The following is a 53728-nucleotide window of genomic DNA, read 5'->3' on the forward strand; positions in this document are numbered from 1 at the left end:
GTCGTTGCCGGCGCGATGTGCGATGGCGAGTGGTCGCATCATGCCGTCTCCGGGTGCCGTTCGGTGAACCAGCCCCGCCAGCGCAGGAACATCAGGCTGCCGCCGATCAGCAACGCCGGGATCCAGTACAGCAACGTGGTCAGCGCGACCGCGCCGAACGCCTCGCGCCACGAGACGCCGATCGCGGCCAGTCCGGCCACCAGCGCTCCGTCCCGCGGGCTGGCACCGTGGACACCGGGCAGTACGCCGGCCACCTGGCTCGCGCCGAACACCGCCACGAGTTGCAGCCCCGGCACCGGACCGCCGACCGCGGCGATGGCACCGACGAGCAGACCGAGGATCGTCGCCTGGTAGCCGATGGACAGCAGCACGCCGAGCGCGAACACCTTCGGCGACGGCCACGGCCAGCGGCCGGTGAGGCTCGGACGCCGGCGTCGTACGACGAGAGCCGCCACCAGGACCAGCGCCGCGGCGCCGAGAGCGATCGCCAGCACCGTCCACGGCAGCGTCACTCCGGTGACCGCCACCGCGACAACCAGACCGACCGCGCCGACGAAGCGGTCCAGCGCGACCTCGGCGGCCCCGCTGGCCCGGCGGACCCCGGCGGTCTCGAGCCGATGCACCCGCCACAGGTCGGCGCCGGCGTGCCAGGGCGTGATCAGCCCGAGGATCTCGCTCTCCGCGTACGCACGCAGGTGCCAGCGGCGGGTCCGGCCGCTGGTCGAGATCGCGTGCCACCGCAGCGGACACAGGACGTACTTGCCGATCGCGAACGGCAGCAGACCGAGCACCGCCGGCAGTACGGCGGTGTGCGGGACGCGTTCGACGTTCCACAGCGAGACAACGACCGCTGTGACGAGCGCGACGAGGCGCACGCCGCGATGAGTGACGATTTTTCGGCCGGCACGCCCCAGTCGTGCGAAATTTTCTCGGCCCAGTTGCATGAGGGGTCCTTCCGGGGCCTCGGGTGCGACGCACGGTGACGCCGCACCCGGCAATGCGATGCCAGGACCATAACCGGCCGATTCAAATCCGGCATCTCGGCGCCTGTCGTGGACCTTCGTCCCGGGTCGGCCGGGCGCTATGCCTCTAGGTCGCCGGACCGGCCGGTTGCGAGCGTGGACGGAGGAGGTGCGGCCGATGGTGGCAGGGGATGTGACGGCGGTACTGCGGGTGACGCACCGGATGCGTCAGGTGGCTCGCGAGCTGCTCGTGATCACGGCGGCGATCCTGTTGTACTTCGTGGTACGCGGACTGATGACGACGCGGATCGACACCGCCTACCGCAACGCCGAGAACGTCATCGCCCTGGAGCGATCGACCGGGATCTTCGTCGAACCGCGGCTGCAGGAGGTCGTGATCCAGCACGGCTGGCTGGCCGAGCTGTTCGGATACATCTACATCTACGGGCACTGGCCGGTGGTGGTCGCCACGCTGCTGTGGTTGCTGATCCGGCAGCGTGAGGCGTACCGGACGTTCCGGAATGCGATCCTGTTGTCCGGTGCGATCGGGCTGGTGATCTTCGCGGCGTTCCCGGTCGCGCCGCCGCGGTTCCTGACCGCGTACGGCTTCGTCGACACGGTCACCGAGCGCACCTCGGCGTACCGGGTCCTGCAGCCGCCGGCCTTCGTGAACCAGTACGCGGCCGTGCCGAGTCTGCACTTCGGCTGGAACCTGCTGATGGGGATCGCGCTCGCGAGCCTGGGCGGGCACTGGATCATCCGTTTGTTCGGTTGGCTGATGCCGGTGCTGATGTTCTGCGCGATCGTGCTGACCGCCAATCACTACATCGTCGACGGCCTCGCCGGTGGAGCGATCGCGCTGCTCGGGCTGCTGGTCGGCTACCGCCTGGGCAGGAAGCCGCGCTGGGCTCGCAGGCTCAGATAACACAGGCCTGCCGCCGGGACCGGCGCCCAGAACTGGAGCAGCCGCCAGGACAGGACGGCGAGGACGGCGGTTTCGCCGGGGACGCCGAAGCCGATCAGCGTCGAGATCGCGACCCCCTCGACGATCGCGATGCCGCCGGGGGTGAGTGGAACGGCGGCGGCCAGGTTCGCGGCGCAGTACGCGAGCAGCAGCGGTACCGGGCCGACGAGTTCGCCGTACGCGAGCAGGAAGGTCCAGAGCACGGCCGCGTCCAGAAGCCAGTTCAGCGTTCCCCAGATCAGGAACGCCTTGCGGACCTCGCGGGCGGCGAGCAGGTCACGCAGCCGGAGCGCGACCGACGTCACCCACGGCCGCATGCGCCGGGGGAGCCGGCGCAGGAGCACCCGCAGCAGGCGCGCCGCGAACCGTTCGAGGGCGGAACGTTCGCGCACGGCGAGGACGCCGGCGGCGATCGCGACGAGCCCGATCAGGAACATCGCCAGGTACGCCGGCGTCGCGTCGCGCAGGAACAGGGCCGGTATCGAGGTCAGCCAGGCGATCAGGAGCAGCGCGAGGTACGAACCGACGGCCTCCGCCGTGATCGTCGCGGTGATGTCCGTCGTTCGCGCACCGCCTGACTGGAGCAGCCGGAAGCGGAGCGCGGTCGCTGTCGCCGCGCCGCCGGGTACGACGTGGCTCACACCGTACCCGGTGACGTCGGAGCGCAGGATCCACGAGAACCGGACCCGGCTCCCACCCAGCAGCGCGCGGGTGACGAGCGAGTAGCTGACCAGGCTCGCGGCCTCGAGCGCGACCGCGGCGACGATCCAGAGCGGATCGAGCCGCGTGACCCGATCGAGGGAGTCCCGCGCGGGAGCGAGCTTCGGGAGGACGACGTACTCGATCAGAGCGACCAGCAGGATGAGGGAGACCGCGGACCAGATCCGGCGGTACCGGACCGGCGGGGTCCCCGTCGCGCTGCGCATGCGTCGCTCCTTCCTCTCCGCAGCTTCGTTCTCCGAACGCCGCGGGGGGAGGGCCGAAGGTCCGGCCGGTTCCGGTGCGGAGGGCCCTGCTCCGGTGACGGGTTGCGAGGTGTGGTGGAAGTGCAAGCGAAGGCGACAGGAAGGAGACGCCATGGCGAGCACGCTGCAACACAGGGACAATCGCCGGCAGTTCGCGGAACTGTTCGACTGGGCCGAGGGCCTGCCGAGCCTGTTCACGATGCCGGCGACGCTGCGCGGCGTCCGGATCGAGGAGTTCGCCGACGGCGACAAGTACGTCGTCCGTGCGGAGCTGCCCGGCCTGGATCCGGACAAGGACATCAAGGTCGAGGTCGCGAACGGCATGCTGACCTTCACCGCGACCCGTCAGCAGGAAGAGCACGACGGTGCCCGCTCGGAGTTCCACTACGGCACGCTCACCCGCCGGGTGCTGCTGCCGGAGGGTGCGGACGAGCAGGCCGTCGTCGCGAAGTACGGGGCCGGGATCCTCGAAGTGACCGTGCCGATCGCGGCGAAGGCTGCCGAGACCCGCACCATCACGATCGAGCACACCGACTGAAGCCCTCCGACCGGCCCGGCCCGGTGCACCGGGCCGGGCCCGAAAGGACCTGACGATGAGACGGTTGGTGATCCTCGGTGGCGGGACGGCCGGCACCATGGTGGCCAACAAGCTGCGCCGCCGCCTGCCACTCGACGACTGGCGCATCACCGTGATCGACGGCCAACGCGATCACCTGTACCAGCCCGGTCTGCTGTTCGTGCCCTTCGGCGGGCGGGAGGATCTGCTGAGACCGCGCCGCCGGCTGCTGCGGAACGGGATCCACCTGCTGATCGGCGAGATCGCCGTTGTCGACCCGGAGCGGAAGTCCGTCCGGCTGTCCGACGGCGAGGTGGTCTGCTACGACTATCTGGTCATCGCCACCGGTACCAGCCCGCGGCCGGACCAGACTCCCGGCATGCTGGGCAGCGAATGGCATCGCACGATCCACGACTTCTACACCTACGACGGCGCCTTCGCGCTCCGCGACGCCCTGCAGGGCTTCACCGGCGGCCGTCTGGTCGTCCACGTCGTGGAGCAACCGATCAAGTGCCCAGTCGCGCCGCTGGAGTTCACCTTCCTCGCCGAGGCGTTCTTCCGCCGGCGGGAGATGCGCGACCAGGTCGAGTTGGTCTACGTGACACCGCTGGACGGCGCGTTCACCAAGCCGATCGCGGCGCGGTACCTGGGCGGTCTGCTCGACGACCGCAAGATCGCGGTCGAGACCGACTTCCTGGTCGAACGGGTCGACGCCGACCGGAAGGTGCTGGTCAGCTACGACGAGCGCGAGATCGGGTACGACCTGCTCGTCACCGTGCCGCTGAACATGGGTGCGGACTTCGTCGGAGCCTCCGGGCTCGGCGACGAGCTGAACTACGTCCCGGTGGACAAGGGCACCCTGCAGTCCACGGCACACCCGGAGATCTTCGCGATTGGCGACGCCAACGACCTGCCGACATCGAAGGCCGGCTCGGTGGCGCACTTCTCCGCCGAGGTGTTCGTGGCGAACTTCTGCCAGTACGTCGAGGGGCGGGCGATGACGCACCGCTTCGACGGGCACGCCAACTGCTTCGTCGAGACCGGCGACGGCAAGGGCCTGCTGATCGACTTCGACTACGACACCGAACCGCTGCCCGGGCGCTACCCGCTGGGCGGACTCGGGCCGCTGTCGCTGCTCCGCGAGACGAAAGCGAACCATTGGGGCAAGCTCGCGTTCCGCTGGATCTACTGGAACCTGCTGCTCCCGGGACACCGGCTGCCGGTACCCACCCGGATGTCGATGAGCGGGAAACACCGACCGGACGAGGAGGACCGACCATGACCACCGTGCACCCTCAGATCCACACCGACTCGGAGGGGTTCCTCACCGAGTACGACGAGTGGAGCGAGGAACTCGCCGGCGAACTCGCCGCGCGGATCGGCATCGAGCTCACCGACGAGCACTGGAAGGCGATCCGGTTCCTGCGTGCGGACTACCCGGCGCACGGCGAGACCGCGACGCTGCGCCGGGTGTCGACCCTGGCCGGCATCCCGGTGAAGCAACTGTTCGTGCTGTTCCCGGGCAAGCCGGCCAAGAAGATGGCCTACGTCGCCGGCCTGCCGAAACCCCGCGGTTGTGTCTGAGGAGGACATCATGACCACGACCATTGACACCTCGTCGCTGGTGACGCCGGACTTCGGCGACGCGGCGACCGAGGGCCGCAAGCTGGCCATCATCTGCTCCAAGGGCAACCTGGACATGGCCTACCCGGGCCTGATCCTGGCCAACGCCGCGCTCGGCGAAGGCGTGGAGACGCATCTGTTCTTCACGTTCTGGGGTTTCGACATGATCACCAAGTCGCGGATGCACGACCTGAAGTTCACGATGCTCGGAAACACCGCGACGCACCTGCCGCAGGGCCTCGGCGGCCTGCCCGGGATGACCGCGATGGCGACGCACCAGATGAAGAAGCAGATCCAGGAGATCGGCGTCCCCGACGTCCCCGAGTTCCTCGAGCAGATCGTCGCCTCCGGCGGTCACCTCTGGGCGTGCCGGATGTCGGCCGACATGATGCACCTCGACGAGTCGGACCTGTCCGAGGACGTCGAAGGCATCATCAGTGCCGCCGACTTCATCGAGAAGACCGACGGCGCCCAGATCATCTTCATCTGAGCGCCCGGGTGTCAGCCGCCGGCTGCGGCGGCCGGGATGATGGCGACGGGGCAGTCGGCGTGATGCAGGACGGTCTGGCTGACGGAGCCGATGAGCATGCCCGCGAAGCCGCCGCGGCCGCGCGCGCCCAGCACGATCAGCGCGGCGTCGGACGACAGGCGCAGGATGTGCTCGGCGGGATGGCCGGTGATGTGGACCAGCTCGGCGTCGTGCCCGCCGCGGGCGTGGACGGCCTCGCGGAGTTCGTTCTCGCTGATCCGGTGCAACGCGGTGCCGGTGGGTTCGGCGGCGATCACCCGGACGGCGAGATCGTGCCGGCGCGCGTGCTCCAGCCCGAAGTCCAGGGCAGTGTCGCTGGCCGGCGAACCGTCGTACCCGATGACCACCCGGACGCCGGCCATGCTGCCGAGATCGGGCCGTACGACGACCACCGGGCAGCGGGCGTTCGCGGCCAGGTCGAGTCCCGTGGAGCCGACGAGCGCGCCGATCATCACGCCGAGGCCGCGGCTGCCGATCACCACGACCGCAGCCGACCTGGACGCCTTGACCAAGGCCGCCGAGGGCGAGCCGCTCTCGATCCGGGAGTCGATCGCGATCCCCGGCATCAGGCCGCGGGCCTGGGCGACGGCCTTGTAGACGACCTCCCCGGCCTGTGCCGGCGGGCTGCCCGGGGCGAGGGCGTAGACCAGGTGCAGCGGGCTCCGCAGCGCCGCGGCCTCCTGCGTGCCCCATTTGATCGCGACGTCCGCCGCGGGGGAGCCGTCGATGCCGACGACGACCGGGAGGTGCTTCATCCGATCCTCCGGGAGTGCACGGGCGCGGCGCCCGCGCGGCCGGTGGGGATGCCGTCGCCGGTCTGCAGCAGTTCCCGCAACCGGCCGATGAACCGCGCGGCCGGTGCGCCGTCGACGACGTCGTGGTCGACGCTGACCGTCAGCTGCAGGAACTCGCGTTCCACCAGCGTGCCCTGGAAGACGATCGGCCGTCGGGCGATTCCGCCCACCACGACGCTCAGGGTGTGCAGCTGGAAGCCGATGCCCCAGCCTGCGCCGGCGCCGAACATGCCGACCGCGGTGACGCCTACGGTGCCGGCCAGCGCCTGCTGACGGTGGGGCAGCCGGTGCAGAGCGCCGAGCAGGGGCACCCGGACGAAGCCAGGCAGCAACAGGTACGCGTGCACCCATGGGGCCTTGTGCACCGATGCGCTGAGGTACGGATCGGTCTTGACCGCGTGGATCTCCTGGTGGAGGTCCTTGACGGCGCGGCGGCCGGCGTCGCGGAGCACATGCGTGAACGCGAACGGCCGCCCGTCGACCTCGACCTCGATCGGCAGCCCCACGTCGACCTGGTCGAACACGACCTCCCGGCCGCGCAGGTCGCGGTACGCCTGAATGCCGGGATCCGCGGCGACCGCCGCGGCGACGCAGTGGATCACGAAGGCGGTGAACCATTGGTCGGTCTGCTCGCGGCGCAAGGCGTCGCGCGCCGAGGTGACGTCGACCTCGAACAGGCCGTGGATGGCGTGCCTGCGCCGTGCGGCGCGCCCGGTGTCGATGACCAACTGCCGTACCCACGGCACAGCTCTGACCTGTGCGCCCACGGTCCACCTCCTGGAGCCGATCTGACCTGAGCATCAGCTCCCCGGGCGGCCGGGCGCACCGGCCGTCGGTCCTCTCCGTGCAGGACCTTGGACTCTCAGTCGGGTCTTCGGTCGCGCAGGCGGGCCGCATGGTCGGGCACCTGGGTCTGCATCTCCCGCGGCGTGCGTTCGTACCCCTTCGACGGCGGCCGCGGCGGCAGCGCGAGCGGTGGCCGCTGCACCTCGTGGTACGGGACCGTCGACAGCAGGTGCGCGATCATGTTGATCCGCGCGGAGCGTTTGTCCTCACTCTCCACGACGTACCAGGGCGCCTCCGGGATGTCGGTGTGGACGAACATCTCGTCCTTGGCGCGCGAGTAGTCCTCCCAGCGGGTGATCGACTCCAGGTCCATCGGCGACAGCTTCCAGCGCCGCATCGGGTCCTCGAGCCGGCTGCGGAACCGCCGTTCCTGCTCGCTGTCGCTGACCGAGAACCAGTACTTGCGCAGCAGGACGCCGTCCTCCACCAGTTGCCGTTCGAAGATCGGGCACTGGTGCAGGAACCGGGCGTACTCCTGGTTGGTGCAGAAACCCATCACGCGCTCCACCCCGGCGCGGTTGTACCAGCTGCGGTCGAACAGGGCGATCTCGCCGGCCGCCGGCAGGTGTTCGACGTACCGCTGGAAGTACCACTCGGTGCGCTGCCGCTCGGTCGGGGCGGGCAGCGCGACGATCCGCGCGACGCGGGGATTGAGGTACTCCGTGACGCGTTTGATCGTGCTGCCCTTGCCGGCGGCGTCGCGCCCCTCGAAGACGACCACGAGCCGGGCGCCCTCCGCGCGCACCCACTCCTGCAACTTCACCAGCTCGGCCTGCAGCCGCAGCAGCTCGCGCTCATAGATCTTCTTCGGCAACTTCTCCATCCCTGAACCATGCCGCATCCGGCACCCGCCGGACAGGCCTTTCGACCCTACGAGCGAGGCCCCGGCGGCTGTTCGCTCGAAGTGCACGACGCGCCGATCGGAAGGAGCAGGGCCATGCAGTACGTCGCACCCAGCCGTTCCGAGGCCCCGAAGTCGCTGAGAGCGGCCGGTCGCATCACCGCCACCGAGGCTGCCCGCCAGGCGATCCGTCATCTGACCGACAGCCGCGGGGCGCCGGTGATGTTCGTCCAGTTCGCCGACCGCGGCGCCGGGAGCACCCCGATGTGCTACCCGGAGAACGAGTTCCCGGTCCGTCCGGGTGACGTGCTGCTCGGCGAGGTCGAGGGCAGCCCGTTCTACATCGACCGGCGGCTCGACCAGGCCTGGGGCCGGGACGCGGTCCTGCTCGACGTCGCGTCCGGCGGTCCGGCGGGGTTCTCGCTTCCCGCCGGGCTCGGCGGCCACTTCGTCACCCGGCTGGTCGGTCGTGTTCGCGCATCCGATTCCCGTCCGCCCGAAAGGTCTGAAAGGACTGTCATGAAAGCAGCTGTCGTCACCGACTTCACGAAGCCGCTGGAGATCCAGGAGGTACCGATTCCCGAGCCCGGGCCGGGCGAGGTGCTGGTACGGATGGAGACCAGCGGGCTCTGCCACACCGACATCCATGCCGCGCACGGCGACTGGCCGGTCAAGCCGCACCCGCCGTTCGTGCCCGGACACGAGGGCGTCGGGATCGTCGAGAAGCTCGGCGACGGGGTGACGGAGCGGGCGGTCGGTGACCGGGTCGCGATCGCGTGGCTCGGCTACGCGTGCGGGAAGTGCCGCTACTGCATCGGCGGCTGGGAGACGCTCTGCCCGGAGCAGCGCAACTCGGGCTACTCCGTGAACGGCAGCTTCGCCGAGTACGCCGTGCTGCCGGCCGCGTTCGCGAACCCGGTGCCGGACGAGGTTTCGTCCCGGGACGCCGCGCCGCTGACGTGTGCCGGCGTGACGACGTACAAGGCGATCCGGGTGGCCGGGGTGGCGCCGGCCGAGACCGTGGCGATCTTCGGCGTCGGCGGACTGGGGCACCTGGCGCTGCAGTACGCGCGGATCGCCGGCGGCGTGACGATCGCCGTCGACATCGAGGACAACAAACTCGAGATGGCCAAGCACCTGGGTGCGGATCACCTGGTGAACGCGGCCACCACCGATCCGGTCGAGGCGATCCAGGCACTTGGCGGCGCCGACGTCGCGGTCGCTCTGGCGGCTGACCCGCGGTCGTTCGACCAGGCGTTCCGGTCGCTGCGTCGGGGCGGACGGCTGGTCTGCGTCGCGCTGCCTGCCGACGACGGCGCGCTGAGCCTGCCGATCTTCGACACGGTGCTGAACGGCAAGACCGTGATCGGTTCGATCGTCGGCACCCGCAACGATCTGGCCGACGTCTTCGCGCTGCACGCGGCCGGCCGGACGAAGGTCGTCGCCGTCGACCGCACGCTCGACGACGTCAACCAGTCGATCGAGGCCGTCCTGGCCGGCGACATCCCGGCGCGCGTGGTGTTCCGGTTCTGAACCTGCGGACGAAGGTGGTCGGGATGGACGAGATGCTGAGCGAGCAGGACCGCAAGGCGTTGCTCGCGGCCGCGGTGCTGGCGCCGTCGATGCACAACACGCAGCCGTGGCGGTTCCGGTTCGCGGACCGGGCGGTCGAGGTGTACCGGGACCGGGAGCGCGAGCTGCCGGCGGAGGACCCGTCGCGGCGGATGCTGTTCGTGTCGCTCGGCGCGGCGATCTTCAACCTCCGGGTGGCCGCGGCCGCCCGGGGGATGGGGTCGGTGGTCAGGCATCTGGTCGATCAGCGGCGTCCGGATCTGGTCGCCGTCGTGGAGCTCGAGGCGGCGCCGAACGATCCGATGGCGGCGCTCGCGCCGTACCTGACCGAGCGCCGGACGAACCGGGAGCCGTTCACCGAGCAGCGGCTGCCGGCGCAACTGCGGGCCGAGCTCGACCTGTGCGCCCGCGCCGAGGGCGCGGTCCTGCAGTGGATCGACAAGCCGACCCGGCGCTGGTGGTTGCAGATGGCAACGAACGAGGCGGTGACCGCGGACGACGAGGACCCGGCGCGGACGGCCGAACGCCGGCGCTGGGTCGGTGGCGACCGGGCCGCCGACGGCGTCCCGTCGAGCGCGCTGGGTGCACGGGCCGCGGGCGGCCTCCCGGTCGTCCGGGACCTGGCCGCGACCGAGGCGGACGCGGCGCGGCCGGCGGCCGACTTCGAGCGGGAGCCGCAGTTGGCGGTGCTCGCGACCCGGTTCGACGGGCCGATCGAGTGGCTGCGCGCCGGGCAGGCCCTGGAGCACGTCCTGCTGGAGGCCACTGCCCGCGGGGTTTCGACCTCGATGCTGAACCAGGCGATCGAGCACGAGGAACTGCGCGGCGAGATCAACGATCCCCTCGGGCCGTGGCAGCGTCCGCAGTCGGTGATCCGGTTCGGGTACGGCACGCAGGTCCGGCCGACGCCGCGGCGCCCGGCCGCGGACGTGCTGCTCGGCGAGTGACGTGGGGCCCGGTGGTCCGCCGAGGTCGGGACCTTGGGCCCTGACCACGGGGGCGCCGGAGGTCCGAACCTGGTGTGCAGGGGAGCCGCAGGCAGGAGGGTTGTCATGAGTGCCGCCAAGCAACGGTCCGGGGAGCTGTGGGTGCTCATGCAGACGCGTCGGCTCGGGATCGGCCGCAACTCCATGCGGCGTCGGTCCGACAGGCTCGAGAGCACGCTGCTCTGGTGCGCGCTGATCGCTGCGCTGCTGATGCTTCCGATCGGAGCGGCGACCGGCAACGCCGTACGGAACACGCTCGACGCCTCGTCGCAGCGGCAGCGGGCGGCGCTGCACGAGGTGCGCGCGCAGACCCTGGAGAGCGCCGAGCACGACGTGCCGAGCGTGCCCGGGGACGTACTGACCGTCATCAAGGTCGGGTACGTCGACGCGCAGGGCGCCGAACGCGAGGGCTACACGACCGTCGTCCGCGGCACCAAGGCCGGCGTCGGCGTCACGGTGTGGCTCGACCGGTCCGGCGCCATCGTCGCCGCGCCGCGCTCGACGTCCGACGACGCGGCGTACGGCGCCACCGCCGGGACGTTCACCGTCTTCGGCTCGTGGTTGGTCCTGTGGGGCCTGTTCCGCCTCGCCAGGGTGCCGCTGGACCGTCGCCGCCTGCGGGCCTGGGACGCCGAGTGGAGGACGATCGCCCCACGCTGGCTGCGCGGCCAGAAATGAGTCGTGCGTCGCGTCAGCGGCGGCGCTGGATCCGGTCCATCGCGGACCGCACTGCGGTGTCGCTCGGCTGCGGCCAGAACACGTCCCACGCGTGGAAAACCAGGCCGATGCCCCAGCCGAACAGCGGGAAGGCCGGCCAGAAGAACCCTGCGCCGGTCAGGTACCAGATGACCACCAGGAACGTGTTCACCATCAGGTAGGCGAGGACGTGACCGGCCAGGTCACGACGCTTGCGCAGCTCCTCGACCGCCTGCTCGCGCAACTTCTCGTCGGCGTCGGCCGGCAGCGGCCGATCGACGACCTTCTCGTCCATCACTGCCTCCTTGCTCATCATCTCCACCGTGCGCCGCCGCCGGGCGGGCGGTCAGGGGAGCAAGAGGTGCCTTCGGCGGGACCTTCGGCCCTGCTGGTCCGGCCCGATCCGGTTCGACGCTGGCAATGACGGATGACGCACAGACAAACGGACGCAGGGGAGGACGTGATGAGTACGACGACGTACCCGGTCCGGGTGGACGGGGCACTCGACGACCGGCTGAATCGCTGGTTGTGGCTGGTGAAGTGGGTGCTGGTGATCCCGCACCTGTTCGTGCTGGCGGTGTTGTGGATCGCGTTCGCGCTGCTGAGCTTCGTGGCGTTCTTCGCGATCCTGTTCACCGGCCGGTACCCGCGCGGCATCTTCGAGTTCAACGTCGGGGTACTGCGCTGGTCGTGGCGGGTGCAGTTCTATGCGTACGGCGCTCTGGGCACGGACAAGTACCCGCCGTTCACGCTGGAGGACGTGCCGGACTACCCGGCGCACCTCGAGGTGAAGTACCCCGAGCACCTGTCGCGCGGTCTGGTGCTGGTGAAGTGGTGGTTGCTGGCGATCCCGCAGTACATCGTGGTCGCGTTCTTCGTCGGCAGCGGGACCTGGTTCGCGACGCAGGCGGACGACCGGGTCTGGGCGTGGAGCGGCGGGCTGGTGGGTCTGCTCGTCCTGGTGGCGGCGATCGTGCTGCTGTTCACCGGGCAGTACCCGCGCTCGGTCTTCGACCTGGTGCTCGGGATGAACCGCTGGGTGTTGCGGGTGGCGGCGTACGCCGGGTTGATGGTCGACCAGTACCCGCCGTTCCGCCTGGACATGGGCGGTGACGATCCCGGGACCACGAGGCTGCACGAGCCGCCGCCCGGCGGGCCGCCGCTCGCCGACCGGCCGCAGGACCGGCCGATCCAGTCCGGGCCGTCAGGCCCGCCGGGGCAGTCGGGGCCGCCGCCGGCGCAGCCCGGGCAGTCAGGGCCCCGCATGACGGCCGGACGGGTCGTCGCGCTGGTTCTCGGCATCGTCGTGACGCTGGCCTCGGTCGTCGGCCTGACCGTCGGCGGGACGCTGGCCTGGCTCGACGAGGGCCGCCGGGACTCGGCCGGCTTCGTCACCTCCGGCCGGGTGACGTTGAGCACCAGCGGCTACGCGCTGGTCAGCGAGAACATGACGATCGACGCCGGCGCGACGAACGTCCCACGCGACTGGTTCGGTGACGTCCGGGTCCGGGCGGCCTCCACCGAAGGCATCCCGGTGTTCGTCGGCCTGGCGAGGTCGGCGGACGTGCGGTCGTACCTGAGCGGCGTCGGCTACGCGACCGTCCGGTCGCTCGGCATGAACCGGCCGGCGTACGACGACCACGCCGGCGGTCCGCCGCCGGTGGCACCGACCGAGATCGACATCTGGCGGGTCCAGGCCTCCGGTCCGGGGGAGCAGTCGATCACCTGGCCGATCGACAACGGCGAGTGGACGCTCGTCGTGATGGCCGCCGACGGCAGTGGGAACGTCACGGTCCGCGCGGATGTCGGTGCGACCGCACCGGCGCTGGAGTGGGCCTGGATCGTCGTGCTCGTGAGCGCCGGACTGACGCTGCTGCTCGGGGTGGCCCTCGTGGTGCTCGCGGTCGTCCGGCGGCCGCAGCCGGGACCTTCGGCCCTGCAAGCGCCGCCGCCTCCGCCGATGCAATGAGAAGGACGAACACAGCCGACCGACGGAGGGGCCGATCATGAGCGTACGAGTGGGGATCAACGGGTTCGGGCGGATCGGGCGGGATTACCTGCGCTGTGTGCTCGAGCGCGGATCCAGCGGCATCGAGGTGGTGGCGGTCAACGACATCGCCTCGCCGGAGACGCTCGCGCACCTGCTCCGGTACGACTCGACGTACGGCCCCCTGAAGGTGGAGGTCGGTCACACCGGGAACACGATCACGGTCGGCGGCCGGCGGCTGCGCGCGACCGCCGAGCGTGATCCGGCCCGGCTGGACTGGGCCGCGGTCGGCGCCGACATCGTGATCGAGTCGACCGGGAAGTTCCGCACCCGCGACGGCGCCGGCGCGCACCTGATCGCCGGCGCCCGCAAGGTGATCCTGTCGGTGCCCGGCAAGGACGTCGACGCGACCGTCGTGCTCGGCGTGAACGAGGACGACTACGACCCGGCGGCGCACGACGTCGTCTCGAACGCCTCGTGCACGACGAACTGCGTGGCGCCGATGGTGTCGGTGCTGCACCGGGCGTTCGGCGTCGAGCGCGGGCTGATGACGACGATCCACAGTTACACCAACGACCAGGTGCTGCTGGACTCCCCGCACAAGGACCTGCGGCGCGGCCGGTCCGGTGCCGTCAACCTGATCCCGACCAGCACCGGCGCGGCCCGCGCGGTCGGGCTGGTGATCCCGGAGCTGGCCGGGAAGATCGACGGCGTCGCGGTCCGGGTGCCGATCGAGGACGGCTCGCTCACCGACCTCGCGGTCGAGGTCTCCCGGCCGGTCACGGTCGAGCAGGTGAACCAGGCGTTCGCCGAGGCCGCGGCCGGTCCGCTGAAGGGGATCCTGCGCTACACCACGGATCCGATCGTGTCGCGCGACATCGTCGGCGACCCGGCGTCGTGCATCTTCGACGCGCAGCTCACCCAGGTCCAGGACCACCTGGTCAAGGTCTTCGGTTGGTACGACAACGAGTGGGGCTACACGAGCCGTCTGGTCGACCTGACCGAGCTCGTCGGCGCCTCGCTCTGACCAGCAGCTCTGGAGGAGAGATGAACACCGAGTACGTCGTACGGCTCGACGGCGACTTCGGATCGGAGCGGATCGGAGTGAAGGCTGCCCGGCTGGCCGCATTGGCCGGCGAGGGCATCCGGGTGCCCGAGGGGTTCGCGCTGACCGCGGCGGCGTACCGGGAGTTCGTCCGCGAGACCCGGCTCGACCCGTTGATCGCGCAGTGGATCCGCCGCTTCCGGGCCGGCTGCGATCTGGTCGTGGCCGCCGCGGAGATCCGCTCGGCGTTCCGTGACGCGCCGATGCCGCCGGCAATCGCCGAGGAGATCCTGACCGCGTACGGCGAGCTGGGCGGCGACGGCACCGACGTCGCGGTCCGGTGCAGCCCCGTCGACGGGGCGGACGGCGTGCAGGACGAGGTGTTCCTGCACCTGCGCACCGGCGCGGACGTGGTCGCGGCCTGCCGGCGGTGCTTCGCGTCGCTGTTCGGCACGGTCGCCGTCGGCAACCGTGAGGCCATGGGCCTGGACCACCTCGAGGCCGTGATGCCGGTGACCGTACAGACCATGGTGCGTGCCGACCTCGGCGCCTCCGGTACGGCGCGGGGCGAGAGCACGTTCGTCCGGATCCGGGCGACCTGGGGTCTGGGCGAGCCGCCCGCCGGTGACGCCGACCTGTACTCGGTCCACCCCGGCGGCCGGCCGCTGATCGTGCGGCACCGCGGCGCCAAGCTGACCAAGGTCGTGTACGCCGACCCGCGCGGGACACGGACCGTTCCGACGACGTACGACGAGCGGATGGCCCTGGTGCTGACCGACGACGAGCTGCAGCAGATCGCCGCCTGGTCGGTGGCCGCCGACCAGCACTTCCGGCGCCCGATGGCGCTGGAGTGGGCCAAGGACGGGGTGACCGGGAGCCTCTTCGTGGTCGAGGTCCGTCCGTGGGCGGTGCCCACGGTGACCATCGCCGCGCGCGGCCGGTCCGCCGCCGTCCCGTGGCACGGGTGACGGCCGTGTTCGAGATCCGGATCCACGGCCGCGGCGGGCAGGGAGTGGTGACGACGGCCGAGCTGTTGTCGGTCGCCGCGTTCACCGAGGGCCGGCACGCGCAGGCGTTCCCGACCTTCGGCTCGGAACGCACCGGCGCTCCGGTCGTCGGGTTCTGCCGGATCGGCGACCGTCCGATCCGGACCCACGAACCGGTTGCGGAGCCGGACGCGCTGATCGTCCAGGACGCCACGCTGATCCATCACATCGACGTGTTCGGCGGCCTCCGCGACGACGGGTACCTGCTGATCAACACGTCCTGTTCGCTCGCGGAGCTCGGGCTGGATGCTTTCGTCCGGCGGTTCCGGCCCGGACGGGTGCTGACGGTGCCGGCCACCGAGCTGGCCCTGACCCATCTGGGCCGTCCGCTGCCCGGCGCCGTCCTGCTCGGCGCGTTCGCCGCGCTGACCGGGCAGGTGCGGCCGGAGTCGGTCGTCGCCGTCGTCCGGGAGCGCTTCGCCGGGCAGGTTGCCGAGGGCAACGTCGCGGCGGTTCGCGCGGCCTACGACCTGGCCCAGGCGACCCTCGAGGAGGCTGCTCATGCGCTCACAGATTGAGGGCTCGCGCGCGGTCGCGGAAACCGTCGCGCGCTGCCGTCCCGAAGTGATCTGCGCGTACCCGATCTCGCCGCAGACCCACATCGTGGAGGCGCTGAGCGGGATCGTCGCCTCCGGTGAGCTCGCGCCGTGCGAGTTCGTGAACGTCGAGTCGGAATTCGCCGCGATGTCCGTCGCGATCGGCGCGTCGGCGACCGGAGCCCGGGCGTACACCGCGACCGCCAGTCAGGGCCTGCTGTACATGGCGGAGGCGTTGTTCAACGCGTCGGGACTCGGCCTGCCGATCGTCATGACGGTGGCGAACCGGGCGATCGGCGCCCCGATCAACATCTGGAACGACCACAGCGACGCGATGTCGCAACGCGACTCCGGCTGGATCCAGCTGTACGCCGAGAGCAACCAGGAGGCGGCCGACCTGCACGTGCAGGCGTTCCGGATCGCCGAGGAGCTGTCGCTTCCGGTGATGGTGTGCATGGACGGGTTCGTGCTGACGCACGCGGTCGAGGGCGTCGACGTACCGTCGCAGGAGCAGGTCGACGCGATCCTGCCGCCGTACCGGCCGCGGCAGGTGCTCGATCCCGACGCCCCGATGACGATCGGCGCGATGGTCGGGCCGGACGCGTTCACGGAGGTCCGGTACCTCGCGCACCAGCGGCACCGGGAGGCGCTGACGGTGATTCCGAGGATCGCCGACGAGTTCGCGCAGGAGTTCTGGCGGAGCTCCGGCGGTCTGGTCCGGCCGTACGGATGTCTGGGCGCGGAGACGGTGGTGGTGGCGCTCGGCTCGGTGCTGGGCACGCTGAAGGACACCGTCGACGAGCTCCGCACGGAAGGTCTGAGCATCGGGGTGCTCGGTGTGACGACGTTCCGGCCGTTCCCGTCGAGCGCCGTGCGGGCCGTGCTGCGCGGCGCTCGCCGGGTGGTCGTGCTCGAGCGGGCGCTCGCGGTCGGGATGGGCGGCATCGTCGCCGCGGACGTGCGGGGGAGCGTGCCGGAGGCGTCGATCGCGACGGTGATCGCGGGCCTCGGCGGGCGGCCGGTGACGAAGGCGTCGCTGCGGGCGATGCTGACCGACGCCGCCGCCGGCCGTCTCGACCCGTTGACGTTCCTGGATCTCAAGGACGACGTGGTCGAGCGCGAACTGCGCCGTACGGGCTGAGCAGCGATCGGAGGAGGCATCATGCCTGCGGAACGGATCAAGTTCTACCAGACCGGCAGCTTCGCGGTCGGGAACCGGCTGCTCGCCCCCGACCAGCGCGCGGTACAGGCCGATGCCGGCCGTACGAACTCGCTGACCATGGGCCACCGCGCCTGTCAGGGCTGCGGTGAGGCGCTCGGCGCACGGTACGTGTTGGACGCGGTGATGCGTGCTGCCGGCAGCCGAGCGGTGACGGTGAACGCCACGGGCTGCCTGGAGGTCTTCTCGACGCCGTACCCCGAGTCGTCATGGCGGGTCGCGTGGCTGCATTCCCTGTTCGGCAACGCGCCCGCGGTGGCTACCGGTGTCGCCGCCGCTTTGAAGGCGAAGGGCCGGACCGACGTCCGCGTGGTCGGCCAGGGCGGTGACGGCGGCACGGTCGACATCGGTATGGCGTGCCTGTCCGGCATGTTCGAGCGCAACGACGACGTGCTGTACGTGTGCTACGACAACGGCGGCTACATGAACACCGGTGTGCAGCGGTCCGGGGCGACTCCGCACGGGGCCGTGACCACCACGACTCCGGCCGGGAACTCGTTCGGCCAGGGCAAGAGCCTTCCGCTGATCGCGATGGCGCACCGCATCCCGTACGTCGCCACCGCGACCGTCGCCGACCTGCGCGACCTGGAGTACAAGGTGACCAAGGCGATGGGGTACCACGGCGCGCGCTACCTGCACGTGCTCGTGCCGTGCCCGCTCGGCTGGCGGACCGCGTCCGACGAGACGATCCGGATCGCCCGGCTGGCCACCGAGACCGGGATCTTCCCGGTGTTCGAGGCCGTCGACGGTGAGGTGACGGACGTGACGCGGATCCGCCGGCTCCGCCCGGTGGTCGACTACCTGCGGCCGCAGGGCCGGTTCGCGCACCTGTTCGGCGACACCCCGCGCGACGACGTGATCAGCCGGATCCAGGCCGAGGCGGACCGCACCGTCCGCACCTTCGGCCTGACCGAACCCGACGAGGTGATGTAGATGCCTGAGGCAAACAGCGTGCACCCCTACGCGATCACGCTGGACGTCGGATCGAGCCTGGCGAACAAGACCGGGTCGTGGCGGACCGAGCGGCCGGTGTACCTGGACCGGATGCCGCCCTGCAACGACGCGTGCCCGGCCGGGGAGAACGTCCAGGAGTGGCTGGCGCACGCCGAGGAAGGCGACTACGAGGCCGCCTGGCGCCGGATCATGGTGGACAACCCGTTCCCGGCGGTCATGGGCCGGGTCTGCTACCGGCCGTGCGAGACCGCCTGCAACCGCGCGACGCTCGACGAACCGGTCGGGATCAACTCGGTCGAGCGGTTCCTGGGCGACGAGGCGATCAAGCAGGGCTGGTCCGTCGCGGTCGAGGCCGCGCCGACCGGCAAGCGGGTGCTGATCGTCGGCGCCGGCCCGTCCGGGCTCTCCGCGGCGTACCACCTGGCGCGGTTCGGCCACGAGGTGACGGTGTGGGACGACTCGCCGCAGGCCGGCGGCATGATGCGCTACGGCATCCCGTCGTACCGGCTGCCGCGGGACGTCGTCGACGCCGAGATCCGCCGGATCGCCGACCTCGGCGTCCGGCTCGAACTCGGCCGCGCGGTCACCGACCTGGACAGTGAACTGGACGCGTTCGACGCCGTGTTCCTGGCGGTCGGCGCGCACATCGGCCGCCGGGCCGACATCCCGGCCGGCGACTCCGCGCGCATCGTCGACGCGGTGTCGATGCTGGCCGGTCTGGAGAAGGGCGAGCGGCCGTTGCTGGGTCGACGGGTCGCGGTGTACGGCGGCGGCAACACCGCGATGGACGTCGCCCGGACCGCGCGCCGGCTCGGCGCCGCGGACGCGGTCGTGGTGTACCGGCGGACCCGCGAGCGGATGCCCGCGCACGACATCGAGGTCCGGGAGGCGCTCGAGGAAGGCGTCCGGATGCGCTGGCTGTCGACCATCGTGTATGCCGGGGGCGACCGGGTGCGGATCGAGAAGATGCGCCTCGACGAGTCCGGGTTCCCGCAGCCGACCGGCCAGTTCGAGGAGCTGGACGCGGACTCGGTGGTGCTCGCCCTCGGGCAGCAGGCCGACCTGGCGCTCGTCGCGGACCTTCCCGAGGTGACCGTCGACGACGGCGTGGTGCAAGTGGATGCCGCGATGATGACGGGCCGGGCGGGCTTGTTCGCGGGTGGCGACATGGTGCCCGGCGAACGGACCGTCACGGTGGCCGTCGGCCACGGGAAGCAGGCCGCGCGGAACATCGACGCGTGGCTGCGGGGCACGGCGTACCTGCATCCGGACCGGCCGGAGCTCGCGACGTACGAGCGGCTGAACACCTGGTACTACTCGGACGCGCCGGCGACCGTACGGCCGCAGCTGGACGTCGCGCGGCGGATCACGACGTTCGACGAGGTGACCGCCGGACTGACCGCCGAGACCGCACTGTTCGAGGCCCGGCGTTGCTTGTCGTGCGGCAACTGCCTGGAGTGCGACAACTGCTTCGGCGTCTGCCCCGACAACGCCGTCATCAAGCTCGGGCCCGGCAAGCGCTACGAGATCGACCTGGACTTCTGCAAGGGCTGCGGCCTCTGTGCCGCCGAGTGCCCGAGCGGAGCCATCACCATGATCCGCGAGCGTTCGTGACGGGCGCGGTGGAGCCGAGCAGGGCGTAGTGGCCGTCGTAGCGGGCGTAGAGGGCGTGAAGGCGGCCGGTGAACTTCTCGGTGAAGATGTCGACGGGCGCGCCGGTGAGGTCGAGCCGGGCGACGGCCTGCGGGATGGTGCTGCGCTCGGCGACGGCGAGTGCGATCGGGGGTGAGGTGGCCTCGAGGCCGAGCGGGTTCGGCCGGGACTGGAAGATCCGGTAGCGGCCGGGGCCGGAGCGCATCACGATGCTGTCCTGGCGGCTGTACTTCTCGCGGAACAGGTGGAAGCGGTAGTCCATCGCCTCCAGAACGGTGATCGCCTCGGCCGCCGTCATCGCCGTCGGGTGGCAGCCCTTGTGACGGGTCACGCGCCGGCCGGCCGGCGGCAGGAGCTCAGGCGGCGAGGGCGGCGGCAGGGTGGTGACCTGTTGCCGCAGGCACTCGGCGAGTGCGGACGGGAACAGGTGCAACTGCTCGATGGTGCGGGTCGCGAGCAGGCTGACGAGGTCGGACATCGTGGCGGCGGCGACCTGCGCCCGGACGCGATGCCCGCCGCTCAGCTGGATGTCGATCTGGGCGACCAGCGGCCGGAGCAGACCGGGCTCGGTCAAGCGGGTGAGTCGCACCCGGCTGTGCGGCGCCCAGGTCCCGAGGATCGGAGCCAGATGCTCGCGGACCACCGTCGCGGCGTCGGTCGGCAGGATCCCCGCCGTACTGACCGAGATCGCGGCGACCGCCCGCAGCGGTACCACGCGCAACGGCACCGTGCCATGACTCTCAGTGCTCATCGTCCCCCCTGATCTCGGCCACAGCCCCCACGGTCGCACCGCGCCCGCCCGGCGGGCAGGTCCGTTGGGCCCCGAAACAGGGCCGTTGGTCCCTGCCGCGACCGGCGTACCGGCGGTCAGGATCGTGTGCACGGCGAGAGGAGCTTCCGTGGACGGGTCCGGCAAGGTACGACGGTTGGAGGGGCGGCCGATCGTGGTCGGCTACGACGGCTCCGCGGCGAGTGACGCGGCGGCGCGCTGGGCCGCCGGGGCGGCGCAGCGGGTCGGGCGCCGGGTGCGGATGATCCATGTGATGCCCTGGCCGGCCCTGCGCGGCAGCGGCGGCACCGCGGTCGCCATCGGCACGGATGCCCTCGGGCGGGCGGCCGAGCGGCTGCTGGACAAGTCCTGCCGGGACATCCGTCACGAATACCCCGGCGTGCTGATCGACGCCGAGGTCGTGATCGGCGATCCGGTTCCGGTGCTGTTGCGGGAAGCCGCCGGCGCCTCGGTGCTGGTGCTCGGCTCCCGCGGTCTGGGCGAGCTGCGTGAGCTCGCCGGAGGGTCGGTGATGGCTCACATCGCCACCCACGCGACCAGCCCGGTCGTCGTCGTACCGGCGGACTGGCAGCCGCGGCCGGAAGGCCCGCGCCACGTGGTCGTCGGTGTCGACGGATCGGCGGAGAGCTGGAACGCGGTCGCGTTCGGATTCGAGTTCGCCGAGCAGACCGACGCCTCGGTCACGGCCGTGCTCGCCTGGCACGACCCGCAGAGCACAGGCCCCGGCGACATGCTGTTCCCGGTCCACGACCTCAACGCGCTGGAGGAGGACGGTGCCGTCCTGCTGAGCGAGGCGGTCGCCGGTCAGGCGGTCGACCATCCGGACGTGAAGGTCACCGAGACCGTTGTGCACGGGGCGCCCTCGAGGGTGCTGGAGGAGGAGTCGCGCGACGCCGATCTGCTCGTCGTCGGATCGCGCGGCCGAGGACGGATCCGTGGCTTCCTGCTCGGCTCGGTCAGCCGCGCCGTCCTGCACCACGCGACCTGCCCGGTGGCCGTGGTGCGCTGAACCGGCGCGCGTGGTCGTCGGCCCTACCCGGCACAGGACATTCGGCCCTGCTCGACGCGGACCGTAGGACCGATGCTGGACATATGAGGGCATCCGCCAGCGATCGACGGTCGATGTCGAATCTCATCGACCACTGGCTGGCCGACGGCCTGATCACGTCCGCGCAGGCTTCCCGGATGCGCGCCGAACTCGACGGCGTCCCGCGTCCCGTCGCGCACGACATTCCGGCCGAGGGCCGCGGGCGTACGTCCTTGGTGGTGGAAGCCCTGGCGTACCTCGGCGGCGTGATCGTGATGGTGGCCGCCGGCTTGATCAGTGCGCAGTACTGGAGCGAGCTGGGGGACACAGGTCAACTCGCCGTCGTCGGAGGTGCCGCGGCCGCGCTGTTGCTGGCCGGAGCCTTGGTCCCGGCCCACAGCGCTCCTGGTGTCCGGCTGCGGTCCGTGCTGTGGCTGCTGTGCACCGCAGGTACCGGAGCGTTCCTCGCGCTGTTCGCCGATATCGTCCTGGAGCTGGACGGCAGCGCGATCGGAATGGTCGCAGGTGGGGGAGCTGCCGCGCTCGCCGCGGTGCTCTGGTGGCGCCTGCCCGGCCTCGCGCAGCAGGCGGCCTTCTTCGTGGCCATGATGGTCACAGCCGGGGCGACCGTCGCCCAGCTGACCACCGGCCCGCACCTCCCGGGGCTGGCCGTCTGGACCACCGGAGGGATCTGGTTCCTGCTCGGGTGGTTCGGAACGGTGAGGCCGCGCCGCGAGGTCCAGGCGCTGGCGGCCGCCGCCGCGCTGATCGGCGCGTTGATGACACTGCCGACGAACGTCGGGATGGTGCTCGCACTGTGCACCGTCGTGGCCGTCGTGGTGCTGGCGGTGGTCGTCCGCGACCTGCTGCTGCTCGCGGTGGGTGCGCTCGGCGCCCTGAACGTCCTGCCGGTCGTGGTCAACGAGTGGTTCCCGGGCGAACTCGCGGCCCCGCTGGTGCTGCTGGTCGTCGGCGCCCTGCTCGTCACGGCCGCGGTCTACACAGCCAAGAGGGGAAAGGGCCACAACCGTGACTGAGCCCTCGATCGACGTCGACTGCCCGACAGTCCAAGGTCCCGGCGGAACCGGGCCCGTCGCCTCTGCCGTCCGGAATCCGGCGGGACGACAGTGGACGTGGGGTTGAGTGAGTGGGAGGTAAGCATCATGCAGACCAGGCCGGCTCTGAACGAACTCGGCTTGAACGCCGGCAAGAAGGCGCGGTTGCGGCGGATCCTTTTCGACCACGGCCTGCGCAACGGTACGGCGCTGTTCCTTCCGTACGACCAGGGTCTCGAGCACGGGCCGCGCGACTTCTTCGCGAACCCGGTCGCGTCGGACCCGGCGTACATCATGAAACTGGCGATCGCCGGTGAGTTCAACGGGGTCGCGCTGCAGATCGGACTGGCGGAGAAGTTCTTCTGGGACTACGCCGGTGAGATCCCGCTGATCCTGAAGCTGAACGGCAAGACCGACATCCCGCCGGACGCCGCCGCACTGTCCCCGGTGCACGCGAGCGTCGCGGACGCCGTCCGGCTGGGTGCGGACGCGGTCGGCTACACGCTGTACGTCGGATCGCCCGCGCAGGAGGCGGACTTCGCGCAGTACCGGACGATCCGTGCCGACGCCGAGCGGTTCGGTATGCCGCTGGTCGTGTGGGCGTATCCGCGAGGCTCGGCGATCGAGGCGAAGGGCGGCAAGGACTCGTTCTACGCCGTCGACTACGCCGCGCGGGTCGCGAGCGAGCTGGGCGCGGACGTGGTGAAGGTGAACTTCCCGCACCCGGACAAGCGCGACGCCGTCAAACCGCCGTACGAGGAGATCTTCTCGCCGCAGCAGGCGATCGACGGTGTGGTCCGCTCCGCCAACCGCACGCTGGTCCTGGTCTCCGGCGGCGAGCGGGCCGGCGACGACGCGATGTACCGCAAGGCCGAGCAGGCGATGGACGCCGGTGGCCTCGGCTGCATCTTCGGCCGCAACGTCTGGCAGCGCGGGTACGACGAGTCGCTGGCCTTCGTCGACGGCCTCAAGGAAATCCTCGTCCAGCACCCCAGTCGATGAAAGGAATGCCCGTCATGTCGAAGTACATTCTCGTCGGTGTGGACGACTCGCCCGAGGCGCGGACCGCGCTGCACTGGGCCGTGGAGGCCGCCGCGGAGCGCGATCTGCCGGTCCGGGTGGTGCGCGCGTACCTGGACGAGGCGAGTCGCTGGCCGGCCGTCGGGGCCGAGGGATATCTCCCGCCGCCGATGCCGCTCGACAGGTTCGAGCACGAACTGGACGGCGCGGTGCGGTACGCCCGGGACCGGCTCGGCTACCAAGGCGGCTCGGGGTGGCTGGCGAACACCGATCCGTCGGACGCGCTGCTGACCGAGGCGGAGCACGCCGAGATGGTGGTCGTCGGGACGCGCTCGCGGAACAAGGCATCCGCGGCGTTCCTGGGCTCGGTGGCGACTGCGGTGGCGGCGAAGGCGCCGTGCCCGGTGGTCGTCGTCCGCGGCGAACGCCGCGACGGTCCGGTCGTCGTCGGCACCGACGGGTCACCGGACTCGGAGGGAGCGCTGGCCTTCGCCTTCGACCAGGCGGACCGCGCCGATCATCCGCTTGAGGTGGTGTACTGCTGGCAACCGCAGGCCGATCACCACGCGTCGATCGAGAGCACCCACCAGCTGTTGAAGGACTGGCTGGCCGACAGTCTGCAGAAGTACCAGGACGAGTTCCCGCGGGTCAAGGTCCGTGCGTCCGTCCTCGAGGGGCGCGCGAGCGCGCAGCTGATCGCGTGGTCCGACACGGCCTCGCTGGTCGTGGTCGGCTCCCGGGGCCGCGGCGGCGTGGCCGGGCTGCTGATGGGCTCGGTCAGTCAGAGTCTTCTCCACCACGCGGCGTCGCCGGTCGCGATCGTCCGCCGGGCCAAGGAGTCATGATGCGTCACTACCTGACGGCCTCCGACGTGATGACCAAGGACGTCGTCACTGTCGCGGAGGACACGCCTTTCAAGACGGTCGCCGCCGTCCTGGCCGAGCACCACATCAGCGCGGTGCCCGTGCGCAGCACGTTCGGCGGTGTCGTCGGCATCATCTCCGAGACCGATCTGCTGCGTAAGGAGGAGTTCCAGCGCCGGCCGCGCCGCCCTTGGCAGCGCGGCGGGACGCGGACGAAGGCGGACGCGACGACGGCCCGGCTGCTGATGTCCAGCCCGGCCGTGACGATCGAAGGCGGCTGCACGCTGGACGAGGCCGCCCGGTTGATGGCGGCGCGCCGGATCACCCGGCTGGTCGTGATGGACGGCGACGAGCTCGCCGGCATCGTGACCCGGTCCGACCTGCTCCGCGCCTTCCTCGCTCCGGATCAGGAGATCCTGGCGCGGGTCCGCCGCGATGTCGTCGAACGGCAACTGTGGGACGAACCGCTGGCCGTCCAGATCGACGTACTCGAAGGTGTCGTGACCCTGTCCGGGCAGGTCCCGCAGCGCAGTACCGCCGCGCTGGCCGGCAGCCTGGTCGCGGGCGTGGACGGCGTGGTCGGCGTCCGCAACGAGCTGACCTGGGAGTTCGACGACACGGCCCGCGCGGCCGGACCGTTCTACTGACAGGTCCGGCGCTAGGCGGAAGGAGGCGGTCCCGACGCTGAACGCGGTGTTCGACTGGCTGGCCGGCCTTCCGCCGTGGCTGGTGATCACGGTGGCCGGTCTGCTGCCGGCGCTCGAGGCATCGACCTTCCTCGGCCTGCTCGTCCCGGGTGAGACCGCGGTCATCATCGGCGGAGTCGCGGCCCATTCCGGCGCCCTGCCGCTGTGGGCGGTGATGCTCGCCGCCGCGGTCGGCGCGGTCGTCGGCGACCAGATCGGATTCGTCGTCGGCAGACGTCACGGCCCTGCGCTTCTCGGCCGGCTGCCGGGCAGGTTGCGCCGTCGTGAGCAGATCGATCGGACGCTGGCACTGATCGCCCGCCGCGGCGCCGCCGCGGTCGTGCTCGGGCGCTGGACCGCGGCCTTCCGCGCGCTCGTGCCGGGAATCGCGGGCATGAGCCGCATGCGGCGCTCGCACTTCACCGTCGCCAACGTGATCGGCGGCGTCGCCTGGGCCGTCCTCGTCGCCGGTGGCGGCTACCTCGCCGGCGCCTCGTACCGTGCCCTCGAACAACGCCTCGGTCTGGTCAGCGGGCTCCTGCTGGGCACCTTCGTCGTCGCCGTGATCGTTGCCCTGCTCGTGGCCCACCGCCGGCGCCGGCGCCGGAGTGTCCCCTGAGAACTCGATGACGGATGTGTCGGCGGTCCGCTGCCGGCGAAGGGGCCGGGTCCCGTCGGGGGTTCGGTGAGCGTCGTACCGTTGCGTCATGGTGCCGCGGCGGAGTTGGGTCGAGCAGATCATGGGACTGCCGATCAGCGTGCTCGCGCGCGGCCGGGCGGCAGGGTCCGAGCGGGCGGAGGCCGCGGTGCGGGAGGTGTTCGCGGAGTTGGTGGAGATCGATCGCGTGTTCTCGCCGTACCGCGAGGACAGTGCGGTGAGTCTGCTGGCGCGGGGCGAGGAGAGCTGGGACTCTGTCGACGCGGTGGTGCGAGAGGTCGCCGAGCGGTGCGTGGCCGCGCGGGAGGCGACCGGTGGATTGTTCGACGCACAGGTGCCCGGCGGCAGCTGGGACCCTTCGGGGCTGGTGAAAGGGTGGGCTGTCGAGCGAGCCGGTGCACGACTGCGGGAGGCCGGTGGCGTGGACTGGTGCCTGAACGCCGGCGGCGACGTCCTCGTGGTGTGTCCGAGCGGCGAGCCGTTCACCGTGGGCATCCAGGATCCGCGTGATCCCGGCCAGGTGATCACCGGCGTGCGGCGGACCGGGGGAGCGGTCGCGACGAGTGGGACGGCTGCCCGGGGCGCGCACCTGTACGACCCGCGGACGGGCCGTCCGGCCGGCACGCGGTGGCTGTCGGTGTCGGTGACCGGTCCGTCGCTGGAGTGCGCCGACGTGCTCGCGACGGCGGCCTTCGTGGCCGGTGACGACTGGCCCACCGTGCTGCCGCCGGGCTACGAGGGGCTCGGTGTTCTTGCTGATGGCAACTTGTTCGCCACGGCGCGCTGGGGGCAGGAGTGACGTCGAGGATCCTGGTGATCGAGGACGACGCCGACCTGGCACGCCTCCTGGAGCGGGTGCTCACCGACGAGGGGTACGCCGTCACCTGGGCGCCCGACGGTCAACGGGGACTGCATCTGGCGCTGACGCAGCCGGCGGACGCGATGATCGTCGACCGTGGCCTGCCCGCTGTGGAGGGCCTGGACCTGATCGCGCGGTTGCGGAGCCGCGGCGTCGGTACGCCGATCCTGGTGCTGTCGGCACGGAACAGCACCGCGGACCGGGTCGACGGCCTCGACGCGGGCGCCGAGGACTACCTGACGAAGCCTTTCGAGCTGACGGAGCTGCTGGCCCGCGTGCGCGCGTTGCTCAGGCGTCACCTGGATCATGCCGTCGAGCTCGCCGTACCAGGTGGTGCGCTGGACCTGGCCGCCCGGTCGGTCAGGCGAACCGACGGCGGATCGGTGGAGTTGTCGGAGCGGGAGGCCACGCTGCTCGGGCTGCTGGCGGCGCGGCCCGCGGCGGTGTTCAGCCGGGCGGAGTTGCTCGACCGCGTGTTCGACGCCGCCGAGTCGGAGACCGTTGTCGACACCTACGTGCACTACTGCCGCCGCAAGCTCGGGCGCGACGTCATCAAGACCGTACGTGGGCTCGGCTACCGGTTGGGGAAGCTGTGAGCGGCAGCCCGATCGGTGACGAGGTCCTGGTCCGCCGGGCCGGTCGCGGCGTCGCTGTCCAAGCAGCGGCTCTGGTCGCGCTGGCGATGCTGTTGCTGATTGCCCTTGTCACTGTGGTCGTCGTTCGTGGTCAGGCCGGCGCGGCGGACGATCTGCTCCGGTCCGCGATCACGACCGCCGACGACGTAGGCGATCCACCGGCAGGGACCTGGCTGATCATGAGTGCACCGTCCGGCACGACGAGCTCACCAGGCCTGCCCGACGAGCTGGCGCCGGAGCTGGAGGCGCTGCGGGGCCAGGCCACGGAACAGATCAAAGTGATCACGGTCGAGAACGACGACGGCGAGTACCGGATCGCCACCGGTCTCGTGAAAGGCCGGCCGGTGCAAGCAGTGCTGAACCTTGCGACGGCCCACAACGAGCGCGCCCGCCTCCTGCAGGCGATGGGCCTCGCGACCGTCCTCGCGCTGCTGCTGGCGGGCCTGCTGGGCGTGCTGATCGGGCGACGCGCCGTACGGCCGTTGGCGCAAGCGCTCACTCTGCAGCGTGCGTTCGTGGCCGACGCCGGACACGAGCTGCGGACGCCCCTGACGCTGCTGAGCACGCGTGCGCAGGTCCTCGAAAGAGCCCTGCGACGCAACGGCGCCGAGGACCAGTTGCTCGACGACGCGCGCGGCGTGGTCGGTGACACGCGCCGGCTCGCCGAAGTCGTCGACGACCTGCTGGCCGCGGCCGATCCGCGCGGCGCCGAGGATCACGAGCCGGTCGACCTGGCCCGGATCGCGCAGGATGTCGCGGCCGCGGCGGGCGCGCACGCCGAGCAGGCCGGGGTGCGGCTGCGGTGGACGGCGGAAGACGGCCCTGCGGCCGCACTGGGGTCGCCGAGCGCGATCCGGCGGGCCACGATGGCGCTCGTCGACAACGCGATCGACCACACGCCACGCCACGGCGACGTCCGCCTCGACGTACGGCGCCGGCGCGGCGAGGTGATCCTCGCGGTCAGCGACACCGGCCCGGGGATCGGCCCGGAAGCCGCGCAGCGTGTCCTGCGTCGTTTCGACTCCGGTGGTCACCGGTCCGGCCGGAAACACTACGGCCTCGGGCTGGCGCTCGCCCACGACGTTGCGAACCGGCTCGGCGGGCAGCTCCGGCTCGTTCCGAGCGAGATCGGCGCGACCTTCGAACTCGTGCTCCCCGCGCTCCCGGACGACGGTCCAAGGAAGGTCTAAGATTCCGCGGTCATCGTCGCAGTATGACGAATCGCGGTGCTGCACAGGTGGCGAACCGGCCGCGCATCGCGCATGTCCGCAGGCGACCGCGCCGGACGCCGTCCTGGTGGCGGGATCTGACCGGTGTGCTCTGCTGGGCGAGCGTGCTGGTCGTCGTGGCGCTGTGGGTGTCCGGGCGCGGCGTCCAGACGCTTCTGAACGGTCCGGCCGATCTGTTCACGTCGCTCGGGCGGTTGTCCGGGCTGGTGGCCGCGGATCTGCTGCTCGTGCAGGTGTTCCTGATGGCGCGGGTGCCGATGATCGAGCGGAGCTACGGGCAGGACGAGCTGGCGCGGCGGCACCGCCTGGTCGGCTTCTGGTCGTTCAACCTCCTGCTGGTCCACATCGCCGCGATCCTCGTCGGCTACACGCTGCGCGATCACAACAACGTCCTGCGTGAGACGTGGACCGTGGTCACGACGTACGGCGGGATGCTGCTGGCCGCGGCGGCGAGTGTCGCGTTGACCGTGGTCGTGCTCACGTCGATCAGGGTCGCGCGGCGGGCGCTGCGCTACGAGTCGTGGCACCTGCTGCACCTGTACGCGTACGTGGGCGTCGGGCTGTCAATCCCGCACGAAATCTGGACCGGCGCGGACTTCACGACGTCTCGGCTCGCGCAGGTGTACTGGTGGTCGGCGTACGGCGCCGCGCTCGGCGCGATCGTGCTGTACCGGGTGCTGCTGCCGCTGTGGCGGACGCTGCGGCACGGCCTCACAGTGCGCGAGGTCGTCCACGAAGCGCCGGGAGTGGTGACCGTGACGCTCGGCGGACGGGGGCTGCACCGGATGCCGGTCCGGGCGGGGCAGTACTTCGTGTTCCGCTTCCTCGACGGTCCGGGCTGGTCACGGGGCAACCCGTACTCGTTGTCGGCGTCACCCGCACCGGACCGGCTCCGGGTGACCGCCAAAGCCGCCGGCGACGGCAGCAGCCGGCTCGCCCGGCTACGGCCCGGAACGCGGGTCGCGGTCGAGGGGCCGTACGGCCGGCTGACCGCCGAGCGGCGGGCCACCGACCGGGTCGCGATGTTTGCCTGCGGCATCGGTATCACGCCGTTGCGGGCGCTGCTCGAGGAGCTCGACTACGCGCCGGGCAACGCGGTTCTGGTGTACCGCGCGCACAGCGTCGACGACCTCGTGTTCCGCGACGAGCTCGAGCAGCTCGCCCGCCGCCGGGGCATCACGCTGCACTACCTGCTCGGCCCGCGGCTGCGTGGGCGTACGTCGTGGCTGCCCGAGAGCGCCGCGTCCTGGTCCGACGCGGACGCCGTACGCCGCTTGGTGCCGGGACTGTCGCAGTACGACGTCTATGTCTGCGGTCCGGACCGCTGGATGGATGCGGCCTGCGCGGCTGTGCTCGCCGCCGGGCTGCCCGCCGGACAACTGCACCAGGAACGGTTCTCGTGGTGAGAGGAGTGCGCGGGTGAGGCGCGGGATCAGGTTGCTGATGACGATCGCGACAACGGCCGTAGTGGCGGTGGCTTTCCGGGCGAGCATGCAGCCGCAGACAACCGCTCCGGGGGCAGCGATCGTCAGTCCTGAGGCCGCACCACGTGCCCGACCGGCGGCACCGCCCCGCTCGGCACCGCGGCCGGCAAGGCCGACCAACTCGACGAAGTCGACGAAGCCGACGAGGTCCACGAGGCCGACCAGCACCAGTGCGCCGGCGAAGTCGGTTGTCGTCGCCGGCGGGGTGGCCGACACACAGTACGGTCCGGTGCAGGTGGAGATCACCGTTCGCGGCGGACGGATCGCCGGGGCCCGCGCGTTGCAGCATCCGAGCGGCGACGGGCAGACCGACCAGATCAACGCGTACGCCGTGCCGCGCCTCGACCAGGAGACGACGGCGGCGCAGAGCGCACACATCGACACGGTGTCCGGCGCGACCTTCACCTCGGACGGCTACCGGCGATCGCTGCAGTCCGCACTCGACGCCGCGCACCAGGCCGGTGCCCGATGACGGCGCATTCGCAACGGCTGCGGCGCAACATCGTGGTCGGCGGCACCACCGGCGTACTGCTGGTGCTGCTGTTCCTCTACCCGTCCAGCCGGAATCACGTGTCGACTCCCGCGGTGCCCGTCGCGACGCCAGGCGTCGTGAGCACCGGCTCCGGTGAGGTGACGGTGAACGGGACGTCCGAAGGCACCCGGTACGGACCGGTGCAGGTGCGGGTCAGCATCCGCGGGCGGCGGCTGGTGGCGGTGACCGCGGTGGCCTACCCGTCGTCAGGAGGGCGTGATCGCGAGATCAGCTCGTTCGCGCTGCCGCGGCTCGAGCAGGAGGCGGTCGCGGCCCAGAGTGCCCGTATCGACACGGTGTCCGGGGCGACGTTCACCTCGGACGGGTACCGCCGGTCGCTGCAGTCGGCCCTGGACGCCGCCCACTTCCGTGCGGCGGGCTGACGCGTTCCAAGAATTCCCCAAGATCCGGCTGCCAGTGTGGGGCCTCCGAGTCGAGTCGAAGGAACCTGAATGCAGACTGTCAACGGTCTCCCCGCCCACGTGCTCCTCGTGCACGCCATCGTCGTCCTGCTTCCGTTGTCGGCGGCACTCCTGGCGCTGACAGCGGTCTGGCCCGCGGGTCGCAAGCGGCTCGCCGGGCCGAATGCGGTGCTGTCGGTGCTGGTCGTCGTGCTGGTGCCGATCACCACGAGCGCCGGTGAATGGCTGGAGCACCGGGTCGCGGCGAACCCTCTCGTCCACCGGCACGCCGAGCTCGGCGACACCGCCATCTACGCGGCGATCGGCGTCGCGGCGCTGGCGCTCGTGGTCTGGTGGCGGCAGCGGGAGAGCTCCGGGCGGACGCCGGCGCGGCGCACGTTTCTCGCTCCGACCTCGAACGCCGTCACCGTGACACTGACGGTGCTCGCGGTCGCGGTCTCGGCTGCTGCGGTGTACGACGTCGTCCGGATCGGTGACTCCGGAGCGAAGGCGAGCTGGAGCAACTGGGCCGCGCGCCCCTGATCAGCGGTCCCTCAGTGGTGAGTAGCTGGGTCGAGCTCGGGGGCGCGGAAGGTGAGATCTGTGGTGAGCGTGACCGACCACAGGACCAGGATCGAGCCGATCGAGATCGTGGAGAGCAGGGCCGACGGCAGCGGGATCGCCAGCGTGCCGGTCACTGCAGACACGACGGCGAGGGACAGGGCCAGCCATCCACCGAGGTCTTGGTGCAGCGCGCCGCCGAGCAGCAGGACGACGCCGCCGATCGCCATCAACGACAGACAAGCATCCGCACGGTTGCTGAGCGCAATGAATGGCAACTGGACCGCCAGCAGGAAGGCGATCAGCAGCGAGGCGAGGACGTCGCGGCGCGGGATGGTGGCCATGGTCAGCCTGCGTGCGCGGTCGAGATGTCGCGGCCGTCGAGCGCCGGCAGGGCGAACACCGTGACCACGACCGCCCCGGCGGCCAGCCACAGGTAGCTGAGCTGGAGCCCCGCGCCCAGGGGCCCGCCGTGAAAGGCCTGGTGGATGGGGGAGTACGGCTGCCAAGCCTCGAAGCGCGGGAGGATCAACCCGATCGCGTAGACGACGTACGCCGCCGTGGCGGCCGTCGCGGCGATAGCGACCGCGGTGCCGCGACGACCGGTCACCGCACCGGCCGCGAGTGCGAGAACACCGAACTCGATGCCGAGCAGGGTCAGCGCGAGCGCTCCGCCCGCGGCCTGCGGTACCGAGATCCCGAGGTCGAAGACCAGGCTCCCGATCGTCGTCGCCGCGAACAGCGCACCGCCGAGCACGGCCACCGACACGGCAAGGGCCGCTGCCTTGTCGACGACGATCCGCGAGCCCGAGACCGGTGTCACGAGCAACAGTTCGAGCGTGCCGCGCTCCTCCTCGCCGGCCAGCGCCCGGGCGCCGTGCCCGATGCCGTAGACCAGGAACAGCGCCGGGAGCAGGAGCGTGAACAGCTCCGCGTTGAGGAATCCGGCGCCGGTCGTCATCGCCTCCAGGTTGAAGAACTTGCGCAGCTGTTCGGGGAACGAGGAGTAGAGCTCCTTCAGGTCGGGCATGTCGCGCACCGAGGGCCACAGCGCGCACTCGAGCAGGACCAGGACGGCGATCGCGATCGACCAGCCGATCAGTCCGCGGCGGGCGTCGTGCAGCGACTTCAGGAAGACGTTGCGGAACATGGTTACTCCTGGCCCTCGTAGTAGTCGAGGAACGCGGCCTCGAGATCCGCCTCGTGGCTCAGCACGTTGGTGACCTCGTACGGCGCGACCGCCCGGATCAGCTCGGCGGTGGATCCGGTCACCGTGACGCGCGCGGTGTGGCCGTCCACAGTGACGTCGTGAACGCCGGGGACGGCGTGGATCGCGGCAGCCGGCGGGAGGTCGGCGAAGGTGAGGTCGAGGCGGCGCCGGGCGCGGTCCTTGAGGGCCTGCACCGATTGGACGGTCACCAGGCGGCCGGCCCGCAGGATCGCGACGGTGTCCGCGACGGCCTCGACCTCCGAGAGCACGTGCGACGAGAGGAACACCGTCCGGCCGGCGTCACTGGTCTCGCGGAGCAGGGTGCGGAACTCGCGCTGCATCAGCGGGTCGAGGCCCGACGTCGGCTCGTCGAGGATCAACAGGTCCGGCTCGTGCATGAACGCCTGGACGATCCCGATCTTCTGCCGGTTGCCGCGCGACAACGCCGCGATGCGGACACCGAGATCGAGGTCGAACCGCTTGGCCAGCAGGTCGATCCGGGCCCGGTCGACGCCGCCGTACAGGTGGGCGAAGTAGTCCAGGTACTGCGTGCCGGTCAGGTCGGGGTACGCCGCGAACTCGCCCGGCAGGTAGCCGATCCGCCGCTGCAGGGCGTCGTACTGGTCGGCGGCGTCGAAGCCGAACACGATCGCGGAGCCGGCGGTCGGGCGGATCAGCCCGGCGAGCAGCCGGATGGTGGTGGTCTTGCCGGCGCCGTTCGGCCCGAGGTACCCGACGATCACACCGGGCGGCACGTCGAGGTCGAGCCCGTCGAGGGCGGTCCGCCGGCCGAAGCGCTTCGTCAGCCCGCGGGTCTTGATGACGGTGTCCATGTCACGGCTCCCGGTGGTGGATGACGGCGACCGGGCATTGCGAGTGGTAGAGCAGTCCGCGCGCGACGGATCCGAGCCGCAGCTCCGAGAACGCGGTCTGCCCGACGCCGCCGACGACGACCAGGTCGGCGGCCGCGGACTCGCGGGCGAGGACCCGGACGGGATGATCGGTGACGCTGTGCCGCTCCACCGCGACGTCGGGGTACTTCGCGGTCCAGCCGTCGAGCGTCTGGGCCAGGAGTTCGTCCGACTGGTCGATCCACGGCTGCCGGGCCGGGTCGAGCCACACGCGCGGATCGGGGTAGTTCTCCCGCAGCTCGACGGCGTGCACGCCGACGATCCCCGCGTGCGTGGCCGCGGCCAGCTCGAACGTGTACCGCACGGCGTCCTGTCCCTCGACGGATCCGTCGATGCCGACCACGATCCGGCCGCGCGTGGGTGCGGCCGGGTCCCAGCTGTCCGGTACGACGATGAGCGGCACGTCGGTGCTGAGCGCCGTACAGACCTGGGACGTGGAGCCGAGGACCAGCTCGGCGAAGCCGCCCATGCCGCGGCGGCCGACGACCAGGGCGATCGACCGCTCGGCGAGCTCGAGCAGCACCTGCGCCGGGTGCCCGTGCCGGACCTCGAGCGACGCCGACCGGAAGCCGATCCGCTCGAGCTCCCGCAGTGCGTCGTCGAGCACCTCGGTGCCGTCGTCCGGGCCTTCGATCGGTGCGCCGGGAGGCGTTTGCTGGTCGTCGTCGAGGATGTACACGGCGTGCAGCGGTGCGTCGTGCAGGATGGCGTACGAGGCGGCCCAGGTGAGGGCGATCAGGCCGTCGCGGGATCCGTCGATCCCGACCAGTACCGGCAGTTCGCTGGTCATCGGGTGCCTCCTCGGGGTCGTACCACCGCAGTTCCAGTCAAGCCGGACGCGGGTGGGCGGGGCAGGGCCGAAGGTCCCGCCGGGACGTGTTGTTCGGCCGCTGTCCGCGGGCAGCCCGCGAGCCAGAGTCGAGGGTGGGACGTAACGCTCAGGGAGGTTCGAGATGAAGGCATTGGTCTACAACGGTCCGGGCAAGCGGAGCTGGCACGACGTGCCGGATCCGGTGATCCAGGATCCCGAGGACGCGATCGTGCGCGTCGACGCGGTGACGATCTGCGGCACCGACCTGCACATCCTGAAAGGCGATGTGCCCACCGTCGAGCCCGGGCGGATCCTCGGGCACGAGGCGGTCGGCACGATCACGGCCGTCGGCGACGGCGTCCGCGGCGTGGCGGTCGGCGACCGGATTTTGATCTCGTGCATCACGGCCTGCGGCCGGTGCGAGTACTGCCGGCAAGGTCACTACGGGCAGTGCCTCGGCGGTGGCGGCTGGATCCTCGGCCACCTGATCGACGGCACCCAGGCCGAGCAGGTCCGCGTCCCGTTCGCCGACCGGTCGGTGTACAAGCTGCCGGACAACGTCAGCAACGAGGAGGCGGTGCTGCTGGCCGACATCCTGCCGACGTCGTACGAGGTCGGCGTGCTGAACGGCGACGTCGCGCCCGGCGACACCGTCGTGATCGTCGGCGCGGGGCCGATCGGGCTGGCGGCGCTGGCCACCAGCAAGCTGTTCACCCCCGCGCGGATCGTGGTCGTCGACGCCGCCGACTCCAGGCGCAAGGCCGCGCTCGACCGCGGCGCCGATCTGGCCCTCGGTCCGGACGAGGACGTCGAGGCGAAGGTTCGCGAGCTGACCGGCGGACTCGGCGCCGACGTGGCGATCGAGGCCGTCGGCGTACCTGCCACGTTCGAGCTGTGCACCCGCGTCGTCCGCCCGGGCGGCACCGTCGCGAACGTCGGTGTCCACGGCGCTCCGGCGACGCTGCACCTGGAGGACCTGTGGATCCGGAACGTGACCATCAGGACCGGTCTGGTCGACACGTTCTCCACGCCGCGTCTGCTGTCGATGCTGGCGGCCGGCCGGCTGCAGCTGCCCGGCCTGATCACCCACCGGTTCGGCCTCGACGAGATGCAGGACGCGTACGACGTGTTCGCCGACCCGGCCACCACGGGCGCGCTGAAGGTCGCGCTCTTTGGGGAGCAGGGGTTCTGACAGCACCACTGACAGCACAACGCACCGCGGTCCGCGACGACTCGTCGCGGACCGCGGTGCGTTGCCCTCGCACTGAAGGCACTCAGCGCACGACGGCGATCGGGCAGTGGGCGTGGTGCAGGACGGTCTGGCCCACGGACCCGAGCAGCAGGCCGGTGAATCCGCCCCGGCCGCGCGAGCCGACGACGACCAGGTCCGCGGATTCGGCGCGCCGGACCAGGGCCTGGGCGGCGGCGCCCATCGTCAGTTCGGTCGTCCAGTGCACGTCCGGATGGTCGGCGGCCGCGCCCGCCACGGACTCCGCGACGAGCAGCCGGGCCTCCTCGCGGACCTTCGCCTCGTCGAACTGCAGCATCGACGCGCCGTCGTCGTAGGTCAGGAACGGGCTCGTCCACGCGTGCACCGCGACAACCTCGCCGTGCATGGCCTCGGCCTGGTCGAACGCGAAGTCGATCGCCTTCGCCGAGGCTTTCGAGCCGTCGACGCCGACGACCACGGTTGCTGCCCGGGGTGCGCGCTGCTGTTACTCGTGCGGGATCACGACGACCGGGCACTGCGCGTGCGTGGTCACCTGAACGGCGACCGAGCCGACCAGGAGACCGCTCCAGCCGCCCAGACCGCGCGAGCCGAGGACGACCGTACGGGCCTCCTCGGCGGCGTCGATCAGGGCCCGCGCCGCGGGTCCTCCCTCGAGCCGTGTCTCCACGGTGAGACCGGGATGGTGCAGACGAACGTTCTCGGCCACGGCGTCGAGCCCGGTCTGGCGGGCCGTCCGGACCGCCTCGAGCGGTACGACGTGACCGGGTGAGGGCCGGGTGATGATGACGAGTTCGAACGCTTCGACGAGCCGGAGCGGTGCCATCGTCCGGACGGCCTCCGCGGTGGCCCAGCGGAGGGCGCTCTGGGCGCCGGTCGAGCCGTCGTACCCGACGACGATCGGGGCGGGCTGCGTGGTCATGGGATCTCCTTGTCTAGAACCAGCGGTCGAAGGACTCGCGCCAGTCGCGGCGGCCGGCGTGGCCGTCGGACTGTGCGGGATAGCCGATCCGCAGCACCATCTGCGGCCACCGGCCGCCGATGAGCTCGCGGACCTGAGCGCGCGGCGTCGGCCGCTCGAGGAGCTGGTCGAGGAACGACGCCCTGAGGTTGTACGACGTGGCCACGAGCAGCACCCGCTGCAGGGCCAGACCGGCCCGTGTCCAGGCGGCGGCGTCCTCGTCGTGAGTGCTGAGTACGACGATGGCCGGAGCCGTCTCGTAGACAGCCTGGCTGCGATGCGTGCTGTCGAAGCCGGCGGACAGGTCGCGGACGAAGGACTCCCGGACCGGCTGCGGGCCCAGGGCGCGCTCGGGGACTCCGTCGCCCGACCGGTCGCCGCCGATCCAGGTCTCCCGCTCCTGGCGGCGGTCCTCGTCGTAGCTGTCCTCGGCGTCGGCCTGGTGGAGCAGAACCCGCAGACCGGAGATGTCCGGCGGCTCGAGCCAGTGCAGCTCGGCTCCTTCGCTGCGGGCCGCCTCGTCGAGCTCGCGCCGTACGGTCGGGTGGACGGGGTGATCGAGCAACGGCCCGCGGTACGTGTGCCGCTGGGCCACCTCGCCGTACAGGCAGCTGAGATCGGGGACCGGCGTCCCACGGCCGTCCAGGTAGACCCGGGCCTTGATCTCGGGCCGGGCCGGATCGGGAGACGTCGCGAAGCGGGTCTCGTGGCCGAGCATGGCGGCCGCGACCCGGAGGTTGAACACTGCGGCGCCGATGCCGAGGTGGGCGGCGCGACCGGAGACGTCCTCGAACGGCAGGCCGCGTTCCTCGTCGAGCAGTACGTCGACGACCGCGCCGTGGACCTCGAAACGCCAGGGCTGGGTGTTGTGCATGGACGGGGCGTGGACGGCGGCGGTCAGCAGGATGCCGACCTCGTCCTCGGTCAGTTCGGCGATCATCTCCGGTCCGTTCCGGTCCGCTCCCCGAAGCGGATCAGGGTGTGGTTCAGGCAGTCGGCCCGCACGTCGTGTGCGGTGGCGGTGAGCAGGACGCGCTCCAGGGCGATCCCGGCCCGGATCTGGTCGGCGGGTTCGGCGCCGTTCGTGACGACGACCGCCAGCGAGTCGACCGGAAGCCAGGTCAGCTGCGCGTCCTCGATCGCGGCAGCGCGGGCGAGCATCCGGCGGAGCTGCGCGTCCGGTGGCGTCGCCGGACGGACGATGTCCCGGGACAGGATCGCGGTGTAGAGCTGCTGCAGCTCACGGTCCGGCAAGCCCGTGGGTTCGACCAGGATGCGGGCGGCGAGGCCGGGATCGTGCGGGTACGGATACAGGCTGACCCAGCTGTCGAAGCTCAGCGAGGCGGCGGCGCAGCGCAGGTTGAAAACCGCCGCGCCGGTCGCGATCCGGCGCACCCGGGCGACCACGTCGGGGGTCGCCGGCTCGTCGTCGAGGTAGAGGTCGACGAGGTGGCCGTCGACCTCGGCGCGCCACGGGCGCGGCACGTGCAGACCCGGCGCCGTCCCGGCCGCGTGCAGCAGTACGCCCAGTGCGGCGGACGTCAGTTGGTCGGTCAGCATCGCTACCTCCGTGCCTGCGGTTCTGGGATTCCAGCGTCTGCCCGCGGCCCTCCCGCCGGGCAGCGGCATACGTCCCGGGACCCACGGGCCGTTCGGCACCGGCGGCTGGGGTGTCACGACTCTGAACGCCGAGCCCGCGATCGCCCACGATCGAGATGAACGATCGATGGAAAGGACGAGACCATGAGCACCACGACGCAACGGCGTCACTTCCCCGCTCCGAGCATGGAGCCCGACGGTGATCGGCACCCGATCATCACCACGGCGGCCGGCCGGACCTTCGCGGTCCTGCGGATCGCGTTCGGCCTGACCTTCCTGTGGGCGTTCTTCGACAAGCTGTTCGGCCTCGGCTACGCGACCCCGTCGGGCAAGGGCTGGATCGACGGCGGCGACCCGACCGCGGGCTTCCTGGGCAAGGGCACCTCCGGCCCGCTGGCCGACTTCTACCAGTCGCTGGTCGGTGACTGGTGGGTCACCCCGCTGTTCATGGTCGGCCTGGCCGGTATCGGCTTCGCACTGACCCTCGGCATCGGCATGCGGATCGCCGCCGTCAGCGGCGCGCTGCTCTACCTGCTGATGTGGTCGGCGAACCTGCCGCCGGAGAACAACCCGGCCCTGGACGAGCACATCCTCGGCGCGATCACCCTGGTCGCCCTCGCACTGGTCGCCGCCGGCAGCTGGTGGGGTCTGGGCAGGTGGTGGAGCAGCCTGAACTTCGTTCGCAAGTACCCGTGGCTGCGGTGAACACGATGACCGTGCGGCCGGTCGTCCACGTCGGGGTCGACGGCTCCTGGCGCGACACCGGTGCACTGGAGTGGGCCCTGCAGGAGTCGTTGCTCCGGCAGGAGCCCCTCCAGGCCGTGCACGTGATCGACGACCGGCTGCGGCACGCCCGTGGCTGGGAGCCGGACGCGGTGGACGACGCATCGACGGAACTCGTCGGCCAGGTCCAGACCTACCTGGACGACACCCCGGGGGAGCTCGATCACGAGGCCGGTCTGCTGGTCGGCCCGCCGGCCCGCACACTGGTCGACGCGGCCGCCGGAAGCCGGATGCTGGTCGTCGGCCGTCGCGGGCTGGGGACGTTCAAGCGGTTGCTGATCGGCTCCACCTCGGAGGCGGTCGTGACGCACGCGGCGCACCTGACGATGCCGGTCGTGATCGTGCCGTCGGGCTGGAAGCCCACCGACCACGCCGGACCGGTGGTCGTCGCCGTCGACGACGCGGACGACAACACCGCGGTGATCGAGTTCGCGATCGAGGCCGCCGCCGAACGGAACCTGCCGGTTCGTCTGCTGCACGTGTGGGACCTGCCGGCCGTCTACAGCTGGGACGCGATGAATTCCTCCGGCGCCGGTGCCGAATGGGCGGAGAACGCGCGGCGGCACCTCGAGAACCTTGCCGCGGAGTGGCAGAACAAGTACCCGGACGCGACCGTCCAGATCGAGGCCCGGCGCGGTCATGCGGTCGACGGCGTCGTCACCGGCGCTGAGGAGGCCGACGCCCAGCTGCTCGTCGTCGGCAGCCGGCACCGCACGCGGCTGATGTCCGTCCTGCTGGGTTCGGTGACCCGCGGCGCCCTGCATCACGCGACGTGCCCCCTGGCCGTCGTACCCGTTCAAGTATGAGGTGAGACAGATGAATGCCTGGAACCGGACCGGGCCCGTTGTGGTCGAGGTCGACGGGACCGCGGAGAACCTCCGGGTGGTGGACTACGCCACGGCGGAGGCGTTGCGGTTCGGCGCCGAGCTGGTGCTCGTGGCGCCGTACTCCGCGCACGGCTCGGCCACCCCGATGACGGCGTACGCGCCGAAGCCGCCGGCCGAGATGGCCGACGCGGCGTTGCGTACGGCGGTCGCCCACCTGCGGCACCGCAACGGGTACGGGCTGGAGCTGGCCGCCGTCGCCGGCGAGGGATCGCGCTCGCGGGTGCTCGCCCACGCGGCGCGGAACGCGCGGATGCTGGTGGTCGGACGATCCCGCAGCCGCGGTCCGCAGCGGCTGGTGCACACCCAGGCGAACCTCACGCTGACGGCGCGGGCCGGTTGCCCGGTGGTCGTCGTACCGCTGTCCTGGAAGCCCTCGCTGCTCGACCGGAAGGTTGCTGTCGGCATCGACGGTACCTCGCTGTCCGCCGAGGCGCTGGAGTTCGCGTTCGGCGAGGCGGCGGCCCGGGAGGGCGACCTGATCGTGGTGCACGCCGGGCTGCCGGCCGAGCGCCCGTTCGTCGACGAGGATCCGGAATGCTCCTGGATCAGCCGGGCCGAGTACGTGTTGTCCGAGACGCTCGCGCCGTGGACCAGCCGGTTCCCGAGCGTGAAGGTGACCCGGTTCTTGAGCAGCCGGCCGCCGGCCGCGGCGCTGGTGCACGAGAGCGGCGAGGTCGGCCTGGTGGTCGTCGGCGCGCACAGCGGCCCGCTGCCGATCGACCCGGTCGCGCGCCGGTCGACCGCGGCGATGACCTGCCCGGTCGCGATCGTCCCGCATCACCTGACCGAGGCGGAGCGGGAACAACCGGTCGTGGCCCGGCGCGTCGGCTCCGTCGTTCCGGCGACCTGAGAGGAGGAGTCATGTCCGAGCGTGGTCGTGCGCTGATCGTGTACGAGACGATGTTCGGCAACACCGAGCGGATCGCACGGGCGATCCGCGACGGGCTGCGGCGCTACGTCGCGGCCGACACCGTGCCGGTGAACCGCGCGCCTGACGTCGTCCCCGGCGACGTCCGGCTGCTGGTCGTCGGCGGACCGACGCATGCGTTCTCGATGAGCCGGCTGTCGACGCGCCAGGGCGCGGTGCAGCAGGCCGATGTGGTGATGCCGATCGAGGTCGGTATCCGCGAGTGGCTCGGCGCGCTCGAGCGCGCGGACGGGAGCCGCCCGGGCGACCTGCGGGTGACGACCTTCGACACCCGGATCGCCAAGGTGCGGCACCTGCCGGGCTCGGCGGCGCGGTCGGCGGCGAAGCTGCTGCGACGGATGGGCTACCGGATGATCGGCACGTCCGAGAGCTTCTTCGTGAGCGACACGACCGGGCCGATCCGCGACGTCGAGCTCGAGCGCGCCCGGCGCTGGGGCGAGGAGCTCGGCCGGCTGCTGACCGGTTCGGCGCGGGTCGCCGGATAGGAGAGACCGACGATGATGCACTACTCGACCGCGGACGCGGCTTTCTGGTCGGTCCTGGTGCTCGTCCTGTGGATCCTCGTGGTGGGCGTTGCGGCCGTGGCGGCGGTCCGGATGATCCGGCAACCGCCCCGCCGGCCGCCGGCGCTCCCGTCGCCGCTGGACATCCTCGAACGCCGGTACGCCGCCGGCGAGATCACCCGCGAGGACTTCGACGAAGCCCGCGCCCGCCTGCGCGAACACGAGCTGGACGTGTGAACCCCCACCGCAACCCGCCCAGTCGGGCCGTCCTCGGCCCGACTGGGCGGCTCTTTGCTGATGGTGGAACAAGAAATGGTGGGTGGGGACAGGCTATTGCTTGTCTCCACCCACCGCCGCCTGTTGCCGGTCACCGCTACCTGTTCCCGGGTACCGCTGCCTGTCTTCGTTCACCGTTGCATGTCTTGCCCCTGAGCTGGAGGGTTCTGGAGGGTTGGGGCAGCGTCTCGCGTAGATGGCTGGTTGGGAGGCGCGTGGGTGATTCACCAGGAGCGGATGCGGCGGCCGGTGATCCGGCGCGGGTCGATGACCATGTAGGTCTCGCGGGCGCCGCCGGCCCAGGGGTCGACGTGGCCGCGGGCGGCGTCGGTCTCGGCGTCGGTGGCCGGGCGGACCATGCCGTTCACCAGGACGCTCCAGCCGTCCCGCATGCCCTCGTCGAACAGGTCCAGCTCGAAGGCGATCGGCTCCAGGTCGAACTGTGCGACGGCGCTGTCGGCCGCGGTGCGGAAGATGATCAGCTCGTTGCGGTAGCAGTAGTTCACCGGGATCACCACGACCTCGTCGATCCCGGTGTACGCGATCCGCCCGACCGAGCCGGACCGGATCAGGACGATGCACTCCTCCTGCCGCATCGGCTCGAGGACGGGGGCGATCGGCGGCTGGTGCGAGGTGGCCGGGTGCCGCGGTCCGGTCAGCTCTTCGACCGTGCAGTCGAGGGCGTGGGCCAGCCGGAGCAGCTCGGCTCCGGTCAGCGCGAACGGCCGGGTCTCGATCTGGTCGATGCGGTCGGTGGTGAGGGCGGCGCGTTCGGCGACCTCCGCGGTGCTCAGACCGAGAGCCTGCCGGCGGTGCCGGATCCGGGTGCCGAGGCTGCTCGGCCCGCCTGCGGTCTGTGTGTCCATCGGGATCTGCCTTTCCGGTCGAACTGTCGGTTCCACCCAACAGGTCCAGCCAATCAGCCGGACGTCCGCGCGGGCAGGGTCCGAGGTCACTCCCCGACGGGCCGGACGGCACGCGCCGAAGGTCCCGGGACGGTCGGGACCGATGTCCCTGGCAGTACGGTGGAACCAGCGGCATGCTGAAGCGAGCGCCCGGCTGGGGCGGGATACGGCGTGAAGCCAAGGAGAGACGACGATGACCATCAAGGTGTTCCTTCTCGACGACCACGAGGTGGTGCGGCTGGGGCTGCACCAGCTGCTCGACGCGGAGCCGGATATCGAGGTCGTCGGCGACGCGGCGACGGCGGCGGAGGCGGTCGCCCGCATTCCCGCTGTCCGGCCCGACGTCGCGGTGCTGGACGTGCGGCTGCCCGACGGCGACGGCATCAGCGTCTGCCGCGAGGTGCGCTCGCAGATGGACGATCCGCCCGCCTGCCTGATGCTGACCTCGTTCTCCGACGACGAAGCGCTGTTCACCGCGATCATGGCCGGCGCGGCCGGGTACCTGCTCAAGCAGATCAACGGTCAGGCGCTGATCGACGCCGTCCGCCGGCTGGCGGCCGGTGAGTCGCTGCTCGATCCGTCGATGACGGTGAAGGTGCTCGAGCGGCTGCGGCACCCGGCCGAGGCCGAGGACCCGCGGTACGCGTCGCTGACCGAGCAGGAGCGCCGCATCCTCGCCGAGATCGCCGAGGGCAAGACCAATCGCCAGATCGCCCAGTCGCTGTATCTGGCCGAGAAGACCGTGAAGAACTACGTGTCCTCACTGCTGCGCAAACTCGACCTGGAACGCCGCACCGAAGCGGCCGTGTTCGCGGTCGAGCACGCAAAGCGGCAGAACCGCGGTTAGGTCCTGGCCACGACTCAACCGGGACCTTCCGGGGTGAAGGTGGCGAGTTCCACCTGGTAGCCGTCGGGGTCCTCCAGCGTGAGCGCCTGGGCGGGCGCGGTGGCGGTCGTGCGTGGATGGACTGAGCCGTGGGCGGCGTGCAACTGCTCGGCGCGCTCGTACAGGGCGTCGATCGAGGCGTCTGCGATCAGGCAGACGCCGATCGATCCCCGCGGTGCCGGCGTACCCGCGCGGAGCCGGATCGCCTGCCCGCCGACGACGAACGACACCTCGCCCTCATGGTCCAGCGTCGCGTGGACGCCGGTCAGCGCCGACCACCACCGCCGGCTCGCATCGACGTCGGACACGTTCAGGACAACATGGTCCAGACACGTGGCGTGAATCTTCATGACCTGACTCCTTCCCCCACTGCTGACTCTCCTCCGCCGCACCCTCACACGTCCAGCGCCGGCCGCGCCCCGCGCAGAAGCAGGCCGATGGTGGCCATCTGCCTGGGGCTGTCGATCCTCCGGTCGGCCAGGGGGTTGCACTGGGGAATCAGGAGGCGTTGCCTGGATTGTGTAGGCGACGTCCAGGGGAGGGACGAGATGGACTTTTCGGCACGGTTCGAAGAACTCGAGAAGCGCACGTCCGCTGCGCTGGCCTCGGTGCGCGAAGCGGCCACGGCGTCGCGCGATCAACTGCGCGGGCAGATCGATCAGGCGCAGGTCGACCTGGATCTGGCGGGCAAGGACGTGAAGCAGAAGGCCGGTGAGGCGTCGGAACGCGCGCAGAGCAAGTGGGCGCAGATGCAGGCCGACGCCAAGGCCAAGATGGATGACGTGAAGGCCAAGATCGACAAACGCAACGCCCAGCTGGACGCGAAGATGGCGGAGTCCGACGCAAAGTGGGCTGAGGCCGACGCCCTCGATGCGATCGACTACGCGGAGTGGACGGTCCAGAACGCGCGGCTCATCGCGCTCGACGCCTTGGACGCGCGCGCGTACGCGAACGAGCTGGCCCGCGCAGCCTCCGACTGATCTGCTCCGACGCCGACGTTGGACCAATGGTTCGGCGGGCGTCCGCATCCCCCGGCCAGTTGTCGCGGGCCCGGGGCATGCGGTGTTGGGTGGATGAACGAGTCCGCATCGAATGGCCGCTGCGTGGCCTCGGTCAGCGCGGTGTTCATGATCCGACCGCTTCGGCTCCGGTCAGTCGAGGAAGTGCCCGGCTGGGGGACTGGCGGCGTGATTCGGGGACTGAGTGGTTGCGGAGCGGTGCCAGGTGCTGCGTTCGGTGGCTTCGATGGAGGCGCTGATGTCGCTCGCCCAGGCACGGATCTTGTCCCAGTCGCGGGAGTCGGCGGCGAGGTTGCCGGTCGCGAGGCGGCGGGCCAGGAATCCCTTGGCGGTGTCCGGTTCGAGACGGCCGGCGAACGTCCTGGCGGGCGTCGCGCCGATCTCGTGCGCGAGGTGGCGGACGGCCGGCGGCATGTCCTGGTCCTGATCCTTGTCCGGTCCGACCGGGCCGCTGTGGAACAGCCACACCTGACGCTCGCGGAGCGCGTCGACGTTGTGGCGCAGGAACCGTACGGCGTCCTTGCGCCACCGGCGGATGTAGATGGCGCTGCCCAGCACCACCACGTCGTACCGGGCGAGGTCCTGTACGCGGTTGACGTCGAGCACGTCGACGTCGTGCCCGTGCGCCCGCAGTTCGGCGCCGATCGCCTCGGCGATGCCGGCGGTCGCGCCTGACTTGCTGGCGTACGCGACGAGTACGTTCTTGGACATCAGGACCTCCTTCGGTCACTCCAAGAACACCAGCCGGCGTCGGCGCGTGGCAGTGCCGAACGACCCGGCTACGCGGGACCTTCGATCGCCGCGTGCGGAATGACCGCGACCGGGCAGGGCGCCTGGTGCAGCATGGTCTGGCTCACCGAGCCGAGCACGAGGCCGCGGAAGCCGCCGCGGCCGCGGGATCCGACCACCAGCAGCTCGGCGTCGGCGGACCATTCGAGCAGCAGTTCCGACGGATGGCCGGTCACCTCGACGAGTTCGGTGTCGGCGGCGAGGGCGTGCCGCCGGACCCCGGCGAGCAACTCGTGGTCGTCGTCCTCGTCCGCTTCCAGGACCGCGACGATGCGGGCGGGCAGCCCGCGCCGTCGCGCGTAGTCGAGCCCGAAGTCGACCGCGACGTCGGCGGCCCGCGAGCCGTCGTACGCGATGACGACGCGGCTGCCGGCGAGCGCGTCGTCGGTGGGCCGGACGACGACCACCGGGCAGTGCGCGCGCGCCGCCAGCTCGGTACCGGCCGAGCTGACGATCAGCCTGAGCAGCCGTCCGGTGACCCGGCTGCCGATCACGACGACGTCGGCGTGCCGCGACTCCGCCAGCAGTACGGCGGCCGGGAAGCCGTCGACGCGCTCTCCGGTGACCTCCAGGCCGGGCTCGAACTTCCGCGCCAGCTCGACCGCGTCCGCGACGATCAGGTCGGCCTGCGCCCGCAGTCCCGGCGCCATGTCGCTCGCGCCCAGCGGAACGCCCCGGAACTCCGCCCAGACGAACGCGTGCACCAGGTGCAGGACCGCTCCGCGGGCGGCGGCTTCGGCGGCCGCCCAGCGGATCGCGTTGTCGGAGTCAGGCCGGCCGTCGATGCCGACGACAACCTTCTTGGTGCTCATGGCGTCCTCCAGTGCCAGTTCCGGATCTCGGGCAGGTCCTCGCCGTGCTCGAGGATGTAGGCGTGATGCCGGGCCCGCTGGTCGATCAGCCACTGGCGGACGTCGGCGGCGCGCTGCCCGAGACCGGGCACCCGGTCGATCACGTCGAGCGCCAGGTGGAACCGGTCGAGGTCGTTGCGCACCACCATGTCGAAGGGCGTCGTCGTGGTGCCCTCCTCCTTGTAGCCGCGCACATGCAGGTTCTCGTGGTTCGACCGCCGGTAGGTGAGCCGATGGATCAGCCACGGGTAGCCGTGGTAGGCGAAGATGATCGGCTTGTCCGTGGTGAACAACGCGTCGAAGTCGGCGTCGGCCAGACCGTGCGGGTGTTCACTCGCGGGCTGCAGCCGCATCAGGTCGACCACGTTGACGACGCGGATCTTCAGCGCCGGCAGGTGTTCGCGCAACAGGCCGACGGCGGCGAGCGTCTCCATCGTCGGCACGTCGCCGGCGCAGGCCATCACCACGTCGGGAGCGCCGTCGTCGTTGCTCGCGAACTCCCAGACCCCGAGACCACGGGCGCAGTGCAGCGCGGCGGCCTCGGGCCCGAGCCAGTCGGCCTGCGGCTGCTTCCCGGCGACGACGACGTTGATGTAGTCCTGGCTGCGCAGGCAGTGCTCGGCCGTCGCGAGCAGCGTGTTCGTGTCCGGCGGCAGGTAGACCCGGATGACTTCGGCCTTCTTGTTGACGACGTGGTCGATGAAGCCGGGGTCCTGGTGCGAGAAGCCGTTGTGGTCCTGCCGCCACACGTGCGAGGTCAGCAGATAGTTGAGTGAGGCAAGTGGCCGGCGCCAGGGGAGTGCACGGGTGACCTTGAGCCACTTCGCGTGCTGGTTGGCCATCGAGTCGACGAGATGCACGAACGCCTCGTAGCAGGAGAACCAGCCGTGCCGTCCGGTCAGCAGGTATCCCTCCAGCCAGCCTTGGCAGGTGTGCTCGCTCAGGATCTCCATCACGCGGCCGTCGACGGCGAGGTGCTCGTCGGTCGGTAGCACTTCGGCGTTCCAGGCCTTGCCGGTGACTTCGTAGAGCGCATCCAGCCGGTTCGATGCGGTCTCGTCGGGCCCGAAGACCCGGAAGTTGCGGTGCGGCAGGTTGGCGCGCATCACGTCCCGCAGGTAGTCCCCGAGCACCCGGGTCGGCTCATGGTCGGTCTGCCCAGGCACCTCGACCGGTACGGCGTATCGCGCGACGTCGGGCAGATCGAGGTCACGCCGCAGCAGACCGCCGTTACTGTGCGGGCTCGACCCCATCCGCCGCGCGGGCTGCGGCACCTGCCGGAGCAGCCGCTCCACCGGCCTGCCGTCCGCGTCGAACAGCTCCTCCGGCCGGTAACTGCGCAGCCAGTCCTCCAGCATCCGCAGGTGCTCCGGCGATGTCCGTACGCCGGACAGCGGCACCTGGTGCGACCGCCATGTCCCCTCCACCGGTACGCCGTCGACCTCGCGCGGACCCGTCCAGCCCTTCGGCGTCCGCAGCACGATCATCGGCCAGGGACGACGGGCGGCCCCGTCGTGCGTGCGGGCCTCGGCCTGGATCGCGGCAATGTCGTCGAGCGCCTGGTCGAGGGTGAGTGCGAGGGACTGGTGGACGTGCTCGGGCTCGGCGCCGTCGAGCAGGTACGGCCGGTAGCCGTACCCCTCCAGCAGCCGGGTGAGCTCGTCGTCGCCGATCCGCGCCAGCACCGCCGGGTTGGCGATCTTGTACCCGTTGAGATGCAGGATCGGCAGGACGGCGCCGTCGGTCCGCGGGTCGAGGAACTTGTTCGAGTGCCACGACGCCGCCAGCGGGCCGGTCTCGGCCTCACCGTCGCCGATCACGCACGCGACGACGAGGTCCGGGTTGTCGAGTACGGCGCCGTACGCGTGGCTGAGCGAGTATCCGAGCTCGCCGCCCTCGTGGATCGAGCCGGGCAGCTCCGGCGCCACGTGGCTCGGGATGCCGCCGGGGAACGAGAACTGGCGGAACAGGCGAGCCATGCCGGCCGCGTCGCGGGACACGTCCGGGTAGGTGTCGCTGTAGCTGCCTTCCAGCCAGGTGTTCGCCGCGATCGCCGGGCCGCCGTGGCCGGGCCCGATGACGTACATCATGGTCAAGTCGCGGCGGCGGATCACCCGGTTGAGGTGGGTGTAGAGCATGTTGAGACCGGGTGTCGTACCCCAGTGGCCGAGCAGCCGCGGCTTGATGTGCTCCGCCTGGAGCGGCTCGGTCAGCAGCGGGTTGCCGAGTAGGTAGATCTGGCCGGCGGCGAGGTAGTTGGCCGCGCGCCAGTAGGCGTCGAGGTCGGCGACTTCCTCGGCGGACAGGGGCTTTCCAGTGAGTTCGTGCACGAGGTCTCCTCCGCGAGGTCGACGATCTGGTCGACGGCCTCGAGATCGTGGTACCGGTGGGTGATGAGGAGCGTGGTCCGCCCCTCGGTGGCGTGGGTGATGTCCTGGATCAGGGCGTCGGCGGTCGGGCCGTCGAGCTGGGCGGTGGGTTCGTCGAGGACGAGCACGGCGGGATCGGCGAGCAGCGCGCGGGCGAGCACCAGGCGCCGGCGTTCGCCGCCGGAGATGCGGGTGCCGCGTTCCCCGACGGTGGTGGACAGCCCGTCGGGCCGGCCTCGGACCCATTGGCCGAGGCGGACCCGGTCGAGGACGTCGAGGAGTTGCTCGTCGGTGGCGCCGGGATCGCCGATCAGCAGGTTCTCGCGGACGGTGGCGTCGAAGACGTGATCGTCCTGACCGCACAGCACGACCTGCCGGCGGTACGACGCCTCGTCGAGCGCGGCGAGCTCCGTCCCGCCGAAGGTGACCTGGCCGGACTCGGGCGTCAGGAAACCCATCAGCGTCGCGGCGAGCGTGCTCTTCCCGGAACCGCTGGGCCCGATCAGCCCGATCCGTCGTCCGGGCCGCAGGTCGAGGTCGAACGCGCTGAGCGCCGGAGCGGGGGCGCCGGGCCAGCGGACGGTGACCTGCCGGGCCGACAGCGCGGCGGCGCCGGCCGGGGTGTCGGCGTTCTCGGTGCCCCAGGCAACAGATGGGGCCGGGAGGTGGCTCAGCGCCCGCAACCGGTCCGCCGCCTGCCGGCCGCGCACCAGACAGCGCGCCGCCGCGGGCAGTGGGGTGACGAGCTCGAAGGCCGCCAGCGGTGTGAGGACCAGGACGGCGAGCAGGACGCCTGCGAGTCGTCCGTCGCGTACGGCGGGGACGCCGACGAGGATCTCGGCCGTGACGGTGCAGGCGAGTGCCGCGTTCGTGACGGCTGCGCCGGCTCCGGCCGACGACGCCGAGCGCCGCAGGATGCCCGTCAGGCGGGCGTCCTGCTGCCGGATCCGCTGCAGTCGTTCGTCGGTTGCGCCGTACGCGGTCAGGTCGGCGAGGCCGGTCAGCAACTCGTGGACGCCGGTGGTGAGTGTTGCCCTGACCGGCGCGTACCGGCGCTCGGCCCGGGCGGCCAGCAGGAGTGAGGCCGCCGGGCCTGCGACTCCGGCCGCGACGAGCCCGATCAGGAGGACCGCACCCGCTGCCGGGAGGAGCGCGGTCAGGAACGCGACGGTGGCGATACCGGTGAGCAGGCTGACCGCGATCGGGAGCAGTGCCCGGACCAGCAGGTCCTGGATCGCGTCGACGTCGCGCGTGACCCGCGTCAGCAGATCGCCGGCGCGGGACCCGCCGAGGCCCGCGGGCGCGGCGCGGTCGAGATCGATCCAGGCCTGGACACGGGTCCGGCCGAGGACCCGGAAGGCGGCGTCGTGCCCGACCAGCCGTTCGGCGTACCGCAGCACGCCGCGCCCGATGCCGAAGGCGCGGACCGCGACGATCGCGACCGTCAGGTACAGCACCGGCGGATGCTGGGCGGCGCGCGAGATCAGCCACGCCGACGTCGCCATCAGCCCAATCGAACAGGCCATCGCGAGCACGCCGAGCAGCGCGGCGGCGCTCAACCGTCGGAGCTCGGGGCGGGCGACGGTCGCCAGCCAACGCAGCGTCGTCATGCCGCCACCGCCGTACGGTCGAGATGGACGACGTGGTCGCACAGCTCCAGCAGAGCGGGGCGGTGGGTGACGAGAACGACGGTGCGACCCGCGAACGCGGCCGGTAGCGATTCGAGGAGCGCCCGCTCGGTGGCCGGGTCGACGCTCTCGGTCGGTTCGTCGAGCAGCAGCAGGGGAGCGTCCCGGAGGATCGCCCGGGCGAGCGCGATCCGCCGGCGCTGCCCGGCGGAGACACCGTCGCCCCGCTCGCCGAGCACGAGGTCCAGCGGTACGTCGACCCGCGCCGCGTGCGCCGCCCGTCGGACGGCGACCTCGTCCGAGGAGGCGCCCAGCGCGATGTTGTCGGCAACCGTTCCGGCGAACAGGGTCGGGTCCTGGCTCAGCCAGGCGACGTTCTGCCGCCAGCCCTCGAGGTCGGCATCGGCGAGATCGATGCTCCCGGCAAGAACCTGGCCGCGATCCGGCCGGACTGTCCCGAGGAGCAGGCCGAGCAGCGTGGACTTGCCGCCGCCACTGGGCCCGACGATGCCGGTGATCCGACCGGGCTCGATGACGAGCGACACGTCGTCGAGCGCGCCCGGACCAGTAGGTTCCTCGCGACCCTGAACCGTGACACCTCGGAGGGTGAGCCCGGCCGCGGGATCGGCCGGCTCGTGGCCGGGCTCCGGGGTCGCCTGCTCGATGATGGCGATCAGCCGGTCGGCTGCGGCGAGTCCTTCGGCGCCGGCGTGGTAGTGCGTGCCGAGCAGCCGCAGCGGCAGGTAGGCCTCCGGCGCGAGGATGAGGACGAGCAGCGCCGTCTCGAGGTCGAGGCGGCCGTCCACGAGCCGGAGCCCCACCGAGACCGCGACCAGCGCGACGGACAGTGTCGCGACGAGTTCGAGGACGAGAGAGGACAGGAAGGCGATCCGCAGCGTGGCGAGCGTCGTCCGGCGTTGCCGGTCGGCGAGCCGCCGGACCGTCTCGACCTGGGCGCGGGAGCGGCCGAACACCTTCAGCGTGCCGATCCCGGCGAGGACGTCGAGGAAATGATGCGCGAGCGTCTGGATGGTCTCCCACTGCCGGGCGGTCGCGGCCTTGGTGGTAAGACCGACCAGGACCATGAACACCGGGATCAGCGGCAGCGTCACCACGACGATGACTGCGCTCAGCCAGTCCGCCGCCAGCATGCGCGCCGCGACCACCAATGGAACGATGCCGACGAGCACGAGCTGCGGCAGGTACCGGGCGAAGTAGTCGTCCAGGGCGTCGATGCCGCGGGTCGCCAGCGTGGTGAGCTCACCGCTGCGCTCGCCGGTCAGCCAGCGCGGGCCCAGGGCAACGATCTTGTCGAGGAACCGCATCCGGAGCTCGGACTTGACCGCCGCGGAGCACCGCTGGGCGACCACCTCCGCGACCCACGCCAGCGCGGCCCGGCCCAGCAAGGTGGCTGCCAGCACCGCCAGCGGACCGCGGAGCCCATCGATGTCGAGCCCGCCGAGGAAGGCATCCGCGATGATTCGTGCGAGCAGCGAGGCCTGGAGCAGGATGAGTACGGCCTGCGCGGTGCCGATCACGACCGACAGCAGCATCATGGCCCTCGTGCTGCGCGTGTGCCGGAGCAGTCGCCGATCGACGGCCGGCATCAGGCCACCTTCACGCGGGGGATGTCGTCGCGGGTCAGCCGCCGACGGAAGACCCAGTACGTGTAGCCCTGGTAGAGCAGCACGATCGGTGTGAACACCACCGCCACCCAGGTCATGATCTTCAGCGTGTACGGCGTGGACGCGGCGTTCGTCGTGGTGAGGCTGTACGCCGCGTCCGTCGTCGAGGGCAGCACGTCCGGGTAGAGGGTGACGAACAGTGTCGCCGCGGCGAGAACGATGGTGGCCGCCGTGCCGAGGAAGCCGAGACCGTCGCGCCCTGCGCGCGACGCGAGGATCCCGCCGAGCAGGCACACCGCGGCCAGCAGCGCGAGCGCCCAGGTGATCCACGAGCCGTCGTACGACTGGGTCCAGATCAGGAAGAGCGCGGCCAGCGGAACGGTCGCGCCGCCCAGCGGAAGCACCAGCGCGCGAGCGCGGTCGCGCACCGGACCGTGTGTCTTGAGAGCGAGGAAGATCGCGCCGTGCAGGGCGAACAGGACCAGCGTGGTCAGCCCGCCGAGCAGTGCGTACGGGTTGAGCAGAGTGAAGAACGTGCCGGTGAAGTCGTGGTTCGCGTTCAGCGGTACCCCGCGCACGATGTTGGCCAGGGCCACGCCCCAGAGCAGGGCCGGTACGGCGCTGCCGATCACGATCGCGAGGTCCCAACGCCGGTGCCAGGCCTCGTCGTGGAGCTTGTTGCGGTACTCCAGGGCGATGCCGCGCACGATGAGCGCGACCAGGATGACCAGCAGGGCGAGGTAGAAGCCGGAGAACAGGCTCGCGTACCAGAACGGGAAGGCCGCGAACGTGGCGCCGCCGGCGACCAGCAGCCAGACCTCGTTGCCGTCCCAGACCGGGCCGATGGTCCGGAGCGTGACCTGGCGGTCGACGGGGTCCTTGGCGACCGCGGGCAGCAGCATGCCGACGCCGAAGTCGAAGCCCTCGAGTACGAGGTAACCGGTCCACAGGACCGCGATCAGCAGGAACCAGATGTCGGTGAGTTCCACGGTCGACTCCTCAGTACAGGAAGGCGGTGTCGGGCTCGGGTGCGTCGGCGCGCGGTGTCTCCGGCACGGTCCGGGCGAACCGGAGCAGCAGCAGGACCTCGATCACCGCGAGTACGGCGTACAGCAGCGTGAAGGTGATCATCGAGGTCAGCACCGATCCGGCGCCGACCGTCGGCGAGACGCCGTCGCGGGTCTGCATCAGGCCGAACACGATCCACGGCTGCCGGCCCATCTCGGTGAAGATCCAGCCGAAGCTGTTCGCGACCAGCGGCAGCAGCGGTAGCGCGATCGCGGCCCGGACGAGCCAGCGCGACGGCTTGCGGCCGTCCTTGCGGAGGTACCAGAGTGCGATCACCGCGACCAGCGCGGACAGCAGCCCGAACAGGATCATCAACCGGAACGTCCAGTAGGTGACCGGGATGTTGGGCTTGTAGCTGCCGGGGCCGAAGCGTTGCTCGTAGGCGGTCTGGAGGTTGTTGATGCCCTCGACCTTGCCGTTCCAGGTGCCGGTCGCGAGGAAGGACAGCCCGTGCGGCACGGTCACCGACCACACCTCGCGCTGGCCGTCCAGCGACCCGATCGTGAGCAGGGAGAAGCCGGCCGGCTCCGACGTCTCGTACAGCGCCTCGGCCGCGGCCATCTTCATCGGCTGCGTCTCGGTCATGATCTTGCCCTGGATGTCGCCGGTCACGAAGACCGCGGCAGCCGCGACGAGTACCGTGATCGCGCCGAGCTTCACGCACGGGCGGAACAGCTCCCGGCGTTCCTTCCCGCCGTGTGTGTCACTGCGCAGCAGATGCCACAGTGCGATACCGAGCATGAAGGCGCCGCCGGTCAGGAAACAGGCGGCGACGGTGTGCGGGAAGGTGGCCAGCGCGACCTTGTTGGTCAGCACCGCGCCGAAGTCCTGCAGCTCGGCGCGGCCGCTCGCGCGGTCGTAGGTGTAACCGACGGGCCACTGCATCCACGAGTTGGCGGCCAGGATGAAGTACGCCG

The 53728-nt window shown here is 71.2% G+C and carries 61 protein-coding genes (2 of these 61 only partly in view); 36 read left to right on the top strand and 25 right to left on the bottom strand.

The genetic code is table 11. From position 1 onward, the window contains the following. Both ABZX12_RS08185 and ABZX12_RS08190 read right to left on the bottom strand, forming a co-directional pair. Positions 1-42, bottom strand: partial view of a glycerophosphodiester phosphodiesterase gene (locus ABZX12_RS08185; protein ID WP_355690989.1) — the 5' portion only. Its footprint begins 582 nt before the window's first position; only the first 42 of its 624 coding nucleotides appear in the window; it begins with the start codon at positions 40-42; the stop codon falls past the left edge of the window. Next, positions 39-875 (bottom strand): lysylphosphatidylglycerol synthase domain-containing protein, encoded by an 837-nt coding sequence (locus tag ABZX12_RS08190; RefSeq protein ID WP_355690990.1) that lies wholly within the window; start codon positions 873-875, stop codon positions 39-41. The genes ABZX12_RS08185 and ABZX12_RS08190 overlap by 4 nt, the downstream gene beginning before the upstream one ends. 265 nt (positions 876-1140) lie before the next feature. On the opposite strand from ABZX12_RS08190, the gene ABZX12_RS08195 reads away from it, so the two are divergent. Next, on the top strand, positions 1141-1887 hold the full coding sequence (locus tag ABZX12_RS08195) for a phosphatase PAP2 family protein (protein WP_355690992.1): 747 nt from the start codon (positions 1141-1143) through the stop codon (positions 1885-1887). On the opposite strand, the gene ABZX12_RS08200 is transcribed toward ABZX12_RS08195, so the two are convergent. After that, positions 1842-2852: a YbhN family protein gene (locus ABZX12_RS08200; protein ID WP_355690994.1), complete on the bottom strand. Its 1011-nt coding sequence runs from the start codon at positions 2850-2852 to the stop codon at positions 1842-1844. The two genes, ABZX12_RS08195 and ABZX12_RS08200, sit on opposite strands and share 46 nt — an antisense overlap. Before the next feature lie 151 nt (positions 2853-3003). Between ABZX12_RS08200 and ABZX12_RS08205 the strand changes: the two genes are divergently transcribed. From ABZX12_RS08205 to ABZX12_RS08220, 4 genes are read left to right on the top strand one after another with little or no spacing between them, the layout of a single operon-like run. Beyond that, the gene (locus ABZX12_RS08205) at positions 3004-3429 is read left to right on the top strand and encodes an Hsp20/alpha crystallin family protein (protein WP_355690996.1); all 426 of its coding nucleotides are present in this window, start codon (positions 3004-3006) and stop codon (positions 3427-3429) included. A 55-nt stretch (positions 3430-3484) separates the two neighbouring features. Continuing rightward, positions 3485-4729, top strand: a complete 1245-nt coding sequence (locus ABZX12_RS08210; RefSeq protein WP_355690998.1) for an FAD/NAD(P)-binding oxidoreductase — start codon at positions 3485-3487, stop codon at positions 4727-4729. Then, positions 4726-5031 carry a TusE/DsrC/DsvC family sulfur relay protein gene (locus tag ABZX12_RS08215; RefSeq protein WP_355691000.1) on the top strand — a complete coding sequence of 102 codons (306 nt, stop codon included), beginning with the start codon at positions 4726-4728 and terminating at the stop codon, positions 5029-5031. The genes ABZX12_RS08210 and ABZX12_RS08215 overlap by 4 nt, the downstream gene beginning before the upstream one ends. Positions 5032-5041: 10 nt before the next feature. Then, positions 5042-5560, top strand: coding sequence for a DsrE/DsrF/DrsH-like family protein (locus tag ABZX12_RS08220; RefSeq protein WP_355691002.1), 519 nt, complete (start codon positions 5042-5044; stop codon positions 5558-5560). Positions 5561-5571: 11 nt separating this feature from the next. Here the strand turns inward: ABZX12_RS08220 and ABZX12_RS08225 are convergent, their stop codons facing one another. The 3 genes from ABZX12_RS08225 to ppk2 form a co-directional block, all read right to left on the bottom strand. Next, a complete protein-coding gene (locus ABZX12_RS08225) occupies positions 5572-6354 on the bottom strand; it encodes a universal stress protein (RefSeq protein ID WP_355691004.1) in 783 nt (260 codons plus the stop codon). Further along, entirely contained in the window at positions 6351-7160 is an 810-nt protein-coding gene (locus ABZX12_RS08230; protein ID WP_355691006.1) for a 2-oxo acid dehydrogenase subunit E2, read from the bottom strand. The genes ABZX12_RS08225 and ABZX12_RS08230 overlap by 4 nt, the downstream gene beginning before the upstream one ends. A gap of 95 nt (positions 7161-7255) precedes the next feature. After that, on the bottom strand, positions 7256-8062 hold the full coding sequence (ppk2, locus tag ABZX12_RS08235) for a polyphosphate kinase 2 (protein ID WP_355691008.1): 807 nt from the start codon (positions 8060-8062) through the stop codon (positions 7256-7258). Between the two features lie 114 nt (positions 8063-8176). Here ppk2 and ABZX12_RS08240 point away from each other — a divergent pair, with 114 nt between their 5' ends. The 3 genes from ABZX12_RS08240 (at position 8177) to ABZX12_RS08250 (ending at position 11316) form a co-directional block, all read left to right on the top strand. Beyond that, positions 8177-9613, top strand: a complete 1437-nt coding sequence (locus ABZX12_RS08240; RefSeq protein ID WP_355691009.1) for a DUF779 domain-containing protein — start codon at positions 8177-8179, stop codon at positions 9611-9613. A gap of 23 nt (positions 9614-9636) precedes the next feature. After that, on the top strand, positions 9637-10599 hold the full coding sequence (locus tag ABZX12_RS08245; RefSeq protein WP_355691011.1) for a hypothetical protein: 963 nt from the start codon (positions 9637-9639) through the stop codon (positions 10597-10599). A gap of 105 nt (positions 10600-10704) precedes the next feature. Then, positions 10705-11316, top strand: a complete 612-nt coding sequence (locus tag ABZX12_RS08250; RefSeq protein ID WP_355691012.1) for a hypothetical protein — start codon at positions 10705-10707, stop codon at positions 11314-11316. A gap of 13 nt (positions 11317-11329) precedes the next feature. Here ABZX12_RS08250 and ABZX12_RS08255 read toward each other — a convergent pair whose 3' ends face one another. After that, complete coding sequence (locus ABZX12_RS08255; protein WP_355691014.1) at positions 11330-11647, bottom strand: 2TM domain-containing protein; 318 nt, start codon at positions 11645-11647, stop codon at positions 11330-11332. 150 nt (positions 11648-11797) lie between these two features. Here ABZX12_RS08255 and ABZX12_RS08260 point away from each other — a divergent pair, with 150 nt between their 5' ends. Genes ABZX12_RS08260 through ABZX12_RS08290 form a run of 7 tightly spaced genes read left to right on the top strand, consistent with a single transcriptional unit; the run spans position 11798 to position 19735 of the window. After that, complete coding sequence (locus ABZX12_RS08260) at positions 11798-13303, top strand: DUF4389 domain-containing protein (RefSeq protein WP_355691016.1); 1506 nt, start codon at positions 11798-11800, stop codon at positions 13301-13303. 37 nt (positions 13304-13340) lie between these two features. Continuing rightward, entirely contained in the window at positions 13341-14348 is a 1008-nt protein-coding gene (gene gap / locus ABZX12_RS08265) for a type I glyceraldehyde-3-phosphate dehydrogenase (protein ID WP_355691018.1), read from the top strand. Positions 14349-14368: 20 nt separating this feature from the next. Next, positions 14369-15334 carry a PEP/pyruvate-binding domain-containing protein gene (locus ABZX12_RS08270; RefSeq protein WP_355691019.1) on the top strand — a complete coding sequence of 322 codons (966 nt, stop codon included), beginning with the start codon at positions 14369-14371 and terminating at the stop codon, positions 15332-15334. Beyond that, the gene (locus tag ABZX12_RS08275) at positions 15331-15930 is read left to right on the top strand and encodes a 2-oxoacid:acceptor oxidoreductase family protein (protein ID WP_355691021.1); all 600 of its coding nucleotides are present in this window, start codon (positions 15331-15333) and stop codon (positions 15928-15930) included. The genes ABZX12_RS08270 and ABZX12_RS08275 overlap by 4 nt, the downstream gene beginning before the upstream one ends. Then, complete coding sequence (locus ABZX12_RS08280; protein WP_355691023.1) at positions 15914-17089, top strand: transketolase C-terminal domain-containing protein; 1176 nt, start codon at positions 15914-15916, stop codon at positions 17087-17089. Before ABZX12_RS08275 ends, ABZX12_RS08280 begins: the two co-directional genes overlap by 17 nt. 21 nt (positions 17090-17110) lie before the next feature. Continuing rightward, the gene (locus ABZX12_RS08285) at positions 17111-18100 is read left to right on the top strand and encodes a thiamine pyrophosphate-dependent enzyme (RefSeq protein WP_355691025.1); all 990 of its coding nucleotides are present in this window, start codon (positions 17111-17113) and stop codon (positions 18098-18100) included. Further along, positions 18101-19735: an NAD(P)-binding protein gene (locus tag ABZX12_RS08290; protein ID WP_355691026.1), complete on the top strand. Its 1635-nt coding sequence runs from the start codon at positions 18101-18103 to the stop codon at positions 19733-19735. It abuts the gene before it with no gap. Here the strand turns inward: ABZX12_RS08290 and ABZX12_RS08295 are convergent. After that, positions 19710-20525 (bottom strand): sigma 54 modulation/S30EA ribosomal C-terminal domain-containing protein, encoded by an 816-nt coding sequence (locus ABZX12_RS08295; RefSeq protein WP_355691027.1) that lies wholly within the window; start codon positions 20523-20525, stop codon positions 19710-19712. The two genes, ABZX12_RS08290 and ABZX12_RS08295, sit on opposite strands and share 26 nt — an antisense overlap. Positions 20526-20673: 148 nt before the next feature. Here ABZX12_RS08295 and ABZX12_RS08300 point away from each other — a divergent pair, with 148 nt between their 5' ends. From ABZX12_RS08300 to ABZX12_RS08360, 13 genes are all read left to right on the top strand, one after another. Further along, on the top strand, positions 20674-21573 hold the full coding sequence (locus tag ABZX12_RS08300) for a universal stress protein (RefSeq protein WP_355691029.1): 900 nt from the start codon (positions 20674-20676) through the stop codon (positions 21571-21573). 113 nt (positions 21574-21686) lie between these two features. After that, on the top strand, positions 21687-22628 hold the full coding sequence (locus tag ABZX12_RS08305; RefSeq protein ID WP_355691030.1) for a DUF2157 domain-containing protein: 942 nt from the start codon (positions 21687-21689) through the stop codon (positions 22626-22628). A gap of 126 nt (positions 22629-22754) precedes the next feature. After that, the gene (locus tag ABZX12_RS08310; RefSeq protein ID WP_355691031.1) at positions 22755-23648 is read left to right on the top strand and encodes a fructose-bisphosphate aldolase; all 894 of its coding nucleotides are present in this window, start codon (positions 22755-22757) and stop codon (positions 23646-23648) included. Between the two features lie 14 nt (positions 23649-23662). Beyond that, positions 23663-24511: a universal stress protein gene (locus ABZX12_RS08315; RefSeq protein ID WP_355691033.1), complete on the top strand. Its 849-nt coding sequence runs from the start codon at positions 23663-23665 to the stop codon at positions 24509-24511. After that, complete coding sequence (locus ABZX12_RS08320; protein WP_355691035.1) at positions 24511-25176, top strand: CBS domain-containing protein; 666 nt, start codon at positions 24511-24513, stop codon at positions 25174-25176. Before ABZX12_RS08315 ends, ABZX12_RS08320 begins: the two co-directional genes overlap by 1 nt. 46 nt (positions 25177-25222) lie before the next feature. Beyond that, positions 25223-25834, top strand: a complete 612-nt coding sequence (locus ABZX12_RS08325) for a DedA family protein (protein WP_355691037.1) — start codon at positions 25223-25225, stop codon at positions 25832-25834. A gap of 88 nt (positions 25835-25922) precedes the next feature. Beyond that, a complete protein-coding gene (locus tag ABZX12_RS08330; protein ID WP_355691039.1) occupies positions 25923-26672 on the top strand; it encodes an FAD:protein FMN transferase in 750 nt (249 codons plus the stop codon). Further along, positions 26669-27328: a response regulator transcription factor gene (locus tag ABZX12_RS08335; RefSeq protein WP_355691041.1), complete on the top strand. Its 660-nt coding sequence runs from the start codon at positions 26669-26671 to the stop codon at positions 27326-27328. The genes ABZX12_RS08330 and ABZX12_RS08335 overlap by 4 nt, the downstream gene beginning before the upstream one ends. Next, positions 27325-28557 (top strand): HAMP domain-containing sensor histidine kinase, encoded by a 1233-nt coding sequence (locus tag ABZX12_RS08340; RefSeq protein WP_355691043.1) that lies wholly within the window; start codon positions 27325-27327, stop codon positions 28555-28557. Before ABZX12_RS08335 ends, ABZX12_RS08340 begins: the two co-directional genes overlap by 4 nt. Positions 28558-28580: 23 nt before the next feature. Next, positions 28581-30002, top strand: a complete 1422-nt coding sequence (locus ABZX12_RS08345) for a ferredoxin reductase family protein (protein WP_355691045.1) — start codon at positions 28581-28583, stop codon at positions 30000-30002. A 313-nt stretch (positions 30003-30315) separates the two neighbouring features. Continuing rightward, positions 30316-30552 carry an FMN-binding protein gene (locus ABZX12_RS08350; protein WP_355691047.1) on the top strand — a complete coding sequence of 79 codons (237 nt, stop codon included), beginning with the start codon at positions 30316-30318 and terminating at the stop codon, positions 30550-30552. Further along, complete coding sequence (locus tag ABZX12_RS08355) at positions 30549-30995, top strand: FMN-binding protein (RefSeq protein WP_355691049.1); 447 nt, start codon at positions 30549-30551, stop codon at positions 30993-30995. Before ABZX12_RS08350 ends, ABZX12_RS08355 begins: the two co-directional genes overlap by 4 nt. 69 nt (positions 30996-31064) lie before the next feature. Beyond that, positions 31065-31556, top strand: coding sequence for a DUF2231 domain-containing protein (locus ABZX12_RS08360; protein ID WP_355691051.1), 492 nt, complete (start codon positions 31065-31067; stop codon positions 31554-31556). 11 nt (positions 31557-31567) lie between these two features. On the opposite strand, the gene ABZX12_RS08365 is transcribed toward ABZX12_RS08360, so the two are convergent. The 4 genes from ABZX12_RS08365 to ABZX12_RS08380 are packed head-to-tail and all read right to left on the bottom strand — an operon-like array spanning position 31568 to position 34485. Then, on the bottom strand, positions 31568-31918 hold the full coding sequence (locus ABZX12_RS08365) for a hypothetical protein (protein ID WP_355691053.1): 351 nt from the start codon (positions 31916-31918) through the stop codon (positions 31568-31570). A gap of 2 nt (positions 31919-31920) precedes the next feature. After that, a complete protein-coding gene (locus ABZX12_RS08370; protein WP_355691055.1) occupies positions 31921-32724 on the bottom strand; it encodes an ABC transporter permease subunit in 804 nt (267 codons plus the stop codon). Between the two features lie 2 nt (positions 32725-32726). Next, complete coding sequence (locus ABZX12_RS08375; RefSeq protein ID WP_355691057.1) at positions 32727-33617, bottom strand: ABC transporter ATP-binding protein; 891 nt, start codon at positions 33615-33617, stop codon at positions 32727-32729. A 1-nt stretch (position 33618) separates the two neighbouring features. Next, positions 33619-34485, bottom strand: a complete 867-nt coding sequence (locus tag ABZX12_RS08380; protein ID WP_355691059.1) for a universal stress protein — start codon at positions 34483-34485, stop codon at positions 33619-33621. A gap of 163 nt (positions 34486-34648) precedes the next feature. Here ABZX12_RS08380 and ABZX12_RS08385 point away from each other — a divergent pair, with 163 nt between their 5' ends. Then, positions 34649-35698, top strand: a complete 1050-nt coding sequence (locus ABZX12_RS08385; RefSeq protein WP_355691061.1) for a zinc-dependent alcohol dehydrogenase family protein — start codon at positions 34649-34651, stop codon at positions 35696-35698. 82 nt (positions 35699-35780) lie between these two features. On the opposite strand, the gene ABZX12_RS08390 is transcribed toward ABZX12_RS08385, so the two are convergent. From ABZX12_RS08390 to ABZX12_RS08405, 4 genes are read right to left on the bottom strand one after another with little or no spacing between them, the layout of a single operon-like run. Further along, a complete protein-coding gene (locus tag ABZX12_RS08390; protein WP_355691062.1) occupies positions 35781-36194 on the bottom strand; it encodes a universal stress protein in 414 nt (137 codons plus the stop codon). Between the two features lie 27 nt (positions 36195-36221). Then, a complete protein-coding gene (locus ABZX12_RS08395) occupies positions 36222-36656 on the bottom strand; it encodes a universal stress protein (RefSeq protein ID WP_355691064.1) in 435 nt (144 codons plus the stop codon). A gap of 13 nt (positions 36657-36669) precedes the next feature. After that, entirely contained in the window at positions 36670-37635 is a 966-nt protein-coding gene (locus tag ABZX12_RS08400; RefSeq protein WP_355691066.1) for a nitroreductase family protein, read from the bottom strand. Continuing rightward, positions 37632-38255 (bottom strand): hypothetical protein, encoded by a 624-nt coding sequence (locus ABZX12_RS08405; RefSeq protein WP_355691068.1) that lies wholly within the window; start codon positions 38253-38255, stop codon positions 37632-37634. Before ABZX12_RS08405 ends, ABZX12_RS08400 begins: the two co-directional genes overlap by 4 nt. A 183-nt stretch (positions 38256-38438) precedes the next feature. Between ABZX12_RS08405 and ABZX12_RS08410 the strand changes: the two genes are divergently transcribed. From ABZX12_RS08410 to ABZX12_RS08430, 5 genes are read left to right on the top strand one after another with little or no spacing between them, the layout of a single operon-like run. Beyond that, positions 38439-38999 (top strand): hypothetical protein, encoded by a 561-nt coding sequence (locus tag ABZX12_RS08410; protein WP_355691070.1) that lies wholly within the window; start codon positions 38439-38441, stop codon positions 38997-38999. Between the two features lie 5 nt (positions 39000-39004). Beyond that, positions 39005-39883, top strand: coding sequence for a universal stress protein (locus tag ABZX12_RS08415; protein ID WP_355691072.1), 879 nt, complete (start codon positions 39005-39007; stop codon positions 39881-39883). Positions 39884-39893: 10 nt separating this feature from the next. Next, on the top strand, positions 39894-40814 hold the full coding sequence (locus tag ABZX12_RS08420) for a universal stress protein (protein WP_355691074.1): 921 nt from the start codon (positions 39894-39896) through the stop codon (positions 40812-40814). Positions 40815-40825: 11 nt separating this feature from the next. After that, complete coding sequence (locus ABZX12_RS08425; protein ID WP_355691076.1) at positions 40826-41377, top strand: hypothetical protein; 552 nt, start codon at positions 40826-40828, stop codon at positions 41375-41377. A gap of 12 nt (positions 41378-41389) precedes the next feature. Then, positions 41390-41632: an SHOCT domain-containing protein gene (locus tag ABZX12_RS08430; protein ID WP_355691077.1), complete on the top strand. Its 243-nt coding sequence runs from the start codon at positions 41390-41392 to the stop codon at positions 41630-41632. A gap of 263 nt (positions 41633-41895) precedes the next feature. On the opposite strand, the gene ABZX12_RS08435 is transcribed toward ABZX12_RS08430, so the two are convergent. Then, the gene (locus ABZX12_RS08435; RefSeq protein ID WP_355691078.1) at positions 41896-42537 is read right to left on the bottom strand and encodes a pyridoxamine 5'-phosphate oxidase family protein; all 642 of its coding nucleotides are present in this window, start codon (positions 42535-42537) and stop codon (positions 41896-41898) included. Positions 42538-42769: 232 nt separating this feature from the next. Between ABZX12_RS08435 and ABZX12_RS08440 the strand changes: the two genes are divergently transcribed. Next, entirely contained in the window at positions 42770-43423 is a 654-nt protein-coding gene (locus tag ABZX12_RS08440; RefSeq protein WP_355691080.1) for a response regulator transcription factor, read from the top strand. Positions 43424-43437: 14 nt separating this feature from the next. On the opposite strand, the gene ABZX12_RS08445 is transcribed toward ABZX12_RS08440, so the two are convergent. After that, a complete protein-coding gene (locus ABZX12_RS08445; RefSeq protein WP_355691082.1) occupies positions 43438-43812 on the bottom strand; it encodes a VOC family protein in 375 nt (124 codons plus the stop codon). Between the two features lie 87 nt (positions 43813-43899). Here ABZX12_RS08445 and ABZX12_RS08450 point away from each other — a divergent pair, with 87 nt between their 5' ends. Then, a complete protein-coding gene (locus tag ABZX12_RS08450) occupies positions 43900-44442 on the top strand; it encodes a hypothetical protein (RefSeq protein WP_355691083.1) in 543 nt (180 codons plus the stop codon). A 171-nt stretch (positions 44443-44613) separates the two neighbouring features. On the opposite strand, the gene ABZX12_RS08455 is transcribed toward ABZX12_RS08450, so the two are convergent. The 7 genes from ABZX12_RS08455 to ABZX12_RS08485 all read right to left on the bottom strand — a co-directional run. Continuing rightward, complete coding sequence (locus tag ABZX12_RS08455) at positions 44614-45192, bottom strand: flavodoxin domain-containing protein (protein WP_355691085.1); 579 nt, start codon at positions 45190-45192, stop codon at positions 44614-44616. 68 nt (positions 45193-45260) lie between these two features. Next, a complete protein-coding gene (locus ABZX12_RS08460) occupies positions 45261-46082 on the bottom strand; it encodes a universal stress protein (RefSeq protein ID WP_355691087.1) in 822 nt (273 codons plus the stop codon). Further along, positions 46079-48427, bottom strand: a complete 2349-nt coding sequence (locus tag ABZX12_RS08465; RefSeq protein ID WP_355691324.1) for a phosphoketolase family protein — start codon at positions 48425-48427, stop codon at positions 46079-46081. Before ABZX12_RS08465 ends, ABZX12_RS08460 begins: the two co-directional genes overlap by 4 nt. After that, positions 48331-50100 carry a thiol reductant ABC exporter subunit CydC gene (gene cydC, locus ABZX12_RS08470; protein WP_355691088.1) on the bottom strand — a complete coding sequence of 590 codons (1770 nt, stop codon included), beginning with the start codon at positions 50098-50100 and terminating at the stop codon, positions 48331-48333. The genes ABZX12_RS08465 and cydC overlap by 97 nt, the downstream gene beginning before the upstream one ends. Further along, positions 50097-51725, bottom strand: a complete 1629-nt coding sequence (cydD, locus tag ABZX12_RS08475; RefSeq protein WP_355691090.1) for a thiol reductant ABC exporter subunit CydD — start codon at positions 51723-51725, stop codon at positions 50097-50099. The genes cydC and cydD overlap by 4 nt, the downstream gene beginning before the upstream one ends. Beyond that, on the bottom strand, positions 51725-52732 hold the full coding sequence (gene cydB, locus ABZX12_RS08480) for a cytochrome d ubiquinol oxidase subunit II (RefSeq protein WP_355691092.1): 1008 nt from the start codon (positions 52730-52732) through the stop codon (positions 51725-51727). Before cydB ends, cydD begins: the two co-directional genes overlap by 1 nt. A 10-nt stretch (positions 52733-52742) precedes the next feature. Next, positions 52743-53728: the 3' portion of a cytochrome ubiquinol oxidase subunit I gene (locus tag ABZX12_RS08485; RefSeq protein ID WP_355691094.1), read on the bottom strand. The gene runs 415 nt beyond the window's last position; only the last 986 of its 1401 coding nucleotides appear in the window; its start codon lies beyond the right edge, outside the window; its stop codon occupies positions 52743-52745.

Source organism: Kribbella sp. NPDC003505 (assembly GCF_040610875.1).
In the GTDB taxonomy this organism is placed as follows: Bacteria; Actinomycetota; Actinomycetes; order Propionibacteriales; family Kribbellaceae; genus Kribbella.

Excerpts from the sequence above, each read along its gene's own strand:
- ABZX12_RS08195 (WP_355690992.1), top strand. The coding sequence starts at position 1,141 with ATGGTGGCAGGGGATGTGACGGCGGTACTGCGGGTGACGCACCGGATG.
- ABZX12_RS08200 (WP_355690994.1), bottom strand. The coding sequence starts at position 2,852 with ATGCGCAGCGCGACGGGGACCCCGCCGGTCCGGTACCGCCGGATCTGG.
- ABZX12_RS08205 (WP_355690996.1), top strand. The coding sequence starts at position 3,004 with ATGGCGAGCACGCTGCAACACAGGGACAATCGCCGGCAGTTCGCGGAA.
- ABZX12_RS08210 (WP_355690998.1), top strand. The coding sequence starts at position 3,485 with ATGAGACGGTTGGTGATCCTCGGTGGCGGGACGGCCGGCACCATGGTG.
- ABZX12_RS08215 (WP_355691000.1), top strand. The coding sequence starts at position 4,726 with ATGACCACCGTGCACCCTCAGATCCACACCGACTCGGAGGGGTTCCTC.
- ABZX12_RS08220 (WP_355691002.1), top strand. The coding sequence starts at position 5,042 with ATGACCACGACCATTGACACCTCGTCGCTGGTGACGCCGGACTTCGGC.
- ABZX12_RS08225 (WP_355691004.1), bottom strand. The coding sequence starts at position 6,354 with ATGAAGCACCTCCCGGTCGTCGTCGGCATCGACGGCTCCCCCGCGGCG.
- ppk2 (WP_355691008.1), bottom strand. The coding sequence starts at position 8,062 with ATGGAGAAGTTGCCGAAGAAGATCTATGAGCGCGAGCTGCTGCGGCTG.
- ABZX12_RS08240 (WP_355691009.1), top strand. The coding sequence starts at position 8,177 with ATGCAGTACGTCGCACCCAGCCGTTCCGAGGCCCCGAAGTCGCTGAGA.
- ABZX12_RS08245 (WP_355691011.1), top strand. The coding sequence starts at position 9,637 with ATGGACGAGATGCTGAGCGAGCAGGACCGCAAGGCGTTGCTCGCGGCC.
- ABZX12_RS08250 (WP_355691012.1), top strand. The coding sequence starts at position 10,705 with ATGAGTGCCGCCAAGCAACGGTCCGGGGAGCTGTGGGTGCTCATGCAG.
- ABZX12_RS08255 (WP_355691014.1), bottom strand. The coding sequence starts at position 11,647 with ATGAGCAAGGAGGCAGTGATGGACGAGAAGGTCGTCGATCGGCCGCTG.
- ABZX12_RS08260 (WP_355691016.1), top strand. The coding sequence starts at position 11,798 with ATGAGTACGACGACGTACCCGGTCCGGGTGGACGGGGCACTCGACGAC.
- gap (WP_355691018.1), top strand. The coding sequence starts at position 13,341 with ATGAGCGTACGAGTGGGGATCAACGGGTTCGGGCGGATCGGGCGGGAT.
- ABZX12_RS08270 (WP_355691019.1), top strand. The coding sequence starts at position 14,369 with ATGAACACCGAGTACGTCGTACGGCTCGACGGCGACTTCGGATCGGAG.
- ABZX12_RS08280 (WP_355691023.1), top strand. The coding sequence starts at position 15,914 with ATGCGCTCACAGATTGAGGGCTCGCGCGCGGTCGCGGAAACCGTCGCG.
- ABZX12_RS08285 (WP_355691025.1), top strand. The coding sequence starts at position 17,111 with ATGCCTGCGGAACGGATCAAGTTCTACCAGACCGGCAGCTTCGCGGTC.
- ABZX12_RS08290 (WP_355691026.1), top strand. The coding sequence starts at position 18,101 with ATGCCTGAGGCAAACAGCGTGCACCCCTACGCGATCACGCTGGACGTC.
- ABZX12_RS08295 (WP_355691027.1), bottom strand. The coding sequence starts at position 20,525 with ATGAGCACTGAGAGTCATGGCACGGTGCCGTTGCGCGTGGTACCGCTG.
- ABZX12_RS08305 (WP_355691030.1), top strand. The coding sequence starts at position 21,687 with ATGTCGAATCTCATCGACCACTGGCTGGCCGACGGCCTGATCACGTCC.
- ABZX12_RS08310 (WP_355691031.1), top strand. The coding sequence starts at position 22,755 with ATGCAGACCAGGCCGGCTCTGAACGAACTCGGCTTGAACGCCGGCAAG.
- ABZX12_RS08315 (WP_355691033.1), top strand. The coding sequence starts at position 23,663 with ATGTCGAAGTACATTCTCGTCGGTGTGGACGACTCGCCCGAGGCGCGG.
- ABZX12_RS08320 (WP_355691035.1), top strand. The coding sequence starts at position 24,511 with ATGCGTCACTACCTGACGGCCTCCGACGTGATGACCAAGGACGTCGTC.
- ABZX12_RS08330 (WP_355691039.1), top strand. The coding sequence starts at position 25,923 with ATGGTGCCGCGGCGGAGTTGGGTCGAGCAGATCATGGGACTGCCGATC.
- ABZX12_RS08345 (WP_355691045.1), top strand. The coding sequence starts at position 28,581 with ATGACGAATCGCGGTGCTGCACAGGTGGCGAACCGGCCGCGCATCGCG.
- ABZX12_RS08355 (WP_355691049.1), top strand. The coding sequence starts at position 30,549 with ATGACGGCGCATTCGCAACGGCTGCGGCGCAACATCGTGGTCGGCGGC.
- ABZX12_RS08360 (WP_355691051.1), top strand. The coding sequence starts at position 31,065 with ATGCAGACTGTCAACGGTCTCCCCGCCCACGTGCTCCTCGTGCACGCC.
- ABZX12_RS08365 (WP_355691053.1), bottom strand. The coding sequence starts at position 31,918 with ATGGCCACCATCCCGCGCCGCGACGTCCTCGCCTCGCTGCTGATCGCC.
- ABZX12_RS08370 (WP_355691055.1), bottom strand. The coding sequence starts at position 32,724 with ATGTTCCGCAACGTCTTCCTGAAGTCGCTGCACGACGCCCGCCGCGGA.
- ABZX12_RS08375 (WP_355691057.1), bottom strand. The coding sequence starts at position 33,617 with ATGGACACCGTCATCAAGACCCGCGGGCTGACGAAGCGCTTCGGCCGG.
- ABZX12_RS08380 (WP_355691059.1), bottom strand. The coding sequence starts at position 34,485 with ATGACCAGCGAACTGCCGGTACTGGTCGGGATCGACGGATCCCGCGAC.
- ABZX12_RS08385 (WP_355691061.1), top strand. The coding sequence starts at position 34,649 with ATGAAGGCATTGGTCTACAACGGTCCGGGCAAGCGGAGCTGGCACGAC.
- ABZX12_RS08395 (WP_355691064.1), bottom strand. The coding sequence starts at position 36,656 with ATGACCACGCAGCCCGCCCCGATCGTCGTCGGGTACGACGGCTCGACC.
- ABZX12_RS08400 (WP_355691066.1), bottom strand. The coding sequence starts at position 37,635 with ATGATCGCCGAACTGACCGAGGACGAGGTCGGCATCCTGCTGACCGCC.
- ABZX12_RS08405 (WP_355691068.1), bottom strand. The coding sequence starts at position 38,255 with ATGCTGACCGACCAACTGACGTCCGCCGCACTGGGCGTACTGCTGCAC.
- ABZX12_RS08410 (WP_355691070.1), top strand. The coding sequence starts at position 38,439 with ATGAGCACCACGACGCAACGGCGTCACTTCCCCGCTCCGAGCATGGAG.
- ABZX12_RS08415 (WP_355691072.1), top strand. The coding sequence starts at position 39,005 with ATGACCGTGCGGCCGGTCGTCCACGTCGGGGTCGACGGCTCCTGGCGC.
- ABZX12_RS08420 (WP_355691074.1), top strand. The coding sequence starts at position 39,894 with ATGAATGCCTGGAACCGGACCGGGCCCGTTGTGGTCGAGGTCGACGGG.
- ABZX12_RS08425 (WP_355691076.1), top strand. The coding sequence starts at position 40,826 with ATGTCCGAGCGTGGTCGTGCGCTGATCGTGTACGAGACGATGTTCGGC.
- ABZX12_RS08430 (WP_355691077.1), top strand. The coding sequence starts at position 41,390 with ATGATGCACTACTCGACCGCGGACGCGGCTTTCTGGTCGGTCCTGGTG.
- ABZX12_RS08435 (WP_355691078.1), bottom strand. The coding sequence starts at position 42,537 with ATGGACACACAGACCGCAGGCGGGCCGAGCAGCCTCGGCACCCGGATC.
- ABZX12_RS08440 (WP_355691080.1), top strand. The coding sequence starts at position 42,770 with ATGACCATCAAGGTGTTCCTTCTCGACGACCACGAGGTGGTGCGGCTG.
- ABZX12_RS08445 (WP_355691082.1), bottom strand. The coding sequence starts at position 43,812 with ATGAAGATTCACGCCACGTGTCTGGACCATGTTGTCCTGAACGTGTCC.
- ABZX12_RS08450 (WP_355691083.1), top strand. The coding sequence starts at position 43,900 with ATGGTGGCCATCTGCCTGGGGCTGTCGATCCTCCGGTCGGCCAGGGGG.
- ABZX12_RS08455 (WP_355691085.1), bottom strand. The coding sequence starts at position 45,192 with ATGTCCAAGAACGTACTCGTCGCGTACGCCAGCAAGTCAGGCGCGACC.
- ABZX12_RS08460 (WP_355691087.1), bottom strand. The coding sequence starts at position 46,082 with ATGAGCACCAAGAAGGTTGTCGTCGGCATCGACGGCCGGCCTGACTCC.
- cydC (WP_355691088.1), bottom strand. The coding sequence starts at position 50,100 with ATGACGACGCTGCGTTGGCTGGCGACCGTCGCCCGCCCCGAGCTCCGA.
- cydD (WP_355691090.1), bottom strand. The coding sequence starts at position 51,725 with ATGCCGGCCGTCGATCGGCGACTGCTCCGGCACACGCGCAGCACGAGG.